The sequence below is a fragment of the Leisingera sp. M658 genome (genome assembly GCF_025144145.1).
Lineage (GTDB): Bacteria > Pseudomonadota > Alphaproteobacteria > Rhodobacterales > Rhodobacteraceae > Leisingera.
In genome coordinates, this window is the sequence record NZ_CP083546.1 from 3,199,006 (window position 1) to 3,256,676 (window position 57,671).

The 57,671-nt window shown below is 61.6% G+C and carries 48 protein-coding genes (2 of these 48 only partly in view); 19 read left to right on the forward strand and 29 right to left on the reverse strand.

What is annotated here, in order from left to right:
- The 4 genes from K3724_RS15815 to K3724_RS15830 all read left to right on the forward strand — a co-directional run.
- Positions 1-1,065, forward strand: the final stretch of a protein-coding gene (locus K3724_RS15815) for a HAMP domain-containing methyl-accepting chemotaxis protein (RefSeq protein ID WP_259986946.1). It extends 1,269 nt beyond the left edge of the window; only the last 1,065 of its 2,334 coding nucleotides appear in the window; the start codon falls outside the window, past its left edge; its stop codon occupies positions 1,063-1,065.
- Positions 1,066-1,615: 550 nt separating this feature from the next.
- The gene (locus K3724_RS15820) at positions 1,616-2,275 is read left to right on the forward strand and encodes a response regulator (RefSeq protein WP_259986956.1); all 660 of its coding nucleotides are present in this window, start codon (positions 1,616-1,618) and stop codon (positions 2,273-2,275) included.
- 258 nt (positions 2,276-2,533) lie between these two features.
- Complete coding sequence (locus K3724_RS15825; protein WP_129371885.1) at positions 2,534-3,028, forward strand: response regulator; 495 nt, start codon at positions 2,534-2,536, stop codon at positions 3,026-3,028.
- Entirely contained in the window at positions 3,000-4,091 is a 1,092-nt protein-coding gene (locus tag K3724_RS15830; protein WP_259986958.1) for an ATP-binding protein, read from the forward strand. The genes K3724_RS15825 and K3724_RS15830 overlap by 29 nt, the downstream gene beginning before the upstream one ends.
- Before the next feature lie 706 nt (positions 4,092-4,797).
- Here K3724_RS15830 and tcuB read toward each other — a convergent pair.
- From tcuB to K3724_RS15870, 8 genes are read right to left on the reverse strand one after another with little or no spacing between them, the layout of a single operon-like run.
- A complete protein-coding gene (tcuB, locus tag K3724_RS15835; RefSeq protein ID WP_259986969.1) occupies positions 4,798-5,883 on the reverse strand; it encodes a tricarballylate utilization 4Fe-4S protein TcuB in 1,086 nt (361 codons plus the stop codon).
- Positions 5,876-7,252 (reverse strand): FAD-dependent tricarballylate dehydrogenase TcuA, encoded by a 1,377-nt coding sequence (tcuA, locus tag K3724_RS15840; RefSeq protein WP_259992662.1) that lies wholly within the window; start codon positions 7,250-7,252, stop codon positions 5,876-5,878. The genes tcuB and tcuA overlap by 8 nt, the downstream gene beginning before the upstream one ends.
- Entirely contained in the window at positions 7,252-8,925 is a 1,674-nt protein-coding gene (locus K3724_RS15845) for a thiamine pyrophosphate-binding protein (RefSeq protein ID WP_259986971.1), read from the reverse strand. Before K3724_RS15845 ends, tcuA begins: the two co-directional genes overlap by 1 nt.
- Before the next feature lie 3 nt (positions 8,926-8,928).
- Entirely contained in the window at positions 8,929-11,340 is a 2,412-nt protein-coding gene (locus K3724_RS15850) for an FAD-dependent oxidoreductase (protein ID WP_259986973.1), read from the reverse strand.
- Positions 11,337-13,739, reverse strand: coding sequence for an FAD-dependent oxidoreductase (locus K3724_RS15855; RefSeq protein WP_259986975.1), 2,403 nt, complete (start codon positions 13,737-13,739; stop codon positions 11,337-11,339). Before K3724_RS15855 ends, K3724_RS15850 begins: the two co-directional genes overlap by 4 nt.
- The gene (locus K3724_RS15860) at positions 13,736-15,031 is read right to left on the reverse strand and encodes an aspartate aminotransferase family protein (RefSeq protein WP_259986984.1); all 1,296 of its coding nucleotides are present in this window, start codon (positions 15,029-15,031) and stop codon (positions 13,736-13,738) included. Before K3724_RS15860 ends, K3724_RS15855 begins: the two co-directional genes overlap by 4 nt.
- Positions 15,032-15,039: 8 nt before the next feature.
- A complete protein-coding gene (locus K3724_RS15865; RefSeq protein WP_259986994.1) occupies positions 15,040-15,327 on the reverse strand; it encodes an aldehyde dehydrogenase family protein in 288 nt (95 codons plus the stop codon).
- On the reverse strand, positions 15,327-16,871 hold the full coding sequence (locus K3724_RS15870) for a trimethylamine methyltransferase family protein (protein ID WP_259987009.1): 1,545 nt from the start codon (positions 16,869-16,871) through the stop codon (positions 15,327-15,329). The genes K3724_RS15865 and K3724_RS15870 overlap by 1 nt, the downstream gene beginning before the upstream one ends.
- A 108-nt stretch (positions 16,872-16,979) precedes the next feature.
- On the opposite strand from K3724_RS15870, the gene K3724_RS15875 reads away from it, so the two are divergent.
- On the forward strand, positions 16,980-17,873 hold the full coding sequence (locus K3724_RS15875; protein ID WP_259987015.1) for a LysR substrate-binding domain-containing protein: 894 nt from the start codon (positions 16,980-16,982) through the stop codon (positions 17,871-17,873).
- 9 nt (positions 17,874-17,882) lie between these two features.
- Here K3724_RS15875 and K3724_RS15880 read toward each other — a convergent pair whose 3' ends face one another.
- Positions 17,883-18,551, reverse strand: a complete 669-nt coding sequence (locus K3724_RS15880) for a GntR family transcriptional regulator (protein WP_259987016.1) — start codon at positions 18,549-18,551, stop codon at positions 17,883-17,885.
- A gap of 103 nt (positions 18,552-18,654) precedes the next feature.
- Positions 18,655-19,269, reverse strand: coding sequence for a helix-turn-helix domain-containing protein (locus K3724_RS15885; RefSeq protein ID WP_259987018.1), 615 nt, complete (start codon positions 19,267-19,269; stop codon positions 18,655-18,657).
- Between the two features lie 173 nt (positions 19,270-19,442).
- Here K3724_RS15885 and lpdA point away from each other — a divergent pair, with 173 nt between their 5' ends.
- The 8 genes from lpdA to K3724_RS15925 all read left to right on the forward strand — a co-directional run bounded on the left by lpdA (position 19,443) and on the right by K3724_RS15925 (position 29,175).
- Positions 19,443-20,825, forward strand: a complete 1,383-nt coding sequence (gene lpdA, locus K3724_RS15890) for a dihydrolipoyl dehydrogenase (RefSeq protein ID WP_259987029.1) — start codon at positions 19,443-19,445, stop codon at positions 20,823-20,825.
- A gap of 18 nt (positions 20,826-20,843) precedes the next feature.
- Positions 20,844-21,788, forward strand: coding sequence for a lipoyl synthase (gene lipA, locus K3724_RS15895; RefSeq protein WP_259987040.1), 945 nt, complete (start codon positions 20,844-20,846; stop codon positions 21,786-21,788).
- 25 nt (positions 21,789-21,813) lie between these two features.
- Positions 21,814-23,184 (forward strand): sodium:alanine symporter family protein, encoded by a 1,371-nt coding sequence (locus K3724_RS15900; protein WP_259987042.1) that lies wholly within the window; start codon positions 21,814-21,816, stop codon positions 23,182-23,184.
- A 71-nt stretch (positions 23,185-23,255) separates the two neighbouring features.
- Positions 23,256-23,669, forward strand: coding sequence for a universal stress protein (locus tag K3724_RS15905; RefSeq protein WP_134830447.1), 414 nt, complete (start codon positions 23,256-23,258; stop codon positions 23,667-23,669).
- A gap of 23 nt (positions 23,670-23,692) precedes the next feature.
- The gene (gene gcvT, locus K3724_RS15910; protein WP_259987048.1) at positions 23,693-24,790 is read left to right on the forward strand and encodes a glycine cleavage system aminomethyltransferase GcvT; all 1,098 of its coding nucleotides are present in this window, start codon (positions 23,693-23,695) and stop codon (positions 24,788-24,790) included.
- Between the two features lie 21 nt (positions 24,791-24,811).
- Positions 24,812-25,177 (forward strand): glycine cleavage system protein GcvH, encoded by a 366-nt coding sequence (gene gcvH, locus K3724_RS15915; protein WP_129371897.1) that lies wholly within the window; start codon positions 24,812-24,814, stop codon positions 25,175-25,177.
- A 60-nt stretch (positions 25,178-25,237) separates the two neighbouring features.
- Positions 25,238-28,096, forward strand: coding sequence for an aminomethyl-transferring glycine dehydrogenase (gene gcvP / locus K3724_RS15920; protein ID WP_259987051.1), 2,859 nt, complete (start codon positions 25,238-25,240; stop codon positions 28,094-28,096).
- Positions 28,097-28,146: 50 nt separating this feature from the next.
- On the forward strand, positions 28,147-29,175 hold the full coding sequence (locus tag K3724_RS15925; protein WP_259987053.1) for a GlxA family transcriptional regulator: 1,029 nt from the start codon (positions 28,147-28,149) through the stop codon (positions 29,173-29,175).
- 66 nt (positions 29,176-29,241) lie between these two features.
- Here the strand turns inward: K3724_RS15925 and K3724_RS15930 are convergent, their stop codons facing one another.
- From K3724_RS15930 to K3724_RS15945, 4 genes are all read right to left on the reverse strand, one after another.
- Positions 29,242-30,528 carry an ABC transporter permease gene (locus K3724_RS15930; protein ID WP_259987054.1) on the reverse strand — a complete coding sequence of 429 codons (1,287 nt, stop codon included), beginning with the start codon at positions 30,526-30,528 and terminating at the stop codon, positions 29,242-29,244.
- On the reverse strand, positions 30,525-31,445 hold the full coding sequence (locus K3724_RS15935) for an ABC transporter permease (protein WP_259987056.1): 921 nt from the start codon (positions 31,443-31,445) through the stop codon (positions 30,525-30,527). The genes K3724_RS15930 and K3724_RS15935 overlap by 4 nt, the downstream gene beginning before the upstream one ends.
- A gap of 13 nt (positions 31,446-31,458) precedes the next feature.
- Entirely contained in the window at positions 31,459-32,571 is a 1,113-nt protein-coding gene (locus K3724_RS15940; RefSeq protein WP_259987058.1) for an ABC transporter ATP-binding protein, read from the reverse strand.
- Positions 32,572-32,740: 169 nt separating this feature from the next.
- The gene (locus K3724_RS15945) at positions 32,741-33,865 is read right to left on the reverse strand and encodes an extracellular solute-binding protein (protein ID WP_259987060.1); all 1,125 of its coding nucleotides are present in this window, start codon (positions 33,863-33,865) and stop codon (positions 32,741-32,743) included.
- Positions 33,866-34,295: 430 nt separating this feature from the next.
- Between K3724_RS15945 and K3724_RS15950 the strand changes: the two genes are divergently transcribed.
- Positions 34,296-35,270, forward strand: a complete 975-nt coding sequence (locus K3724_RS15950; RefSeq protein WP_259987061.1) for a LysR family transcriptional regulator — start codon at positions 34,296-34,298, stop codon at positions 35,268-35,270.
- A 12-nt stretch (positions 35,271-35,282) separates the two neighbouring features.
- On the opposite strand, the gene K3724_RS15955 is transcribed toward K3724_RS15950, so the two are convergent.
- On the reverse strand, positions 35,283-36,800 hold the full coding sequence (locus K3724_RS15955; RefSeq protein ID WP_259987070.1) for a trimethylamine methyltransferase family protein: 1,518 nt from the start codon (positions 36,798-36,800) through the stop codon (positions 35,283-35,285).
- A 187-nt stretch (positions 36,801-36,987) separates the two neighbouring features.
- Here K3724_RS15955 and K3724_RS15960 point away from each other — a divergent pair, with 187 nt between their 5' ends.
- Entirely contained in the window at positions 36,988-39,423 is a 2,436-nt protein-coding gene (locus K3724_RS15960) for an FAD-dependent oxidoreductase (protein ID WP_259987072.1), read from the forward strand.
- Between the two features lie 85 nt (positions 39,424-39,508).
- Here K3724_RS15960 and K3724_RS15965 read toward each other — a convergent pair whose 3' ends face one another.
- The 3 genes from K3724_RS15965 to K3724_RS15975 all read right to left on the reverse strand — a co-directional run bounded on the left by K3724_RS15965 (position 39,509) and on the right by K3724_RS15975 (position 42,651).
- Positions 39,509-40,774: an ABC transporter permease gene (locus K3724_RS15965; RefSeq protein WP_259987074.1), complete on the reverse strand. Its 1,266-nt coding sequence runs from the start codon at positions 40,772-40,774 to the stop codon at positions 39,509-39,511.
- Positions 40,771-41,577: a taurine ABC transporter ATP-binding protein gene (locus K3724_RS15970; RefSeq protein ID WP_134830455.1), complete on the reverse strand. Its 807-nt coding sequence runs from the start codon at positions 41,575-41,577 to the stop codon at positions 40,771-40,773. The genes K3724_RS15965 and K3724_RS15970 overlap by 4 nt, the downstream gene beginning before the upstream one ends.
- A 78-nt stretch (positions 41,578-41,655) precedes the next feature.
- Positions 41,656-42,651, reverse strand: coding sequence for an ABC transporter substrate-binding protein (locus K3724_RS15975; RefSeq protein ID WP_259987086.1), 996 nt, complete (start codon positions 42,649-42,651; stop codon positions 41,656-41,658).
- Between the two features lie 208 nt (positions 42,652-42,859).
- Between K3724_RS15975 and K3724_RS15980 the strand changes: the two genes are divergently transcribed.
- Together K3724_RS15980 and hisD are read left to right on the forward strand one after the other, a co-directional pair.
- Positions 42,860-43,831 carry a LysR family transcriptional regulator gene (locus K3724_RS15980; RefSeq protein ID WP_259987088.1) on the forward strand — a complete coding sequence of 324 codons (972 nt, stop codon included), beginning with the start codon at positions 42,860-42,862 and terminating at the stop codon, positions 43,829-43,831.
- A 153-nt stretch (positions 43,832-43,984) separates the two neighbouring features.
- Positions 43,985-45,262: a histidinol dehydrogenase gene (gene hisD, locus K3724_RS15985; RefSeq protein WP_259987091.1), complete on the forward strand. Its 1,278-nt coding sequence runs from the start codon at positions 43,985-43,987 to the stop codon at positions 45,260-45,262.
- 28 nt (positions 45,263-45,290) lie between these two features.
- Here hisD and K3724_RS15990 read toward each other — a convergent pair whose 3' ends face one another.
- From K3724_RS15990 to K3724_RS16040, 11 genes are all read right to left on the reverse strand, one after another.
- A complete protein-coding gene (locus K3724_RS15990; protein WP_259987093.1) occupies positions 45,291-45,809 on the reverse strand; it encodes a nitrous oxide reductase accessory protein NosL in 519 nt (172 codons plus the stop codon).
- On the reverse strand, positions 45,806-46,627 hold the full coding sequence (locus tag K3724_RS15995) for an ABC transporter permease (RefSeq protein ID WP_259987095.1): 822 nt from the start codon (positions 46,625-46,627) through the stop codon (positions 45,806-45,808). Before K3724_RS15995 ends, K3724_RS15990 begins: the two co-directional genes overlap by 4 nt.
- Positions 46,624-47,526, reverse strand: coding sequence for an ABC transporter ATP-binding protein (locus K3724_RS16000; protein WP_259987097.1), 903 nt, complete (start codon positions 47,524-47,526; stop codon positions 46,624-46,626). Before K3724_RS16000 ends, K3724_RS15995 begins: the two co-directional genes overlap by 4 nt.
- Entirely contained in the window at positions 47,519-48,787 is a 1,269-nt protein-coding gene (locus K3724_RS16005; RefSeq protein ID WP_259987099.1) for a nitrous oxide reductase family maturation protein NosD, read from the reverse strand. Before K3724_RS16005 ends, K3724_RS16000 begins: the two co-directional genes overlap by 8 nt.
- 3 nt (positions 48,788-48,790) lie before the next feature.
- Entirely contained in the window at positions 48,791-50,704 is a 1,914-nt protein-coding gene (gene nosZ / locus K3724_RS16010) for a TAT-dependent nitrous-oxide reductase (RefSeq protein ID WP_259987113.1), read from the reverse strand.
- Positions 50,705-50,715: 11 nt separating this feature from the next.
- Positions 50,716-52,908 carry a NosR/NirI family protein gene (locus tag K3724_RS16015; protein WP_259987115.1) on the reverse strand — a complete coding sequence of 731 codons (2,193 nt, stop codon included), beginning with the start codon at positions 52,906-52,908 and terminating at the stop codon, positions 50,716-50,718.
- Positions 52,899-53,363 (reverse strand): hypothetical protein, encoded by a 465-nt coding sequence (locus K3724_RS16020; protein ID WP_259987117.1) that lies wholly within the window; start codon positions 53,361-53,363, stop codon positions 52,899-52,901. Before K3724_RS16020 ends, K3724_RS16015 begins: the two co-directional genes overlap by 10 nt.
- A gap of 138 nt (positions 53,364-53,501) precedes the next feature.
- Complete coding sequence (locus tag K3724_RS16025) at positions 53,502-54,263, reverse strand: ABC transporter permease (RefSeq protein WP_237455363.1); 762 nt, start codon at positions 54,261-54,263, stop codon at positions 53,502-53,504.
- Complete coding sequence (locus tag K3724_RS16030) at positions 54,260-55,006, reverse strand: ABC transporter permease (RefSeq protein ID WP_259987120.1); 747 nt, start codon at positions 55,004-55,006, stop codon at positions 54,260-54,262. The genes K3724_RS16025 and K3724_RS16030 overlap by 4 nt, the downstream gene beginning before the upstream one ends.
- A gap of 9 nt (positions 55,007-55,015) precedes the next feature.
- Positions 55,016-55,780 (reverse strand): transporter substrate-binding domain-containing protein, encoded by a 765-nt coding sequence (locus K3724_RS16035; RefSeq protein WP_259987122.1) that lies wholly within the window; start codon positions 55,778-55,780, stop codon positions 55,016-55,018.
- Positions 55,781-55,819: 39 nt separating this feature from the next.
- Complete coding sequence (locus tag K3724_RS16040) at positions 55,820-56,617, reverse strand: ABC transporter ATP-binding protein (protein ID WP_259987133.1); 798 nt, start codon at positions 56,615-56,617, stop codon at positions 55,820-55,822.
- Positions 56,618-56,714: 97 nt separating this feature from the next.
- On the opposite strand from K3724_RS16040, the gene K3724_RS16045 reads away from it, so the two are divergent.
- Together K3724_RS16045 and K3724_RS16050 are read left to right on the forward strand one after the other, a co-directional pair.
- Complete coding sequence (locus K3724_RS16045; protein ID WP_259987136.1) at positions 56,715-57,362, forward strand: TetR/AcrR family transcriptional regulator; 648 nt, start codon at positions 56,715-56,717, stop codon at positions 57,360-57,362.
- Positions 57,359-57,671, forward strand: partial view of a pyridoxal phosphate-dependent aminotransferase gene (locus K3724_RS16050; protein ID WP_259987138.1) — the start only. Its footprint extends 872 nt past the window's final position; the window shows 313 of its 1,185 coding nt (coding positions 1-313); it begins with the start codon at positions 57,359-57,361; its stop codon lies beyond the right edge, outside the window. Before K3724_RS16045 ends, K3724_RS16050 begins: the two co-directional genes overlap by 4 nt.

The following is a 57,671-nucleotide window of genomic DNA, read 5'->3' on the forward strand; positions in this document are numbered from 1 at the left end:
CTGCAGCTGGAACAGCAAATGGTGGTCGAAAGCCTCAGCGCCGGACTGGTCAGGCTATCGGCCGGGGATTTTTCCCGCCCAATAACTGAAACGTTCCCCAAAGATCACGAGCAACTGCGCCATGACTATAATCTGACGCTCGAAACCCTGAACGAGACTGTGCAGAAAGTTGTCGAAGCTGCTGCCAGTATCCGCAGCGGCGCTGCCGAGATCAGTCAAGCGTCTGATGATCTGTCGCACCGCACCGAAAGCCAGGCTGCAACGCTGGAACAGACAGCCGCGGCGCTGGATGAGCTGACTGCGTCGGTGAAATCCGCCGCAGACGGCGCCCGCAGCGTCGAGTCCACCATGGACGAAGCGCGTTCGGAAGCTGAGACCAGCGACTCGGTTGTACAGAACGCCGTTTCCGCAATGACTGAGATCGAGCAGAGTTCGAACCACATTTCCCAGATCATTTCCGTCATCGACGACATCGCCTTCCAGACCAACTTGCTGGCCTTGAATGCAGGCGTCGAGGCCGCGCGGGCAGGCGAAGCCGGTAAGGGGTTTGCCGTGGTCGCCTCTGAAGTGCGCGCGCTGGCGCAGCGGTCTTCGGACGCGGCAATGGAGATCAAAACGCTGATCGGCGACAGTTCCAAACAGGTGAAGCGCGGGGTCGATCTGGTCGGCAAGGCCGGCGAGGCGCTGCAGAGCATTGTTACGCGGGTTGCTCAAATCACAGAGCTTGTCTCCGGCATTGCCGAAGGGGCTGCGGAGCAGTCGACAGGACTGCATGAGATCAACACTGGTGTTACTCAGCTGGATCAGGTGACCCAGCAAAACGCGGCAATGGTGGAACAGGCAACCGCCGCAGGTCACATGCTGAACAGTGATGCGGGCAAATTGGCAGAACTTGTGGCGCATTTCACGATCAACAGCCAATCCCGGGCTGCACAGGGCATTCAGCTACCCGTCCGGAACAGCACTTCCGCTGACAACGCTGCGGCGGAGATGGCCGCCACAGACCAGCCAGCCCCGCCTGCAGCAACAGGAACGGACGGTATCGCCAAGTGGGAGAATTTCTAACCCCAGCCGAAAGAACAGAGCACCATGAAGGCCGGCAAAGGCCTGACTTCCTGTGTTCCCGCCTTTCAAATGCGGTGTATCCGGACTTCGGGCATGCCGCTTTCTGCCCAAAAAACTGTAACCCGCGGGCTGGCATACTGACTGCACAATTCTGAACAGTGCTCAATCAAACGGGCGAGGCCGTCCTTGCAAAGGCAATTCTGTCCAAACTGCCGAAAATCCTCCTCATTCCCGCTCGGCAGCAGAGCTGTTTCCAATCCGCTCACATTCCGAAACGCAAAGATTTCACAAAATGGGCTGTCACAACGCAATTTGGCGCAAAAAAATCCCAAACTCTATCCACAGCTTCGGATTTCTTTAGTCAAATTCGTCAGGGTAATTAACCTATGCGACAGTCAACATATGGTACGTTACCCTTATACGAGTGGACCCGGATACTCACACCCCCGGGCAAAATGTGTTTCACAAGGGGAAGATAATGAGAAATGTTAGCTATTCGGACATGACTGCCCCGCCGGCGCTGCAGCCGGTCATACTCAACATCCTGTCTGTGGATGATGATGAAATCGACAGGCTACGCTTAAGCAAACTATGCCGCAAAGCCGGGATGAAAGCTGAATTCTTTGAGGCTGCCAACCTGGAAGAAATGCGCCAGCAGCTGGAGATAGAGCAATATGATCTGGTGTTTCTGGATCATAACCTTGGCATGGACACCGGGCTTGACGCACTCAAAATTCTGCTGACGCATGAAGAGCAAGTCCAGGCCGTGCCGATCATGCTGACAAGCATGACCAACTATCAGATTGCCGTTGAAGCCATGCGGCGCGGCTGCGCCGACTACATAGTCAAGGAAGAGCTGTCCGCCGACACGCTGATCAAATCCATCGCCTCCGCGATTGAACGGCGGGCGCTTTATGGCCAGCTCAGCAGCGCGCGCGCATCTGAAAAAGAGCTCCGGCGGATATTCAAGCGCTTCATTGTCGGCTGCGGCCCAGACCTTCGGCTGCTGCTGAGCCGCACGCTTGCCGGTGTCCGAATGATCAAGACACAAGCCCGGCAGGATGACACCGTGCCTTCCGCCATTCTGTCCGACGTCTCACTTCTTGAGCGAAGCTGCAAGGATCTGGTTGTGTTCATGGATGACCTGGACAGCGTTATTTCAGACACCCGGGAAATCACTGCGAAGGCGAATCCCAGCCTGCTCCAATAACATTCCGCTTCACGGGTCTGCACAAAAGAACCTTAGATATGTCCAAGGCGTTCATGAAACTGAAGGTCAAAGTTGTGTTCATATTCTTTTGTGCCATCCGGGTCACTCGCCCGCGACATTCCCTTGCCGGCCACCCCGTTCCAAGATGCCGGGTTCAGAGACTGGCTGCTATGATGCCGGGCCTCAACCAGGACGACCCAGAGGGGCATTCTGCAGGGTGAAGTAGCCGCAGGAAACGCCAATAAAGGACATGGCGACATGATTTCCAGTTCCCAAACCGCTAGCCGCCCGGCCCTGAACATTATCCTTGTCGAAGATGACGACGGTGATGCAAAAGCCCTGAACCGCGCATTCGACCGGGCCCGGATTGCCAACCCGATCAAACGGTTCGTGGACGGAGTTGAGGCTCTGGCGTTTCTGCGCGGTGAAATGCACCAAGTGCCGCCGCCCAACTTTGTTGTGTTGAGCGATATCAATATGCCCCGCAAGAACGGGATTGAGCTTCTGAAGGAAATCCGCGCTGATCCGGTGCTGCACAAGGTCCTTTTTATTGTGCTGACAACCTCTGCCGACGAACGGGATATTTCCGCCGCCTACGCCAACAATGTCGCTGGATACATTCTCAAATCCAATGCCGGCGGCATGTTTGTCGACTTGATGGCAACCCTCGACAACTACTGGCGCATAGTAGAACTGCCCGATATCCACGTCAGAAAGGTGTCCGATGACGGTCCTCAACATTCTGGTCATTGATGATGACGCCGGTGACCGGAAACTAGCGCGCAGACTGCTGCAGCATCTGTATCCGGATGCCAATGTAATTGAGGCCGACTGCGGAGAGGCCGCCTTGTCTCACTCCGGCCTTCCTGTGGAAGTGATCCTGCTGGACTATCTCCTGCCGGATGGCACCGGACTCGACCTGATTGCGCGGCTGACCGAAACCTGGCCGCGGGCGGTTTTGTTCATGACGACCGGTCAGGGGGATGAGGAAATCGCCAAAAGTGTCATTTTGGCCGGCGCAAGTGACTACATCCCAAAATCTGCGATCACTTCTGAAGCCCTGATGCGGATGATCAAGAACGGGCAGAAAGTTGCAGACATGCGCTGGCGGATCCAGGAACAGCAGAACGAGCTGCGCCTTTTCTCCGATGTGCTGGTACATGATATGCGGGCGCCGATCCGGGCCATAAAATTCCTTAGCGATCAGATACACGAGGACTACCAGAACGGCGATCTTGAGGAAGTGGCCCGGCAATTCGAACTGATGAAAAAATCGGTGCGCAAAACGTCTGAATTGATCGAAGGGCTGGCCTCCCATATCAACCCGCACAGCAATGGCAAGCCTGCCCATGTGACCGTCGAAAGCCTCTTTGACAGCTTGCGGGCAGTCATGGCCCAGGATCTTGTGCAATCCGGCGTCCGGATACGATGGCATTCCGGCGGGCTGGCCGGCTTGTGCTTTCCGCCGGACATCGTGCAATTGCTGCAAAACCTGATCGGCAATGCGATCAAATACAGCGGTGGCAAAACCGCTGAGGTTTCCGTGACTGCGGAACGTGCCGGGTCCGGATTGATGATATCCGTTGCCGACAACGGAATCGGCGTTCCAGCGCAATACCGGGAAAAGATTTTTGAGCCGTTCAAGCGGCTGCAGCGTGGCAGTGATCAACCAGGCAGCGGTCTGGGTCTGGCGACCTGCGCCAAGATCGCCAAGCGTCACAACGGAACGATCTGGTGCGATCCAGAGGCGGACGCAGGCACCACAATCCGCTTCACAATCGACCTTGAGGCCGGACTGGCACGGGAAACGGCCTGATTGTTGTATTGCTCCTTCCCGCGGCAAGCAGCACTATACAAGGAAAGGCAGATCACGATTGCACCCCGCCCGGTGCCTGCAGGGCCAAAGAGCATTCAGATGTCCTTCACCCAGCCCCTTCAGAGCGGACAGCAAATACGCAGTTTCCTGCTCTGGGTTCCAATGCCAAATAAAACTTTGATGTAATCCGGCCGCCCCAAGGGACCCGGCACATTACCACAATAGTGACCGACCGTGCAGGTATCCCGCTTGCGCATCCGCTGTTTCGGCAGCAGTCATCCCGGTTGGGACAGTCGACAGCGGATGCGCAAAGAAGACCGCTCAGGACTCTGCTTTTCCATGGCGGCATTGTTGAACAGAATTCCGCTCATCTTCCCTGTTCCGCGCATAATTTCCTCCGTAGTCATTCTGCTAAGAGAGAACTATGTTTATTGAACCGCATTGAAGCCAGACTTCTTCAGCAACCTCTTTATGGATATTGCCGCAGGTCCGGCAATGCGCGTAAGGCCAAAATGATCCCGCAGATGGGCTTTTGGAAAGACAGGCTGTGCGCGCCCTGTTCCGCGGCCTTTGAGTTGAAAACTATTCCTTAATGCCCTTTTTGGCGAACCTGCTTCCGGCACGCATTCTTAAGCTTGCGCTGCGTTCAAATGAAACGGGCCAGGATATCGTCCAGCGCGTTGCGATTACTCGGTCTATCAGACTGCTAATTACCTGCCGCGTCCTTGATCAGTGCCGCAAGACGAAAGAACCCATGCGCCATTTTGGTGTAGGGCATCAGCAGAAAAAAGGTCAGCACCGCGCCAAGATGCAACGGCAGCAAAACCGCAACCGCCGCAGTGCCCGCAGAAGCATAAAGCAACAAACCGCTGAGCGATACGAACCCCAGCAGCAGCACAAACCCCATTTCTCCGGCCCATACCCGTCTGGCTCCCAAGGCCGGTTCAGCCTTAAGCTTCAGCCGGGCCAGTTCCAGGCAGCCTGCTGTCAGCAGCAGCCCGCCTGGAACGCCCAGCAGCTTAGGCAGGCTGAGCAGCCCGTAGGGCGCGGGCCAATCGAAAACGTAATGCATAATGGTACCCGATATGGTTGACCCGAAGCACATGAAGACCCCCCACACAACCGCCTGATGTGCGTATCTGCGTGCGTTGGAAAAGCGGTCTTCGTCTTCAAAATTGCACCCCTGCCCCTGACCGCCTGACAGGTCCTTCATATATGCGGCACGGCTCAATGCCTGACGGATTTGGGACCTCCCAACCCCCTGCCCGCCCACATGGCGCCAATATCGGCGCAAGGACACAAACAGCGCCAGAAGCGGCAGCAGGAAGGCGGGCATGAACACCGAGACCATCAGCCCGTGGCTCATCACCGCATAAAAACCTTCACCGCTTTCGGGGCGCAGCGTCTGCGCGGCCCAGAACAGCACTGCAAACCCCAGCATCAGGGCCACGGCCAGCGCCGTGCCGCTGCGCTGGAACAGCCTGGCCAAGGGGCTGGGCCAGGCAAAGCGCTCCCAGCTTTCGGTGCGCACTTCTGCCAGAATACCGGGCAGGTTCAGGTCGAACTCATGCGGTTCGGTGTATTGGCAGGCGTAGTAGCAGCCACGGCAGTTGTGGCAGAGGTTGGCGAATTGGGTAACATCGGCGTCAGCAAAGCTGCGCTGCCGCATGATTGCCGGAAAGACTGAACAATAGCCCTCGCAGTAACGGCAGGCATTGCAGATCTCGATCTGGCGGCGGGCTTCGTCGATCCGGGCCGCCGCCTTGCGCTCCATTTGGCTCTGTTCAAACATATCGGGCGGCCTCCCGGCCCGCGATACGGCCGAAAACCGTGCCGATGGTCATGCCGAAGCCGGCCAGATAGCCCTGCCCCAGGATCGAACCGGCCATAGTCTCGCCTGCGGCCCAAAGGTTTTCAACCGGTCCATCCGCACCTTGCACCTGGGCGGTCTCGTCCACCTTGAATCCCAGATAGGTAAAGGTCACGCCGGGGCGCAGCGAGTAGCCGTAAAACGGCGGCTCGGTGATCGGGCGGGCCCAGTTGGTCTTGGGAGGAGTGAGGCCTTCGGTCGCCAGCCCATCCAGCTCGGTCGGGTGAAAAGTCCCGGGGCGGCAGGAGGCGTTGAAGGTTCCGATAGTCCTCGCGAGCTTCTGCGGGTCCAGCCCCAGCTTGCCCGCCAGTTCCGGAATCGTGTCCGCAGTGACCGGCGGGAAGACCGAGGGCATGAACAGGTCCTTGGATTTCGAGTCGATGATCGAATAGGCCACCTGCTCCGGCTCGGCAGCCACCAGCCGCCCCCAGATCGCATAGCGCTTGGGCCAGACATCCTCGCCCTCGTTATAGAAACGGTCGCCATGTTTGTTCACCACCACTGAGAACGGCACGCAGTCGAGCCGGGTGACAATGCCGCCATCGAACTTGGGCGCGCGGCCGTCGATCGCCACCGCGTGGCATTGGGTCGGATCGCCGATGGACTGCACCCCCTGCCCCAGCAGATTGAACAGCACATCGCCGCGGTTGTAAGGCGTGCCGCGGATCAGGAAGTTCTCCGCCTCCGGCCCCCAGGCCTCGACCAGCCGTTCGATATTGCCTTGAAAACCGCCAGAGGCCGCCACCACCGCGGGCGGGCTGAGACTGTGGCGCGCGCCGCCATGGGTGAAATCAACCCTGGTAATCCGGTCCCTGTCCAGTTCGATATGGGTGACTGGCGCCTCATAGAGCACCTCGACCCCCAGCGCCTCCGCGGTGCGGTAATAGGCGTTGACCAGCGCCTTGCCGCCGCCAAGGAAAAAGGCGTTGGTGCGGCTCAGCGACAAGGTGCCCGACAGCGAGGGCTGGAACCGCACCCCATGCGCCTCCATCCAGGGCTGGCTCTCCTGGCTGCCGCGGATCGCCATGCGGGCCAGGCGCTCGTCGGTATTGCCTTTTGTCACCAGCAAGAGGTCGTTGTAATATTCATCCTCTCCGTAGGTGCCGGTCAGCACCGACAGAGGCCCGTCATGCATGCAGCGGAAGTTGCGGGTGTGGCGCGAGTTGCCACCGCGGTAGGGCTTGGGCGCGGCCTCCAGCATCAGCACGCGCTTGCCCGCCTCCGCCGCGGTGATCGCAGCGCAAAGGGCGGCATTGCCGCCGCCCGCCACAACGATATCGGGATAGCTCATCATCGGGGCTGCTTTGGCGCCTTGAACAGGTCCTTGCGCAGGGTCATCAGCGCACCGGGGTCGATTTTTCCCTGGATGATGGTGGTCTCGCCACTGGCCAGTGCGGCCTCCAGCGCCGGGCCCATTTCACCGGGACCAGCGACCCAGATTCCCTTGCCGCCGCAAAGCTCCGCAAATTTGTCATAGCGCGGCGAGGTGATCTCAGCCCCCAAGAGACGCCCGCCATAAAACTCCTGCTGATAGGCTTTCTCGGCGCCCCAGGCCTCGTTGTCCAAGACCACCACCACAATTGGCAGCTTGTGCTGAATGGCGGTCTGGATTTCGATCATGGTGTAACCGGCAGCGCCATCGCCCATTATTGCGACCACCGGGCGGTCCGGCGCGGCAGCCTTGGCGCCAATCGCAGCAGCCAGGCCAAAACCGACCAGGCCGAAGTCCAGCGGCGTGATCAGGCTGAGGGGGTCGTAATGCGCCAGCCGGTCGGCGGCCTGCAGGCAGGTGTTGCCGGTGTCCAGAGTGACGATTGCGTTTTCGGGCAGTGCTGCGCGGATTTCGCCCAGCGCCCGGCGCGGGTGCATCGGCAGGGTGGCGATTTGCGCTTCTTCTTGGCGTTCTGCAGCGAGGCTGGCCATATCCGCCTTGAACGCCGCGCGCCATTCATCCGCGGCAGGTTTCGACGCCGCAGTGGCCAGCGCCTCGGCAGTCAGCCTGGCATCGGCCTGCACCGAAATTTCCGCCGGGAAGTAGCGCCCAACGGCAGAGCCGTCGATGTCCACATGGGCGATGCGGGTGTCTGCACCGACATAATCGTTGCTGTGAAAGGTGGAGTTGAAGCCCAGCCGCGCGCCCAGCACCACCATCACGTCGGCTTCCTTGGTCAGACGGCTGGCCACCCGGTTGCCGCGCGGACCGGCCTGGCCTGCAAACCACGGATGGCCGTGGCGCATCACGTCGGCATGGCCGGTCGAGGCCACCACCGGCACCTCCAGCGTTTCCGCCAAGGCGGTCAGCGCCTCGCGTCCCTTGCCCCACTTGAAGCCGCCGCCCGCAAAGATCACCGGGCGCTGCGCGCTTGCGAGCAGATTTGCGATGGCGCTGATGTCTTCCGGCGCCGCAGGCCCCGGGCGGGCGATGTTCACTGGCTTGGGGTCGATGGCGGGTACGCCGGCGGCAAACAGATCGCGCGGCACATGCAGCACCACCGGCCCGCGGCGGCCCGAGTTGGCCAGCCGGATCGCGTCCTCCAGCATCGGTGCCAGGCGCGCAGGATCCGTGACCATGACCGAGCGTTTCGAGATCGGTGCGAATAAGGCAACCTGGTCAACCTCCTGAAAGGTATCCTTGGCCTGATCGCAGCGGCTGATGGCCCCGGCAATCACCACCAGCGGCGAATAGGCCAGCTGCGCCTCGGCTACCGCGGTCACAATGTTGACCACGCCGGGGCCTGCCTGCGCCCCCAGCACCACACCGGGCTTACCGGTCATTCGCGCCCAGGCATCGGCCATATGACCCGCCGCACGCTCATCCCGCGCGCCGACATAGCCGATGCCGCCGCCCTGATACATCGCGTCGTAAAGTTCCAGCATCGAGCCGCCCAACAGGCCGAACACAGTGTCGATGCCATTCGCCTGCAGCACGCGGTAGACGGCCTCGCCGCCATTGATCATGGTCATGTCTTAATCCTCGGATCGGGGCCGCAGGTTCTGCGGGTCAAACAGGGCGTCCGGGTGGACGGTCACGGGAAATTCGCGGTTCAGGATCTGCACACAGAGGCCCTCTTGCGGGGTGCCCTTGCGGACAAACAGCCAGCCCAGCGATTTGCCGACGGTAAAGCCATAGCCGCCCGAGGTGGTCAGACCGACTGGTTTGCCATCCAGCAGCACCGGCTCGCCGCCGTGGATGCCGATGCCTTCCGCATGCAGTTCGGCGTAGAACAGCTCCCAGCCCGGATCGCGGGCCAGCAGCGCCTCCTTGCCCAGGAAGGTCCGGCCCTCTGTCACCACAAACCGCTCCAGCCCAACGTCCAGCGGCCCCACGTCGGTGGTCAGCTCGCCGGAGGCGCGATAAGCCTTCTCCATCCGCATACCGTTGAAGGCATAGGAGCCAAGGTCGCTCAACCCGTGTTTCTCTCCAGCGGCAAACAGCGCGTCATAGAGTTCACCGATCTGCTCCAGCGGCGCGTGCAGCTCCCAGCCGAGTTCGCCCACAAAAGAGACCCGCAACGCATAGCAGGGAATGCTCGCCACGGTGATCTCCTGCCCGGACAGCCAGGGGAAAGCCTGGTTCGTGAGGTCTGCATAGGTAAGCTCCGCCAGGATCCGGCGCGAGGCTGGGCCGGAGAGCGCCAGCATGCCCCAATCGTGGGTGCGGTTGATCATCTGCACGTCTTCGCCATCGCGGATGTGCGACTTGATCCAGTCGAAATCCGGATTGGCGCGGGCAATTGGCGAACCAGTGAAATATCGGCCCTCAGACATCCGCCAAATGGTGATCTCGGTCTCAAACCGGCCCTTTTCGGTCAGCAGGTGATTGAGGCTCATCCGCCCGTCGCGCGCGGGGATCTTGTTGGCCGACAGCCGGTTCAGCAGCACGCCTGCGTCCCTGCCGGTGATCTCGAACTGGGCAAAGGCGCAAAGGTCGATGACGCCGGCTGCCTCCCGCGCCGCCTTGGCCTCTGCCATGGCATTGGCGTGCCAGGGCTGATGGCCCCAGCCGATCTGCTCTGTCTCGCCCACCTCGCCAAAGTAACGCGGGCGCTCCCAGCCTGCGACCTCGCCGAAAACCGCGCCCTTGGCGGCCAGCCGGTCATAAAGCACATGGCGGTTCAGCGGGCGCAAGCTGTTGAACTGCTTGCCGGGGCACGGGGTATCATGGCGGCGCATGAACTCATCCTTGGTGCGCTCGACAATGAAATGATCGGTCGAGAAATTGCCATAGCGGCGCGGATCCATGCCGCGGGTGTTGATCGGCGTTTCGCCATGCACCATCCAATCGGCCAGCACCTTGCTAGCACCGCCGCCCCAGGCGAGGCCAATGGAAGACCCGCAGGACAGCCAGACATTCGGCGCGCCCGACGGCCCCACCAGCATGCCGCCGTCCGGCGTATGGGTGATGGCGCCGCGCACCACGCGCTTGATACCCAGCTCCGCCAGCACCGGCATCTTCTCAAACGCCATCATCAGAAAATCACCGATGGAGTCGTAATCCGCCTCGAACAGCTCATTCTCGGCGGCCCAAGGCGCGCCGCCCGGCATCTCCCAGACCGTAGGGCAGACGTGGCCTTCATAGATGCCGATCAGGCCGGATTTCTGCTCCTGCCGGATATAGCCGCCATAGGCGTTGTCGCGCATCACCGGCAGTTCCGGGCGGCCGGTAAACTCCGGCACCGTATCCGTGACCAGATAGTGATGCAGGCAGCTGACCGAGGGGATCTTCAGCCCGAACCACTCACCCACCTGATTGGCATAGGAACCTGCAGCAATCACCACATGTTCGGCCAGCACATCGCCCTTTTCCGTGCGCAATAGCCACATGTCTCCCTTGCGGGAGGCGCCCAGAACCTGATTGCGGCGTTCAATCCTGGCTCCGCGCGCGCGGGTGGCCGCGGCCAGCGCCATGGTGACGGATGAGGGGTCGATATGGCCGTCCTCAAAGGTGCGCACAGCCGCCTTGACGTCATCCGTCTTGTAGAAAGGGTTCACGCTGGCGACCTCCTTCGGGCCGACCAGTTCCATCGGCAGGTCCAGCAGTTTGCCGACGCCCATGATGGACTTCATCCAATCCACCTCGTCATCGTTGGTGGCAATGCGGAAGCCGCCGACCTCATGCCAGCCGATGGATTGGCCGGTTTCCTTCTCAACTTTCTTGTAGGTATCGATCGAGGTCTTGTTGATCCAGCCCGCCAGACGGCTGCCCACCGCATGGGCGATCTGCCCCGCCGCGTGCCAGGTGGAGCCGGAAGTAAGTTCCGCCTTCTCGAACAGGATCGTGTCGGTCCAGCCGTTCTCGGCCAGCTGGAACTGGGCGGCCACGCCCATGATGCCGCCGCCGATGATAGCAACCTGTGTGGTGCGGGGGATGTCAGTCATGTGCGAAACGCCTCTTTGGCGGGTTTCAGAGATGCCTTAGCGCCATAGCGGGTGCAGGCGATTTCGACCTCAAATCCCGGGACAACGGTGTTTTTGGAAAGCAGGCCCAGGGGTGCATCAATCATCGCCAATGCCAACGAACGCCCGTAGCGATAGCTCCACGCGGCCGAGGTGATCTGCCCCACCACATCGCCGCCGAAATAGACCGGCTCGTCGTGGATCGGGATGGCCTCCGGATCATCAAACAGGATTGAGACAATCCGGCGCTTCGGGGTGTGCGACATCAATGCCTCTTCGCCTACAAACCCGGTGCCAAAGGCGCAGAAAACACCCAGGCCCGCCTCCTGCGGCGTGATGCCGGGGCTGAGCTCATGGCCAAAGGCGCAAAAGCGGCTTTCGATCCGCAAGGACCCGCTGGCGTACAGACCTGCATGGCTTGCACCTGCCGCCAACAGTGCCTCATAGGCGGCCATGGCCATGTCGGCGGGGATGTACAGTTCATACCCCTCCTCGCCGGTGAAACTCTGCCGCCCGGCCCAGCCGCGCGCCAGGCCGATCTCGACAGCGGCGAACTGGAAGCGTTTCAAATCCGGCACCGGGCTGTTCGAGGTCGCTTGCAGTACCTCGCGAGCCTTTGCGCCTGCTAGACCGATGATCGCGTAGCCGCTGGTGACATCGGTGAATTCCACGTGAAACGCATCTTTGGTCTCACGCATCCGCTTCAGGTCGCGCACCACCTCACCGGCGCCGGCGATCATGAGGTAAGCGTTTGCCCCGTGCCGTTGCACGGTGATGTCGCTTTCCACCCCGCCTTTGCGGTTCAGGATCTGGGTATAGGCGATGCGGCCCTCGGCGATATCCATCTGCGCCGCACAGAGATGGTTGAGGAAGGCACAGGCATCCGGCCCCTGCACCATGATCTTGCCGAATGCGCTTTGGTCCAGAATGGCGGCGCCGTTGCGGCAGGCGTCTACCTCTCGGCCCACTTGATCGCGCCAGGCAGGCACGCCGAAGGTCAGCGGCAGATGCGCGTCCGCACCGCCAAAGTGCACAGCGCGCTCCCAGCCGCCACGGCTCTCAAAACGCGCACCGGCAGCCGCAAGGCCAGCGTGGATGGGCGAGCGGCGCTGGCCGCGGGCGGTCTCCATGGAACGCCCTGGATAGGGGTTGTCATAGTGACGGCCCAGCACCTCGGGGATGCGGGCCTCCAGCGCGCCCAGCACGTTCATTTCGGGGCTGAAGCGGCGGATGTCAGCCTCGTTCAGCTCGATCGCCGGCTCACCCGCAATGATCCATTCCGCCATCGCGCGCCCCGCGCCGCCGGCCAGTGCGATGCCAGTGGAGTTCATGCCGCCCATCAGGAACAGCCCCGGCACCTCGGGGCTTTCGCCCAGCATGAACTGGCTGTCGAGGGTGAAGCTTTCCGGGCCGTTCAGCAGCATCCGAACCTCGGCCTTCTCCAACGCCGGGATGCGGCGCAGGGCATTTTCCATCATCGGCATGAAATGGTCCCAGTCCTCGTCCAGCAGGTCGAACGAGAAGTCCTTGGGCAGACGGTCCAGGGGCAGGCCTTTGGCGTGGGGTTCGAAACAGCCGACCAGCAGGCCCTCCACATCGTCGCGGGCATAGAGGAAGGCGTCCTGGTCATTCAGCGTCGGCAGATGCGCGCCCTTGCCAAGCGCCTGCACCTCTTCCAATGGTTTGGTCAGGATGTAGAAATGCTCGCAGGCGTAAAGCGGCATATGGGCGCCCGCCATGGCGGCAACCTCGCGGGACCAGAGGCCGCAGGCGATGACCACCTCGTCGGCCTCAATCAGATGCTCGCCCACTTCGACGCCGGAAATGCGTCCGCCTTTCTTCTGCAACCCGGTGACGGCGGTATCTTCAAAGAACTGCACCCCCCGCGCCCGCGCGCCCTTGGACAGCGCCAAAGCCACGTCCGAGGGGTTCACCCGGCCATCGGCAGGCGACCAGACCGCGCCGATCACATCATCGGTTTCGATCAGCGGCCACAGCTCCTTGGCGCGTTTGGCATCCACCACTTCCGCCTCCAGCCCAAAGGCGCGGCCCAGCGAGACCTGGCGTTTAATGTTGGTCAGCCGGTCGGGGTTGGTGGCCAAAGTCAGCGAGCCGGTCTGGGTCCAGCCGGTGGCCTGGCCGGTCTCCACCTCCAGCTCTCTGTACAGATCAATGGAATAGTCGATCAGCTTGGTCAGCGTTGCCGAAGGCCGCAGGCGGCGTACCAGCCCGGCGGCGTGCCAAGTGGTGCCGGAGGTGAGTTTCGAACGCTCCAGCACCACGATATCCTTCCGCCCTTCGCGGGCCAGGTGATAAGCGATGGAACATCCGATGACACCGCCGCCGATGATGACAGTGCGGGCGTGAGAAGGAAGGCTCATTGCAGTACTCCGTCACGGATGAGCGCGGAAAGGGTGCCGCGGAAATGCTCCACAGCCTCGTCGATCAATTCCGGGGTATGCGGCAGGCCGGTCACGCAAGAGGTGAAAGACATGAAATCCACCCCCCGCTCCAGCAGCCCGTCGCGCAGGCCCTTGACGACGGTAGGCGGGGTTTTCCGGATGGCCGCTGTGTCCAGCCCGTCAATTGAGGTGCCGCCGAAATAGATGTGGCAGGTAGAGCTGCCGCCATAGGCCAGCGCCTGCACCTCCAGTTCGCCGAATACAGCGTTGAAGCCGTCGCGCAGCCGGGCCGCCATCGCATCGGCCTGGGCTTGGACCGCGCCGGTGGACAGGATCTCCATCGCCTTGACGGCACCCGCCGCGACCATTGGGGCTGCATTGAAAGTCCCCTTGTGGCTGACTGGCGGCGACAGCCCGTCGCGGGTCTCGCCCGGGTTCAAGAGCTCCATGATTTCCGCTTTTCCGACAACTGCGCCGCCGGGCAGGCCACCGGTTACGGCCTTGGCCAGGGTGGTCAGGTCCGGCACCACACCGTCGCGGGCCTGACGCCCGCCGGGCGCCCAGCGCAGACCGGTAATCACCTCGTCAAAGATCAGCACATGGCCGCTTTGATCAGCCAGCGCGCGGATGCCTTGCAGGAACCCTTCGGGCAGCGGCACCGAGCCGTAGTTGGCGCCCGAAGCCTCGACAAACACCGTGCCGATCTGCGGGTCGCTATCCAACAGCGCGGCAATGGCGTCCAGATCCGGCGGGGCCACCACGGTCAGGTCGCAGACCGCCTGCGGCACCCCCAGCGAGGGCACGGTAGTGGTGCCGGGTTTGGCACCCTTGATCAGCATGTCGTGCCAGCCATGGAAATGGCCGTCGATGCGCAGCACCTTGTCGCGGCGCGAGTGCGCCCGGCCCAGCCGCAGCGCCAGCATAGTGGACTCGGTGCCGGACCCGGTGAAACGCACCCGCTCCGCCGAGGGGAACAGACGGTTCAGCCACTCGGCCCATTCCACCTCCAGCGGGTGGCAATCGCCGGTATAGGGCATACGCCCCATCTGGGCTGCCACCGCGGCGGCGACCTCAGGGTGGGCATGGCCCAGGATCTGGCTGGCCGCGCCCAGCTTGAAATCGATATAGCGCTTGCCGTCCGCGTCCCATTTCTCAGCCCCCTTGGCGCGGGTGAAATAGACCGGATGCGGAGTCTTGTAGCGCAGCTCATGGCTGACCCCGCCCGGCATGACAAGGCGGGCGCGCTCAGCAAGGGATTGGCTGGTGTTCATGCCGGCTCCTAGTGGTTCAAAACAAAGGATTTTGTGGCGCAACAAGCACTGATGCCGGGAAACCCCTTTTCACGCCCCAAGCCGCTGTCCTTGACACCGCCGAAGGGGATGGTGCCGCCGCCTTTTAGGAAGCCATTGACGAACAGCTGCCCCGCCTTTGCCTTGCGGGCAATGCGCATGGCCTGGGTGGTACCCGCATCCCGGCATTCGGTAATGCTCCAACCGGCGGCCGTGCCGTCTGTCCAGCAATGCGGTATGAGGTCCAGCTGCCGGGGAAAAAGCGGGTGGTCCAGCATCACGCCCGCCCGATTTGCGCCCGGCTCAGACGAATATTGAACCGCGCGCGCAGTTCCTGGTCCTTGCCGTCCGGAATATGGGCGGGGAAGTGGCCGGCCAGCAGCTCCCGCGCCTTGTCCCTGGCCACTTCGCCAATCGCGCGCGCGCCCTGCTCTTCCCACTCCCTCGGGGTCTGGCGGTCACCCAGATGCGGATAGAAGTAGTCGGACTTCATCCGGCTGAAGGTGTGGCGGTGGCCCAGATAGTGGCCTTCACCACGGCAGACTTCGGCAATCACCTCGGCGCCGATATTCTCCGCATTCACCTCTACTCCGCGCAGGGTCCGCAGGATGTTGCCGATCATGTCGTTGTCGACCACATAAGCCTCCAGCGACACGCCCAGAAGGCTTGCCTGCATGCCGCAGGCCTGGGTGATCAGGTTGGAACCGGCATGGGCTGCGGAAGACACGGCCAGGTTCTTCTCGCTGCCATACTGGGCATCCAGCGTCTTGGAGTCGGTGATGCCGGCAATCGAGGTCACGGGCAGATCATAGAACCGGCCCATCTGTGCCGCGGCCGCCATCAAGATCGCCTGCTCGCCGCCGCCTGCGCACATTGATCCGGTGCGCAGGTCGGCAATCAGCGGCTTGGCACCATAGATCGCGGCGGCATCCGGGTCGACGAGCCGGGCAAACACCAGCCCGGCCAGAGTTTCCGCCACAGCCTGCACCAGCGAGCCCGCAATGGTTGCCGGGCTGGTGGCGCCCGCTTGGCCTGCCGAGATCAGCTGCACCGGGAAACCCGCCAGAACCGCGGCCTCCAGCGTGTCCAGCGCCTCCTCGGCAAAGCGCATCGGCGGCACCACGTGGCAGACCATCACAGTCAGGAAGGGGCGCGCGCGAAAGGCCTCTTCGGATCCGGCCAGCGCATAACACATCTCCGCCAGCTGCTGCACATTCTGCGGTTCGGAAACCGACACCGACACATGTTTGGAGGTGCCCATCAGGCAGGCATAGGCAGTGTTCAGGTCCATATCCGCCACGTCCCCGACATCGCGGGCCACCACCGAGCGGCTGAAATGGTGAATATTTTCCATCGCATCGCAAATGCGCGCCGCGTCATAGAGGTCTTTCAGCGTGCTATCCCGGTAGCGCCCGTCCTCAAGGTCAAATACCCCGGGCGCGCCGCCGCCCGAGCTCATGTGGACACGTTTGCCGGACAGGTTCAGATCATGGCGCGGATCCTGGCCATAGAGCACCACATCGCGGCGGGCTTCCTTGATGGTTTTCAGAACCAGCGCCCGCGGGAACAGCAGCCGCTTGTCTTGCGTATAGCTGCCACCCGCAGCGCAGACTTTCTCGATCATCGAAGGTGTTGCCTGGCTCAGCCCCAGCGTTTCCAGCAGCGACAGCACCGCCTCGTTGATCTCAGCCTCATCGGCGTCGCTGAGAGGCCGGAACCGGCCGCCCTCAATGCCGCTCCAGACCGGCGGGTTGTCTTCTGCCGGTGCGCTTTCGGCTTCGATCCGGGCTTCTCTGCCGCGGCGGCGCGCTCTTGCAGCCATTGTCTTCCCCTGGCGGAATTCCTTTGCGCTTAGGCTACGCAGCCGCCGCCCGCGGCACAAAAACAAGTTTCTCTTGCTACTGATGAGAAAAACTCATTCAACTCAAGCATGGTCAATCTTCCCTCCCTCCCCGCCCTGCGCGCGTTTGAGGCCGCGGCCCGTCTCGGCAGCTTCCGCGCGGCGGCTGAGGCGATTGGCGTCTCGCCCACCGCTGTCAGCCATCACATTCGCGGGCTGGAGGCCTATTTGAACATCCGGCTTTTCACCCGTGATGGCCGCCAGGTGCATCTGACGGACGAAGGCGCGCGGCTGGCGGATGGCGCCTCACAGGCGTTCAGGATCCTGGAGGCCACAGTGAACTCAGTGGCCCGGTGGCCCGAGAAAACCACGATCCGCATTGCCTTGGGCCCCAGCTTTGCCACCCGCTGGCTGCTGCCCCGCTTTGCCGATTTCTGTGCAAAATTCCCGGATGTAGAACTGAAGCTGGTGCAGACCCCGCTGATGGTCTCGCCGCAGAATGTGGACGCCGATATCTTTATCACCTGGGGCGACGGGCGGTTTCCCGGCATGATTTCCGAACCATTGGTCAGCGTGCTGTCGGCACCAGTCGCCAGCCCGGCCCTGCTGGACCGGCTGGGGCATCCGCAGTCACCTGCCGACCTGATGCGCTTTCCGCTCATCCACCAGCGTGACACCCTGGGCTGGAACGCCTGGTTCATGCAGGCCGGGGTCCGGCTGGACGGCCCGTTGCACGGTCCGGTCATTGAGGACACAAATGTGGTGCTGCAGGCCGCTGCGTCCGGGCAGGGTATCGTGATGGGGTGGATCCCGCTGATCGACACTGATCTGCAAAGCGGGGTGCTTGTGCAGTTGTTCGATAAAACCGTCAGCGAGAACCGCGCTTATTACCTGGTCCGGCCGGAAGCAGGCCCGAATGACAAGGTCACCAGCGCTATCAGCGACTGGCTGCTTGCCCAGACATCACCAGCAACGGCAGTCTGAGAACAGGTGTCAGGACCGGATCAGAACGGGGAAATGCGCCAGCAACGAGGTTTTGGCCGCTTGAACATGCGCTTTGGTCAGTTCTGCAGCACGAGTGGCATCGCCCTCTTCGCAGGCCGACAGGATCGCAATATGCTCCCGCTCGGCGCGCTCCATTCCGTCGCTCATGACCAGCTGCGCACGGATGTAGCGGTCGATCCGGTCCATCGCGCTGCGGGCTGCTTCGCGAAAATAGGTCAGCGCACTGGCACTGTAGAGCGCGTCGTGGAACTCCCGGTTCAGAACACCCCACTCCATCGGGTTCTTGCAGCCGGCAAAGGCCTCGCAATGCAACCGCGCACTGGCAAGCAGTTCCTGTGACATCCGCGGGACCGCATCACGGATGATCTCCGGCTCCAGCAGCGCGCGGAAATCAAAGATCTCTGCCGCCTCATCCGCCGACAGCCCGGCAACAACCGCGCCCTTGAAGCGCTGAGTCTTGACCAGCCCGTATTCCTCCAGCCGCGAGATTGCCTCCCGCACCGGGATCCGGCTGGTGTTGAAGCGGCGTGCGATTTCCTCCTGGCGCAGCGGTTCGCCCTCTTCCAGCCGGCCATCGATGATCGCACTGCGCAACGCCTCAAACACTGCAGCCGAAGCCGAAGCTGCTGTAGAGGTATCAATCGGGTCCAGTTTCATCGCAATGCCTCTCCTTTCAGACAGGTGTATGCGAACCTGCCCGCCCGGAAAAGCGGCTTAGCTGCCAGCAGAGGGGTTTGCACCACTTCCGGCGGCTTGGCCGTCACACTTCCAGCGACACCCACAGCACCCTGGCGTCTTCTTTGCTGACCGACACACAGCCGTGGCCCATACCGCTGTCATAATAGACTGAGTCCCCCGCCCCCATGCGAAGCGGCCGGTAGTGTTCCGTGTAAAGGATCAGCTCGCCGCTCAGCACAAACATAAACTCTTCACCCTGGTGGCGGACCCAATTGTCGAACTCCGTCACGTCGCGCGCCTTGATGGTGCTGATGTACGGCACCATGCGCTTGCTGGTCAGCTCGCTGCACAGCAGTTCGTGATCATAGGTCGAAGTTTCCTTGTGCTCACCCAATCCGGTGCGGGTGAAATCCCGGCGCCCGGTGACGCCGCTTTGCCCGGACTGTACAAACAACTGCGGCGTTTCCAGTTCCAGCGTCTGCATCAGGCGGCGGATAATCTCGAAACTGGGGCGGGTCTGGTTGTTCTCGATCTTCGACAAAGTCGACCGACCAATGGCCGCAGCGCGCGCTGCTTCCTCCAACGTCAGCCCCTTTTCCTTGCGGGCATCGCGAATCATTTTCCCCAGGACTTCACCGTCCGGAGCCTCCAGCGCCTCCGGGCCCAGCCCTGTTTCTTCTGAGGGAATTGGTTCCATTCGTGTAAATTCTCCTGTTCCGCAAACAGCTTAGCTTTGATGTATTCAGGGGTCAAAATTTCCGTGATGGAACTTTTTGTTTGCAAGAGGGAAAAAGTTTCCTATAGGAGACGAAACGTCGTATGCGGAAGCGTACGTGCCGGTCCTGAACCGCATTTCGGAGGAGAATCCACATGAGCGCATATGATCTGATTGTGATCGGGGCCGGGCCGGGCGGTTATGTCGCAGCAATCCGTGCTGCACAACTGGGTCTTAAGGTCGCCTGCGTCGAAGGCCGCGGGTCGCTGGGCGGCACCTGCCTTAATGTTGGCTGCATCCCCTCCAAAGCGCTGCTGACCTCCTCTGGCAAGTATGCCGAACTGTCCCATCTTGCTGCGCATGGCATTGCCGTTGAGGGCGCCAGCCTGGACCTGGGGGCGCTGATGGCGCGCAAGGACAAGATTGTCGGCGACCTGACCAAGGGCATCGCCTTCCTGTTCAAAAAGAACGGTGTCGACCATATCGAAGGCTGGGCCAGCATCCCCGCCCCCGGCCAGGTGCAGGTTGGCGGCGACACTTACACAGCAAAGAACATCCTGATTGCCACTGGTTCGGAACCCGCCGCCCTCCCCGGCGTGGACATCGACGAAGTGGACGTGCTGAGCAGCACTGGTGCACTGGCGCTTGAAGCCGCGCCAGAGCATCTGGTGGTGATCGGCGCCGGCGTGATCGGGCTTGAACTCGGTCAGGTCTGGTCACGCCTCGGATCCAAAGTGACAGTTGTGGAATACTTCGACCGTATCCTGCCCGGCATCGACGGCGAGATCGCCAAGCTGTCCCAGCGGGCGTTGAGCAAGCGCGGGCTGAAATTCCAGCTGGGCCGCGCGCTGAAGACCATTGAGAAGGGCGAAAACGGCCTGACCCTGACGCTGGACCGTGTCGGCAAGGACAAGGAAGAGCAGGTTGAGGCCGACAAGGTGCTGATCGCCATCGGCCGCCGCCCGGTGACCCGCGGTCTGGGTCTGGAAGACCTCGGTGTCTCGATCAACGCCCGCGGCTTTGTCGAGGTGGATGAAACGTTCCAGACCTCAGTGCCCGGCATCTTTGCAATCGGCGACTGCGTGCCCGGCCCGATGCTGGCCCACAAGGCTGAGGAAGACGGCGTTGCCTGCGTCGAAATCATCGCGGGCGAGCACGGCCATGTGGATTACAACACCGTCCCCGGCGTTGTGTACACCGATCCCGAAGTTGCCTCGGTCGGTCTGACCGAAGAGGCTTTGAAAGAGGCCGGCACCAACTACATCACAGGCAAGTTTGCCTTCATGGCCAACTCCCGCGCGCGCTCCACCGGCGAGACCGACGGCGCAGTCAAAGTGCTGGCCACGCCCGATGGCAAGATCCTGGGCGCACATATCTGCGGCGCGCATGGTGGTGATTTAATTGCCGAATTGGTGCTTGCGATGACAAAAGGTGCTACTATCGAGGAGGTTGCACGGACTTGCCATGCGCATCCTGCGATGGGTGAGGCGGTGAAAGAAGCCTGCCTTGATGCACTTGGCCGCGCCATCCACGCCTGATCCGGAGGGATATGCCAGATGACGATCCAGCTAAGACCCCGCCACCCGGAAAAGGCCCATAAGGCCGACAGCGCGATCCCGCGCAAACCGAAGTGGATCCGCAAGAAGAAGATCGAAAGCGCCGAGTACTATGAAACCCGCAAGCTGATGCGGGAGCATGATCTGGCAACCGTCTGCGAAGAGGCCGCCTGCCCCAATATCGGCGAATGCTGGTCCAAGCGCCACGCCACCATGATGATCATGGGTGAGGTCTGTACCCGCGGCTGCTCGTTCTGCAATGTGACCACCGGCAGGCCGGACACGCTGGACGCGTTTGAGCCGGGCCGGGTGGCGGCGGCCGTCAAAAAACTGGGCCTGCGCCATGTGGTGATCACCTCAGTTGACCGGGATGATCTGGCCGACGGCGGCGCTGAACATATCGCCCAGACCATCCGTGCTACCCGCCATCAGAACCCGGGCACTACAATCGAGGTCCTGACACCGGATTTCCTGGGCAAGGGTGAAGCGGCGGATGCGGTCTTTGAAGCAGCGCCTGATGTGTTCAACCACAACCTGGAAACCGTACCGCGCCTCTACCCGCGCGTCCGTCCCGGTGCGCGCTACTATACCTCGCTGCGGCTGCTGGACGACGCCAAACGCGCCAACCCGCAGCTGTTCACCAAGTCGGGCATCATGGTCGGCCTTGGCGAGACACTGGACGATGTGCGCCAGGTGATGGATGATCTGCGTGCGGCACAGGTCGATTTCCTGACCGTGGGCCAGTACCTGCAGCCAACCCCCAAGCATCACCCGATCGACCGCTTCTGGTCGCCGGAAGAATTCGCGCAGCTGGAACAGATTGCCCGGTCCAAGGGCTTTCTTCACGTGTCGGCCACGCCGCTGACCCGTTCCTCGTTCCACGCGGATGAAGACTTTGCCGCCCTGAAAGAGGCCCGTCAGATGGCCTTGGCGAAGGGCATTTAACCAAGACGTTATCGGGAGGAGACCCATGGAAGCGTTAAGTAATGCAGTAGGCTGGATCAACGGGATTGTTTGGGGGCCGCTTATGCTGGTTCTCATTCTGGGCGTTGGCTTTTTCCTGCAGGTCGGCCTGAAATTCATGCCGATCCTCAAACTGGGCATGGGCTTCAGCCTGCTGTTCAAAGGCCGTGAAGCAAGCGGTGAAGGCCAGATCAGCCCGTTCAACGCGCTGATGACTTCGCTGTCGGCCACAATCGGCACCGGCAACATTGCCGGTGTTGCGACCGCCGTTTTCCTGGGCGGTCCCGGTGCTTTGTTCTGGATGTGGATGACCGCTCTGGTCGGCATGGCCACCAAATACGCCGAAGCTGTTCTGGCGGTGAAATACCGTGAGCAGGACGAGCTGGGCAACTACGTCGGCGGCCCGATGTACTACATCAAGAACGGCCTTGGCGCAAAATGGGCCTGGCTTGGCGGTGCGTTTGCGCTGTTTGGCGCCATCGCAGCCTTCGGCATCGGCAACGGTGTGCAGGCCAATGGCGTGGCACAGGTTCTGGACTCGAACTTTGGCGTGAACACCTCGGTGACCGGCGTGATCCTGATGGTTCTGACCGCAGCCGTGATCCTGGGCGGCATCACCCGTATCGGTGCTGTGGCTGGTAAACTGGTGCCTTTCATGGCCGTCAGCTACATCATCGCCGGCCTGCTGGTTCTGCTGATCAATGCAGGCGCTATCGGCGACGCGCTGAGCCTGGTCTTCACCCATGCCTTCACCCCCTCTGCTGCCGAAGGCGGTTTTGCTGGTGCGGCGGTTTGGGCGGCGATCCGCTTTGGTGTGGCCCGCGGCGTGTTCTCGAACGAAGCCGGTCTGGGCTCTGCCCCGATTGCGCATGCTGCAGCCTCGACTGCCGGCCCAGTGAACCAGGGTCTGGTTGCCATGCTCGGCACCTTCATCGACACCATCATCGTTTGCTCGATCACCGGTCTGGCGATCATCGCATCCGGTGCCTGGACATCCGGTGAATCCGGTGCGGCGCTGACCTCGCTGGCCTTTGAGACCTCCCTGCCCGGAATTGGCGGAGCATTGATCGCAGTTGCCCTGTCGATCTTTGCCTTCACCACCATCCTCGGCTGGTCTTTTTACGGCGAGAAATGCGTGGGCTTCTTCTTTGGCGCCAAAGCACTGATGCCCTACCGCGTGCTGTGGATTGTTGCGATTTACTTTGGCGCAACTGCGGACCTCGGTTTTGTCTGGCTGCTGGCGGATACGCTGAACGCCATGATGGCCATTCCGAACCTGATCGCCCTGGCCCTGCTGAGCCCGATCGTCTTCAAACTGACGAAAGCGTTCTTTGCCTCGGGCGGCGCGTCCGAAGGCACTGGCACAGCCGCCAAGTAACCGACCTCCTTGGGGGGCTGTAGCGGCCCCCCAGCCCCTTGCACTCATTTTACCACCTGAGGTGATGACAGATGGCCACGAAAATCCTGCTGACACTTGATCACAACGATGACCGGTCCTGGAAAAAGGCGCTTCCGCTTGCTCTGGAGCAGGCCAAGTTCTACGGCGCGGAGCTGCACGCTGTTTCGGTCATCCCCGAAATCATCCAACTGCCCAACCTGCCCGCCAACTATGGCGCAGGCGCCAAGGACCATGTGCGCAAGGCCGTGCAGGCGATCCTAGACAACGCCAGCGCTTCCGATGTGCCGGTGCATATCGAAGAAGGCAGCGTTTACCGTGAAATTCTCAAGCTTGCCCACAAAGAAGGCTTTGACATGATCGTCATGGCCTCGGCCAAGGGCGACTTCCCGAACTATGAAATCGGCCCGAACCTGGCTCGTGTGGTGCGCAACGCGCATTGCACCGTTATGGTTGTCCGCGACTGATCCCGCTTGAAAGGCTCAAGACTATGACCGATGCACCCAAACGCACCCCGCTTTATGACCTGCACGTCGAGCTTGGCGGCAAGATCGTCGATTTCGCCGGCTGGGAAATGCCGGTTCAGTACCCCATGGGCATCATGGGTGAGCACAAACAGTGCCGCGAGAAGGCCGCGCTGTTTGATGTCTCCCACATGGGTCAGGTGATCCTGCGCGGCGACAATGTGGGCGAGAAGCTGGAAACGCTCTGCCCGCAGGCTTTTGCCACTTTGAAAGAGGGCAAAGCGCGCTACGGCTTCTTCACCAATGATGATGGCGGCATCATGGACGACCTGATCGTCTCCAATGCCGGTGACCACTACTTTGTCGTGGTGAACGCCGCCCTGCGCCACCAGGACATCCCGCATATGCAGGCCAACCTGGACGGCATTGAGGTAACAGAGATCTTCGACCGCGCGCTAGTTGCCGTCCAAGGCCCCAAGGCCGAGGACGTGGTGGGCGAACTGTGCCCCGCTGCCCGCGATCTGAAGTTCATGGAAACCGCCATCGCCGATATCGGCGGCGTCGAATGCCGCATCTCGCGCCTCGGCTACACCGGTGAAGACGGCTACGAGATTTCGATCCCCGAAGCAGACGCCATCCGTGTGTCCAAACTGTTCCTGGCCCACGACGACTGCGAACCTGCAGGCCTGGGCGCCCGCGACAGCCTGCGCCTTGAGGCCGGCCTTTGCCTTTATGGCAACGACATCGACCAGTCCACCTCCCCGATCGAGGCCTCGCTGAACTGGGCCATCCAAAAGCGCCGCCGCGAAGAAGGCGGCTTTCCCGGTGCGGCCCGCATCCAGAAAGAACTGGCCGAAGGCACGGCCAAAAAGCTGGTCGGCATCAAGCCCGAAGGCCGGGCACCGGCCCGCCAAGGCGTGGAAGTCCAGAGCGAAGGCGGTGATACCCTTGGTGCCATCACCTCGGGCAGCTTCGGCCCCACCGTCGGCGGCCCGGTTGCCATGGGCTATGTTGCGGCAGATCATAGCGCAGCAGGCACCAAGGTGAACCTCATCATCCGCGGCAAGGCACAGCCGGCTGAGATCGTCGCCCTGCCCTTCGTCACACAGAACTACAAACGCTAAGACATCATCAGGAGAGTCAAAATGGCCACCTATTATTCCGAAGACCATGAATGGATCACCGTTGAAGGCGATGTGGCAACCCTGGGCATCACCCAGCACGCCGCCGATCAGCTGGGCGAAGTCGTCTTTGTCGAGCAGCGTGAAACCGGAGACGAGTTCGAAAAAGGCGGCGAAATCGGTGTGATCGAGTCGGTGAAAGCAGCCTCCGAAATCTACGCGCCGCTGGACGGTGAAGTGGTCGAGGTGAACGAAACCCTGGCCGACAACCCCGGCGCTCTGAACGAAAGCCCGGAAGGCGACGCCTGGATTTACAAGATCAAACTGTCGGATGCGTCCCAGCTGGACGATCTGATGGATCTGGACGGCTACAAAGCCCTGATCGGTTAAGCACCCCCTCCCCGCCGGCACCCCCGGCGGGGTCCATTGCCCCAGACAAGGACCTATGAAATGGCCTTCAAACTTACCGATTACGAAGCCTATGACTTCGCCAACCGGCGCCACATCGGCCCGTCTCCGCAAGAGATGGCCGACATGCTGCAGGTGATCGGCTTCAAAACCCTGGACGAGCTGATCGACGCCACTGTGCCGCCCGCCATCCGCCAGAAAGAGGCGCTGGACTGGGGCCCGGCAATGACCGAGCGCGACGCCCTCTTCCACATGAAAGAGATCGCCTCTAAAAACAAGGTTCTGACCACACTGATCGGCCAGGGCTATTATGGCACCACCACTCCGGCGCCGATCCTGCGCAACATCCTGGAAAACCCGGCCTGGTACACCGCCTATACCCCCTACCAGCCGGAAATCTCCCAGGGCCGTCTCGAGGCGCTCTTGAACTTCCAGACCATGGTCAGCGACCTGACCGGCCTGGACATCGCCAACGCCTCGCTGCTGGACGAAGCCACCGCCGCCGCCGAAGCCATGTCGATGGCACACCGCGGTTCGCGCTCCAAGGCCAACAACGCCGCCTTCTTCGTCGACAAGAACTGCCACCCGCAGACCGTCGCCGTGATCCAAACCCGCGCCGAGCCTCTGGGCATCGACGTGGTGGTTGCTGACCCCGATGATCTGGATCCCGGCGCAGTCTTTGGCGCCATCTTCCAGTATCCCGGCACCTACGGCCATGTGCGCGATTTCACATCGGAAATCGAAGCCATCCACGAGCACAAGGGCATCGCCGTTGTCGCCGCCGACATTCTGTCGCTGGCGCTGCTGAAATCGCCCGGTGAAATGGGTGCGGATATCGCCATCGGCTCGACCCAGCGTTTTGGCGTTCCGATGGGCTACGGCGGCCCGCACGCGGCCTATATGGCGACCACCGACAAGCTGAAGCGCGCCATGCCCGGCCGCATTATTGGTGTGTCCGTCGACGCCCGCGGCAACAAGGCCTACCGCCTGGCGCTGCAAACCCGCGAACAGCACATCCGCCGCGAAAAAGCCAACTCCAACGTCTGTACCGCACAGGCGCTGCTGGCCGTCATCGCGTCGATGTATGCAGTCTATCACGGTCCCGACGGCATCAAGGCGATTGCCCAGTCGGTGCACCGCAAGACCTCGCGCCTGGCCGCCGGCCTGGAGGAGAACGGTTTCAAGGTGGAACCGGAAGTCTTCTTCGATACCATCACCGTCGACGTTGGCCCGCTGCAGAAAACCGTCATGGAAGCGGCTGTCGCCCGCGGCGTGAACCTGCGCAAAGTGGGTGAAGACCGCATCGGCATTTCGCTGGACGAACAGACCCGCGCCGGGACCATCGAAGCCGTCTGGGCAGCCTTTGGCATCGACAAGAAAGACGATAGCGTCGCAAACCGCGCCTACCGCCTGCCCGATTATGCGCTGCGCGAAAGCGAGTATCTGACTCACCCGATCTTCCACAAGAACCGGGCCGAAGCAGAAATCACCCGCTACATGCGCCGTCTGGCCGACCGCGACCTGGCGCTGGACCGTGCGATGATCCCGCTGGGTTCTTGCACCATGAAGCTCAATGCGACCATCGAGATGATCCCGGTCACTTGGCCGGAATTCGGCAACCTGCACCCCTTCTGCCCCGAAGATCAGGCGCAGGGCTATCATCAGATGATCGACGATCTGAACGACAAACTGTGCCAGATCACCGGCTATGATGCGATCTCCCAGCAGCCGAACTCCGGTGCGCAGGGCGAATATGCGGGTCTTCTGACCATCCGCAGCTACCACGCGTCGCGCGGCGAAGCGCACCGCAACATCTGCCTGATCCCGACCTCCGCACACGGCACCAACCCGGCGTCGGCACAGATGGTGGGCTACAAGGTGATCCCGGTCAAAGCGGACGACAGCGGCAACATCGATGTCGCCGACTTCCGTGCCAAGGCCGAGCAGCACAGCGACAATCTCGCGGCTTGCATGATCACCTACCCGTCGACCCACGGTGTGTTCGAGGAAACCGTGCAGGAGGTCTGCCAGATCACCCATGATCACGGCGGCCAGGTCTATATCGACGGCGCCAACATGAACGCCATGGTGGGCCTGGCCCAGCCGGGCAAAATCGGCGGCGACGTTTCGCACCTGAACCTGCACAAGACCTTCTGCATTCCGCACGGCGGCGGCGGCCCCGGCATGGGTCCGATCGGCGTCAAGGCGCACCTGACCGAGCACCTGCCAGGCCACCCGGAATACGGCACTGCCGTAGGGCCGGTTTCGGCGGCTCCGTTCGGTTCGCCCTCGATCCTGCCGGTCAGCTGGGCCTATTGCCTGCTGATGGGCGGTTCGGGCCTGACCCAGGCGACCAAGGTTGCGATCCTGAACGCCAACTACATCGCAGCGCGCCTCAAGGATGCATATAAGATCCTCTACACCTCGGAAACGGGCCGTGTGGCGCATGAGTGCATCCTGGACACCCGCCCGCTGGATGAGGAAGGCCACGTCACCGTGGACGATATCGCCAAGCGTCTGGTCGACTCGGGCTTCCACGCCCCGACCATGTCCTGGCCGGTGGCGGGCACGCTGATGGTAGAGCCGACTGAATCCGAGCCCAAGGACGAGCTAGACCGCTTCTGCGAGGCCATGCTGTCGATCCGCTCGGAGGCGCAGGACATCATCGACGGCAAGATCGATCCCGAAAACAACCCGCTGAAGCACGCGCCGCACACGGTGCGCGATCTGGTGGGTGAATGGGACCGTCCCTACAGCCGCGAACAGGCCTGTTTCCCTCCGGGCAACCTTGGTGTCGACAAATACTGGCCGGCTGTGAACCGGGTGGACAACGCCTATGGCGACCGCCACCTGATCTGCACCTGCCCGCCGATGTCGGACTACGAAGAAAACGAAGCCTGATCTTTTCAGGCTCCGTGCCCTGCCGGCCCCGCCCGGCAGGGCACCCCCGCATGACCCGCTCAGAGGAGAGAATGATGTTCCGTCTCGAACCGCTGACCGTGCCAGCTTTCCAGCGCTCTGCTGACAGCGCGGCACACGCCCGCTTCCACGACGTCGAAATCATCCTGCCGCAGTCAGAACCCCCTGCCGCGGCGCAAATGATTTGCGAAGTTTTCCGCGCCGCCAATGATCTGTTTCCCGACAGCGGATACCGAACAGCCGTGCGCAACCTCAGCTCGCAAATGCGCGCCGTGCCCGCGGGGTGGAAACCGCAGACGGTCATCTTCCTCGGTGGTATCTCCAGCCGCTGGCCGCTGAACTCAGGTGAAAAGGCCAGCCTGCAGCGGATCTGCCGCCAGGCCCAACGCTGCCTGTTTGCCGGCAGTGCCATCTTTCTGCTGGCCGAGTCCGGTCTGCAGGCGGCATTCGAGACTGCCGTGCATTCGAATTTCGCTGCCGCCGCAGAGGAAGAGCAGCTGACCTGCGCCCCGGCAGGCACGCTGACAACTGCCGCCGGACGCATCAACACTGCCGTCAGCAGTTTTGCCGCCCTGCGCCTGCTGGCCGGTTTCCTGCGCGCCGACCGCGGACCGTTCATCGCCGATGCGGTCTGTGATTACCTCGGCCTGGCCTTTGGCCCGGCATCGGAACAGTCAAAAATATCGCTGCAACTGCGCCAGACCGCCGGCGGCGACGCGCTGATTGTCAAGATCCTTGACCTGATGCAACAGAACCTGGAAGAGCCGCTTTTGATCCGCGATATAGCCCAGCAGGCCGGCGTCTCTCCGCGCAAGCTGGAGCGCCGTTTTCAGCAAAAGACCCGCACCAGCCCGCTGGCTGCCTATCGCAAGCTGCGGATTGAGAAGGCCCGCCAGCTGCTGCTGCACACCACCCTGCCGCTGGCCGAGATTGTCGCCGCCACCGGATTTGGCTCGCGCAGCAACCTCACCGAATGGTTCAAGCGGGAATACAAGACCAGCCCGCAGGCCTTCCGCAAACAATACTACGCAGACAGCCACCCGGCAGGTTCCGCCGCCTGAAGACAAACTGGGTCATTCATGAAAAAAGGCGGCCCCAAGGCCGCCTTTTGTTTGTTTGGAGCCGGTTCAGTTATCTGATCCGCTTTCCTCGCCGTCGTTGGAGAGGGCACCGGGGTCAAAAACATTGCCGAAACCGGAGCTGTTGCCCTGCGGCTCCTGCTCTGCCTCCGCGCCATCCTCTTCATCCCCCGATAGGCTGCCCGGCGCAAAGACGCCGCCAAAGCCGGAGTTGTTGCCACCTGAAGGCGCAGTTTGTGCAGGGGCTTCGCCCTGCTGCTCTTGCTGCTGCTGACGGCGCAGATCCCGCTGGCGGCGCAGCTCCTGGATGCGTTCCTGGGCTTCCAGCTGCTTCTGCTCCTGAACGTTCGCGATACATTGCGCCGGACTGTAGACCGTCGCGGTGCCGACCACCGCCACCGTCGCGCAGGCCACTATCACCAGCCCCACCGCTGCAACATTGGAGCTGAGGAAACCCGGCAGCCGCAGCTTGCCGCTTTCCAGTTCCTCGACCGTGGCCTGTTTGCGCGCAGCCGCCACCAGTTCGCGGCGGCGGATGCCGGCCTCGTTGAACAGCGCCGCAATCACCGTCAGCACCACGATGATAAAGGCCAGCGCCGAGATCGCCGGGGTGATGCCATAGCGCACTTTCTGCGCCAGCTCGATGGTCAGCGTCGGGTATTCGCCGAAGGTGAAGGTGGTGGTGTTGTAGTTCTCGAAACTGGCCAGGAACGCCAGCACCGCGGCCGAAGCGATGGCAGGCCGCATGAACGGCAGCAGCACCTTGCGGAAAGCCTGGGCATGGGTGGCGCCCAGATCCAGTGCTGCCTCGGTCAGCGCGATATCATAACGCTGCAGGCGCGCCACCAAGACCAGCATGCAGTAACTGGCGATAAAGGTGGACTGGCCGATGATGGTCAGGAACAGACCGTTCGACAGCCAGCTGTCCGCGCCCAGTCCCAGCATCCGGTTGATCCGGTCCCAGAACACCAGGGTCGAGATGCCAATGACCACGCCGGGGATCAGGATCGGCGCGATGATGATGGTGTAATAGGTCGCGCGCAGTTTCGGCCAGATCTGGGTCAGCATCAGCGCCCCTGCCAGCCCCATCGACACCGACAGCACAATCGTGCCCGCCCCCACCAGGACCGAGTTCCAGATCCCGTTCAGGATCCGCTCGTCCTGGAACAGAGCCGAGAACCACTCGAACGTCAGGCATTCCCAAGGGGTCATCCGCGGGAACGAAGGCGAGTTGAATGCGGTCGCCGACATGATCACCAGCGGGCCAAGCAGATAGGCAAAAAAGATCGCCAGATAGACCCAAAGGCTTACGCGCATAAAGGAGAAGTTCTTCATTTGCCGATATCCCCCATGTTCACCTTGAACAGGCGCATGATCGCCAAAACAAGCAGGATACAGGTGACCAGCAGCACCACCGCATAAGCGGCGCCCTGCGGCCAGTCGGAGTTGTCGTTGAACTGCTGATAGATCAGCTGGGTGAACCACAGGGAAGACGGTCCGCCAAGGATCTGCGGCGCCGCCAAAGCACCGGCGGACAGCATGAATACCATGGTGCAGCCCGAGGAAATGCCCGGCTTGGCGTAAGGAATGACCACCCGCTGATGAATCTTGGCCCAGCTGGCGCCCATGTCCCGCGCCGCCTCGATCTGGTTGCGGTCGAGGCTTTCGATCACGTTGTAGATCGGGAAGATCATCAAGAGGATGTAGGCATAGCCCAGACCCGCATAAAGCGCGATGTCATTGCGGATAAAGTCAAACGGAGTGTCGAAAACCCCCAGCCCCACCAAAAAGTTGTTGAGGACCCCGGTCTCGCCGAAGATGATGCGCAGCGCAAAGGCCCGCAGGATCTCGTTGATCCAGTAGGGGATGATCAGCATCAGCGCGAAGATGCGGATGTGATTGCCTTTGGTCTGGGCCAGATAATAGGCGATCGGGTAGCACAGGATCAGGTTGAAGATGGTGACGCAGACCGCTGCCACCAGGGTACGGAAAAACACATTGAGGTCGACGGCGTTGTAGCTTTGGCTGCCGCCCTCCGGTCCGAACACCAGATATTTGTAGTTCTCAACCGTATAGACGTCCTTGGGGCCGCCGATCTCTGGCGGCGGCAGGTTGGGACGGAAGGAAAAGTCGAGCATCGACAGCTGCGGCAGGATGATCAGGCCGATGGTCCAGAACAGGACCAGGCCCAGCATCAGGCTGCCCATGCCGACACCGTTGCGTTTAAAGAACTCCCTCAGGAAGCTTGGCATAGCGTGGGCCTCCTCATTCTGCGGCCAGCTCACCAGCCGGAACACAGACGGCGTTTTTCGTCTCGTATTCCAGGGTGATATTCTGGCCGGTGTGGTCATCAAAAGACTGGCCCAGATTGGGGATCGAGACCTTCAGCTCCTTACCGCCGTCGCCTTCCATGAAGATGTTGAAGCTATTGCCCTCAAACTCCTCGTGGTTGACGCGCGCAGTCACGAAATGGTCGCCCGCCGCGCCCTCGGGCGCCAGCGCAAAGGCCTCGGGACGGATGAACATCATCGCCTCGTCGCCTTCTTTCATGCGGCCCTGGTTGGCGGTGGAAACCCGCGCCACCAGATCGCCTGACCGGTTGGTGGCGATCAGGGCCTCGTCGCCCATCACCCGCTTCACCTTGCCGCGGAAGACGTTGTTTTCGCCCACGAAAGACGCCGCAAAGGCGGTGGCCGGATCGTTATAGATGGTTTTGCCATCACCGATCTGGTCAATCACCCCCGCCTTCATAACCGCGATATTGTCGGACATGGTCAGCGCCTCGCCCTGGTCGTGGGTGATGTAGATAAAGGTGATGCCGACCCGTTGCTGAATCTCGCGCAGCTCGGTGCGCATGTGCTGGCGCAACTTGAGGTCAAGCGCCGACAGCGGTTCATCAAGCAGCAGCACATCCGGTTCGGCGCACAAGGCGCGCGCAATCGCCACCCGCTGACGCTGGCCGCCAGACAATTCGGAGGGCAGTTTGTCGCCCTGGCCCGGCAGCGCGATCATATCCAACAGCTCATCCGCGCGCTTGCGCCGTTCCCTGGCCGAGGCGCCCTTGATCTCCATGGAAAACGTGATGTTTTCCCAGACCTTCATCAGCGGGAACAGCGCCAGGTTCTGAAAGATCAGCGCAGTCGGGCGCTTGTTCGGCCCGATCCCCTTCATGTTATTGCCGCCAATCAGCACCCGGCCATCGCTTGGCTCAAGAAAGCCTGAGACCGCCCGCAGGATGGTGGTTTTGCCGCAGCCCGAGGGCCCCAGGAAGGAGAAGAAATCCCCTCCATTGATGTTCACATTGGCATCGCGCACGGCAACAAAGTCACCGAAACGGATCCAAAGATTCTCGAGATCAACGCCGACCCCAGCACTCATTTGGCTTCTCCCCAGGGTGCAGATCCCCATTCCGGTGGCGCTCCACCGGCCCCGCAAGACCTGCTTCCCTTGTATTATTGTTGATTGCGCCGTTCCGGCTGGCTGCCAGCGGCACGAAACCGGCCCCCGGGATAGATCTCCCGGAGGCCCGCATGATCAGGCGCTTCGCTTAGGCGCTTTTGAACTTGTTGACGAACTCGGTCCGCACATCCGCATACCACGGCGCCTCGGCCGGCCATGGGTTCAGATTGGCCAGCGAGTTGCCCGGATAGGCTTCGGCAAAGTTCTTCTTGTAGACATCGCCCGAGTGGCTGTCGGCGCCCAGAACCGGCGAGTTGTAGCCATGGCTGTCGATTGCCTTGCCTGCCGGCTCTTGCTCGTAAGCGTAAGAGACAAAGGCATAAACCTGCTCTTCGTTCTTGGCGCCAACCGGCATCGAGATGCCGTCAACCCAAGCCATCGAGCCTTCGACCGGTGCCTGATAGTGCACAGGTTCGCCAGCGGACTTAAGCGCCAGCGGCGGGCCGTCCCAAGTCTGACCGACCACAACGCCCTCGTTCAACAGGCCGTTCTTCTGGGTGTCCGCATCGTTCCAGATCAGTTTGATCCGGTTCTTGCGCGCCACGCACCAGTCGGTGACCTGGCCCCAGACCTTGCGCATGGTTTCCTCGTCGTCATAGGCCGCCCAGATTGAACCCGGCTCCATCTCGCCCGAGGCTTCCATGTAAAGACCCGCGCCCAGCATCATCGAATGCGCCCGGCCCATGGTCTTGCCGGCATTTTCTTCCGACCAGACGTCGCCATAAGACGGCGCGTCACCCGCCGGCAGCCATTTGTCAGTGCGGTATGCAATGCCCTCGGTGCCCCAGATATGCGGCAGCCAATGCACGCCCGAACCGCCAAAGTTCCAGGCGTCGGTGCCGATCTTGGCCATCGCCGGGTTCACCGCGTCAATGTTGACTTTGTTCATGTCGAACGGCTTCAGCAGTTCCAGCGGCCCCCACTGCAGCGAGCGGTTGTTGGTCGGTGAAACGATGTCAAAGCCTTGGCCTTTGGTGGCCTTCATCTTGTTGATGATTTCTTCGTTGGAACCGATACCGGTGTAATTCACCTTGATGCCGGTCTTGGCCTCGAAACCCGAAATGAACTCCGGCGGCAGATAGTCCGACCACATCAGAATGTTCACTTCGCCGGAAGACGCCAGCGCGCTTTTTGAGTAAAGCGGCGCTGCCAGTGCCGCAGCACCTGCGCTTTTGAGCACCGTGCGGCGGCTGATTGAAGTCTTTGCTGTCATATCCAGTTATCTCCCTTTGGACTGTTGTTTGTTGTTCTTATTGTTTCAACCGTGAAACCTTGCGGAGTCATGCGCCCCGCCTACAGTGACAGTTTCCAAAACTGATAAGGCCAGAACTTTCGCAATCCGGCTTTGCATAACGCCAGTTTCGGTGCAGTTAAATATCCTCCACGACAATGCATCGGCTGAAAAACCATCGCTGTGGCTGCAGTGTGCGCCCGTCGGCGCGAGGCGTCAATGTTCATAAACCCTTTACAAGGCAGCGGCATTTTCCGCGCGGGCGCACGAAGCAGCTGCGCAAGGAGCGGATTGCCAGCGTAACGGCCCAACCGCTCCGGCCCGGCTATGGTGTCCAGCTTATTGGCAAGAATTGGCGGAAATCTGAAAAACGCCTCATGACGCAGCCGCGGAATTGTGGGAGACATATTCGATGCCCAGCCACTCCACCCGCAAAGATCTGAGCCTGAAAGGGCTGGAACTGTTCCAGATCACGGCCCGCAAAGGGTCTTTGCAGGAAGTCTCCGAGGAGACCGGCCTGTCGGTCAGCACCATCTCGCACCATCTGCGCAATCTTGAGGATCATCTGGGTGTGGAGCTGTTCAACCACAGCCGCCGCCCCATGGTTCTGACACCCAAAGGCCAGGTTTTCCTGCGCAGCATCGGCGATGCGCTGCACACGATCCGCAAGGCCAAGGCCGAGGCTTCGGCCGGAAACATTTCCGAGGCCAGCTATCTTCGGCTTGGCACGATCGAGGATTTTGACAGCGACATCATCCCTGAACTGGCCGTATACCTGTCGACCAGCATGCCGCGCTGCGATTTCATGTATCAGACCGATTCCAGCCATGCGATCCTGGCCATGCTGCGCGACCGGCAGCTGGATCTGGGCATCACCACCACCCCGTCTGAGCGATTGCGCGATCTTCAAGACAGGCCGCTGCTGCGCGATCCCTTTGTTGCGGTGCTGCCCAAATCAGACGAACCCATGCTGCAGGAGGTTATCGAAGGCCGCAGCACGCTGCCCTTCCTGCGCTTTGCCAGCAACCAGATCATTTCCCGCCAGATCGAAACACAGTTGCGGCGGCTGGGCCTGTCGCTGCCGCACCGGTTCGAATGCGCCAGCAATCAGACACTGATGGCCATGGTGGCAGCGGGTGCCGGCTGGACGATCACCACGCCGTTGCTGTTTTCCCGCGCCAAGCTGTTCCAGCCCAAGCTGAGCATGGTCGCTTTTCCGGGCAAAAGCTTCTCGCGCACTTTGGCCATCGTTTCGACGCCGGATTGCTCGCGCTCGATCCTTGATCTGGTCGACAACCGGATGCGCACGCTGATTGCCGACCACGCGATAAAACCGTTCCAGCAAAGCGCGCCCTGGCTTGCGGACAGTTTCACCCTGATCTCTTGACCGCCCGGCCTCTTAATAGATCTTGAACCGCGCCCGGATCTCCCGGTCCTGCTCTGAAGTCAGATACACGGGCTGATGGGTCCGCAGAATTTCCTGCGCCCGCAACCGTGCCTGTGTCCAGGCATCCAACCCGCCCTTTTCCGCCCAGGTGCGCGGCTCGTCCCGGTCCGCTATCACCGGGTAGAAATAATCCCGCTCCATCGCCGCCAAAGTATGCTGACCGCCCAGGAAATGCCCCTCGCCCAGCACCGCCGCGCAGATCGCCTCGAACCCAAGGTTTTCCTCGCTCACCTCAATCCCGCGCAGGGCACGGTAGGTGTGGGAATGCATCTCGTCATCCAGCACGAAACCTTCAAAACTTACCCCCAGAAGCGACGCCGTCATGCCCGAGCTTTCATAGATCAGATTGCCCCCGGCCAGCGCTGCCGCCAGCGATGTCAGCCCCTTTTCAGCCCCGTATTGCGCGTCAATCGCTTTGGCGTCGGTCATTGAGCAAGCCACGCCCGAGGGCAGCCCCAGCCAGTTCGACAGCTGCGCCGAGGCCGCATTCAGCACCGCTGTCTCGCCGCTGCCGCCAGAGAACGCGCCTGTGCGCAGGTCAATCACCAAAGGCCAGTTGGAGAACACCATCGGGAAACCCGGCTGGATCGCGTGGACCATTACCAGGCTGGCCAGGGTCTCGGCCAGCGACTGCGCGAGAAATCCCGCCAATGTAGCAGGCGCCGTTGCCCCCGCCTGGGCCGCAGTTATGCAGGAAATTGGAATGTTGTGCCTGATGCATTCATAGACAACGTCCACCGCATCCTCGCCATAACGCATAGGAGAGATGACCGGGCTGATATGCGCCTTGACGAAGGGGCGTTTGGAGAACTCCCCCGGACCGCCTGCAGCGATATCCAGCATCTTCACAATCGGTGCCACATGCTCTGCCAGCGTAAACGACGTCGCCACCGGTTTGGTGGTGTTCTTCAGCAGCGCATAGACCGTGTTCACGTCCAGATCGTAGGTGTCCGGCACATCTGTCGCCACGCAGCAGCGGGTGAACCAGCTGACATTGGCCAGCGTGTCCTGCAGCCGGGTAAAGTCATGCAGGTCAGCCAGGGTCGAAGGCCGGTACACCCCGCTTTCCATATCCAGCGTCTGTACTGCCGCGCCGCCGGTGCCGAAATGCACCGCATTGCCGCCCACTGTGATTGAACGGCTGTCATCGCGCCCGTGCAGAACAAAGGTTTTGGCAGCCTGGTCAATCGCCTGTTCCACCAGTTGCGGCGGGAACAATACCCGCCCGGCACCGTTGTCCTGCGCCCCTGCCGCCAGCAGATCGGCGTGCAGCCGGGGCGGAACTTCCCCCATGCCAAGCTTGGCCAGCAATTCCAGTGCTGTGGAGTAAACCCGTTCCAGTTCCTCAGGCGTCAGCGGCTTATAGGCTCCGCCGATCTGGCCCGGCGGACAGGGATCCACGGCAGGCTTTGCCGCCCTCAGCGCCAAACGCTCCCGGCGCCCGCCCCGTTTGGCTCGCTGCTCTGCCATTATTGTGACCTCCTGAGGTAAATCTTGCTCCAATGATCCCGCCACAGCCGCAGGCTGGCAATCACCGGATCAATATTCCCAATTCATTCAATAAAGTTTTCTAATTTTTGATAATTAATCGCCCCTGCATTGCAGCCTGCGCTGACTGGGCGCTTAGTCATGCAAAATCCATCGGGAGGTCCCTTTCATGAAATCGCGCACCAAGGTTGTGGTGATCGGCGGCGGCATCGCAGGCTGCTCCACCCTCTACCACCTCACTCAGGAAGGCTGGAGCGACGTCGTTCTTGTCGAACGCAACGAACTAACCAGCGGCACCACTTGGCATTCAGCGGCCCAGGTCACGAATTTCGGCATGAACCAGACCATGGTCGGCCTCAAGACCCACTCGATCAACCTGTACAAGGAACTGGCTGAAGACCCGGATTACCCGATCAACTACCACCACGGCGACGGCGGTATCCGCCTGGCTAATACCGAAGCACAGATGCAGGGCTACCGCCACTTTACCTCCATGGCGCGCGGTATGGAGGTGGCGTTCGAGGTGATCGACGCCGAGGAATGCGCCCGCCGCCATCCGCTGATCTCCACCGATAACCTGATCGGCGGCTTGTGGGACCCGCTGGACGGCGATATTGACCCGGCCCAGCTGTGCCAGGCGCTGGCGCGGCGCGCCCGCAAGGCCGGCGCCGAGGTCTACCGCAACACGCCGGTGACCGCCCTCACCCAGCACCAGGACGACACCTGGACGGTGCATACAGAACACGGCGATATCGATTGCGACATCGTGGTGAACGCCTGCGGCTACCGGGTGAACGAGGTCGGCGCCATGATGGGCGTGCACCACCCCGTCGCCTCGATGGAGCACCAGTATTTCCTGACCGAGGAGATCCCCGCGATCAAGGACGCAGGCCACCGGATGCCGCTGTTGCGCTGCCCGATCAGCGATTACTATTGCCGCCAGGAAAAGAACGGCCTGCTGGTAGGTTTCTACGAACAGGACTGCAAAACCTGGGGTATGGACGGAATCGATCCGAATTTCGTGAACGCACTCTGCCCCGATGATCTGGACCGGGTCACGGATGTGCTGGAAGGCGCATTTGCCCGGATGCCTGCGCTGATGGACACCGGCATTCACACCGTGGTCAACGGTCCGATCACCTATACCATCGACGGGGCGCCTTTGGTCGGCCCGATCCCAGGCAAGCGCAACGCGTTCTGCATCATCGGGTTGCGGGCGGGCCTGGGCGAAGGCGGCGGCCACGGCTGGCTTTTGGCACAGCAGATCGTGCATGGCGAGGCGCAGTACGACACCTGGTGCATTGATCCCCGCCGCTTCACCGGCCACACCAATGTCGAGCTGACCGCGCTGAAGGCGATCGAAGACTACCAGAACGAATTCCGCTTCCACTTCCCGCATGAGCACCGCCCGGCGGGCCGCCCAGCCAAAACCACACCGCTGACTCCGGTGATGGCGGCCGAAGGCGCCGAGTTCACCGTGGTGAACGGCTGGGAGCGGGTCGACTACATCAAGCCAGCACCAGACTTCCATCCTTCGCTGTCCTTCAACTTCGACGAAGCCTTCGAGGTGATCGCGGCGGAAGTAAGGAACGTTCAGGACAACGCCGGCCTGGCCGAGGTCAACGGCTTCAACCGGTTTGAGATCACCGGCGCCGACCGGCACAGCTACCTTGACCGGATGTTCTGCGGCACAGTGACGAAACGCGCGGGCCGAGTCGGGCTTGGCTACCTGCTGAACCACCACGGCATGATCAAGGGCGAAGCCACAGTGGCCAACCTCCCCGCCTCGGACCGCGGGCCGGAGCGGGTCTGGTACGGCTCGGCGGCGGCCAGCGAATACCATGACATGGACTGGCTGCAGGCGCACATCCGCAGCGATGAAGACGTGCAGATCCGTTCTCTCACCAACGACCAGACCATCCTGGTCCTGGCCGGCCCCCGGGCGCGGGACGTGCTCTCAGCCTGCGCCCGGGGCGACTGGTCGCGTGACGCCTTCCCTTGGCTGTCGGTGCGCGAATGTTTCATCGGCTTTGCCCCTGCCACGGTGATGGGCGTCAGCTTCTCGGGCGAGCTGGCCTATGAAATCCACGTCCCCAACGCCTCGCTCTATGCCGCCTACCTGGCGCTGCGGAAGGCGGGCGAGGCACACGGCCTGAAGCTGTTTGGCGCCCGCGCAGTCGAGTCGATGCGAATGGAGAAGGGATTCCTGCACTGGAAAGCCGACCTGATCACCGAATTCGACCCGTTTGAAACCGGGTTGGACCGTTTCGTGAAGATGGAAAAAGGCGGTTTCATCGGCAAGGAGGCGTTGCTGAGGCGTCAAGCCGAAGGGCTGCGCAAGAAGCTGGTAACGCTGCAGATCGACGCCACCCACGCCCCGGCCCATGGCGGCGCCTCGCTGATGCAAGGTGACAAGGTCGTGGGCACCGTGACGTCCGGCGATTGGGGCCACCGGGTGGGCATGAACCTGGCCTATGCCTTTGTGGACCCGAAACTGGCAACGGAAGGCCGCAAAATACAACTCGACATGTACGGCGACCTGGTGGGGGCAAGGGTCATCGCCCCCTCCCCCTATGACCCGGACTTTGCCCGCATCCGCGGATAACGCATCGCCCGCCGCCACACCCGAACAAAAAGACGCCCGGGGGAAATCCCCGGGCGTCTTTTTTTTTGCGCGGCACGGCACAGGTTCAGCTGCGGCCCTTCCACGGCACCAGCCAGTTCTCGGCCATACGCATCAGAATGTCGATGCCATAGCCGATGATGCCAATCAGCACGATCCCCATGATTACAATATCCGTCAGCTGGAATTTGGACGCAGCAATGATCATCATGCCTGCACCCTTTTGCGCAGCCACCAGTTCGGCGGCCACAACGGTGCCCCAGCAAACGCCCATCGCCACCCGCGCGCCGGTAAAGATCTCCGGCAGCGAGTTCGGCACGATCACATGACGCATGATCTGCCACTTGGAGGCACCCAGCGAATAGGCCGCGTGGATTTTCGAGATGTTCACCCCGGAAACCCCGGCCCGCGCCGCAATCGTCATGATCCAGAGTGCAGCCAGGAACAGCAGCACGATCTTGCCGGTTTCCCAGATGCCGAACCAGATGATCACCAGCGGGATCAGCGCCAAGGGCGGCACCGGGCGCATGAACTCGACAATCGGGTCGAACCAGCCGCGGAACCAGCCGGACAGGCCCATGGCATAGCCTAGCGGAATGCCGACAATCGCCCCGGTCACAAAACCCACGATCACCCGTGTCAGCGACCAGCCCAAATGCTGCCACAACGAAAAGTTCTGATAGCCTTCCGAGGCAATCTCAAAGAACCGCGCCACCACCGTTTCCGGCGCCGGCAGCCAGATCGGGTTCATCTGCAACCCGCTATGCGGGGCAAAACTGATCGCCCCTTTGCCGGTCAGCGTCACCGTGCCGTCGCCAGCGTCCACTTGTGTTCCGGGGCCGATGGGTTTGCCATTGATGGCGACGATCTTTGCGCCTTCCTTGCGCTTGACCTCGTCATTACGGTCAAAAATCAGAGTGGTGGAGCGCCCGGCCTGTGCCGCCAGGGCATCGTTCTTGGCAAAACCATCGCCCGGCTCCACCTCAAACTTGGGGCTTTCCTCGCCGAACCCGGCCACCCTGACCGTGATGTCTGCGTCATCAGTAGCCCCGTCGGCATTCTCCAAAGTGTAGGTGAATGCGGTTTCGCCGGTGAAGGGCCCCGGCACGTGAATGGGAAGCAGCTTGGAGCCGGTAAAGGCCGCCCAGATCACAAAGATCACAAGGACCGAGATGATCGAGGCCGCCCGGTCCGGCGTCACGGCACTTTCATCACCAAACGTTACCGTTTTCAAACTAGTGAAATCCTGCTGCGACTGCATCCCCTTGCGGATCAGCTGAACCAAAAAGAAAGCACCGGCAAACAGCGCGATATAGAACAGAAGGACCGTCATGCCACTTGCTCCGTCCGGCCCATGATCTCCTCTTCCATCTCCCAGATCATCGAGAGGATCTCATCGCGGGTCTCGGCAAAGCCTTCGGATTTCTTGACATCGCGCAGATCGGCATTCACCCCGCGTTCCGCAAAAGGCAGCTGGTATTCGCGGTGAATGCGGCCGGGGCGCGGCGCCATCACGATCAGACGCTCGCCCAGCAGCAGTGCTTCCTCCACCGAGTGGGTGATCAAAATGATGGTCTTGCCGGTCTCTTTCCACAGCTTCAGCACCAGGCCTTGCATCTTCTCCCGCGTCAGCGCATCCAGCGCGCCAAGCGGTTCGTCCATCAGGATCACGTCCGGCTCATTGGCCAGGCAGCGGGCCAAGGCAACACGCTGCTGCATGCCGCCCGACAGCTCATAGACCGCCTTTTCCTTGAAATCCTGCAGGCCGACGATATCCAGCAGCCGGTCAGATATCTTTTCCCGTTCCGCCCGCGCCATGCCTTTCATGCGCGGCCCGAATTCCACGTTGTCGCGCACGTTCATCCATTCAAACAGCGCGCCTTTCTGGAACACCATGCCGCGTTCGGCATCCGGCCCGGTGACACCATGGCCGTTCAGTTCAATCGCGCCTTCCGTCGGGGCCAGAAACCCGGCCAGAATGTTCAAGAGCGTGGTCTTGCCGCAGCCCGAAGGCCCCAGCACCGACATCAGCTCACCCGCCTTCAAATTCAACGAAACGTCTTTCAGCGCCTGTACCGAACTGCCATTGGGCAGATCAAAACGCATAGAGACACCTTTGATGTCCAATCCTGACATCTCTCCCCCTTCCTGCTTCAGCCGCGGATGCAAACGGCCCGGTAACCGGGCCGCTCATCTCAGCTATTCAGTTGCGGCTCAGTTCAGCGCAGCGTCCAGCGGTGCGCTGTCGACGGCGCCGTCATAGGACTCCAGCGCCGCTTCGATGCTGCCCGCATTCACAAACACATCCGCCACGCCCTTCATGAAGTTTTGAGCGCCGCCGCCCAGCCATTTTTCGGACAGCTGATCCTCTACCGAGGGGAAGTTGAAGGTGGCTATTGTGGCCTCGGCATCGCCCAAGTCCATACCGGCATCCTTGGCAATCACCGGCAGCATCTCGTCCTTGTGATCCCCTGAGTTCCACATGGCGTTGGCGTCTGCCGTCACTTTCAGGAATTTACTCAGCAGTTCGCTGTCCTCAGCGATGAACCCCGCCGGTGCGCTGGTTACATCAAACACCAGAATTCCCAGTTCTTCTTTCTCGGCGCCGGTCAGCAGCACATTGCCATGCTCCACCATCCGCCGCAACGCGCCGCCCCAACCGCAGACCATGTCCAGGTTGCCCTGGGCAAAAGCTGCAGCACCGTCCGCGGGCGCCATATCGACGACCTCCATCGAGCCGATATCAACACCGAAATGCGACATCTGCGACAGGAAGTTGTAATGCGCAGCGGTGCCGATCGGCACGCCCACTTTCTTGCCGGCCAGCTCACCAGCGCTGGTCTTGTCGATCTCCAGCGCCTCAGCCACCACGCAATTGTCGTTGTCGGAATAGCTGACGGCCACATCCACAATCTGAATGTCCTGCCCGGCGGACGTTGCTACAACAAATGGCGGCACGCCCTGGCTCACGGCAATCTGCACATCGCCGGACGCCATCGCCGCCGACATTGCGGTGCCGGTGTCGAACGACACCCAGTTGATCTTGACGCCCAGTTCCTCCTCATAGGTGCCATTGGCCTTGGCAAACTGGAAAGGCATTGGCCATTCCAGGAAATAGGCCACGGTGATCTCATCCAAATGAGAGGCATTCACGGCAGAGATGGAGGCAGCGGCGGCGCAGATTGTTGAAAGCAGATACTTTTTGATCATATTGATAAGGTCTCCCAGTTAATTCGCCGGGCCCGTTCGTTGCGGGCCTCATGGCTTTGATTTTTACACGGCAAACCATATCCGGGAAGCCGCTTCACTATAGCAGAAAATTACTCTTGCGACTAAAGCAAAACTTAGATTTGATTTTTACGGATATATTGGCGCAAACCTGTGGATAGCATATGCAAAGCGCAAGGGAGGACGGCATATGCAAAAGACGCTGAGTCTACGCTGGCTGGAAGTGTTCCAGCTGATCTCCAAATCGGGATCAATACAGAAGGCCGCCGCGGAAACCGGCCTGTCGATCAGCACCGTGTCCAATCACCTGCGCAGCCTGGAAAGCGCGCTTGGTGTTGATCTGGTGGACCACACCCGCCGTCCAATGGGGTTGACGCCTGCAGGCGTGGTCTATGCCCGCTACGTATTTGACGGGCTGATGACTCTCAAACGCGGCGAGGCGGAAATCCGCTCCGGCAGCTGGCAGCATGCCACCGACCTGCGGATGGCCTTGCTCGACGATTTCGATAACGAGGTCGGCCCGGAACTGTTTCAGTTCCTGTCTACCGCGCTGCCGCGCTGCAGCTTCCGCCACTACACCCGGCCCAGCCACGAGATCATTGAAAAGCTGCAGGAGCAGAAACTGGACGCCGGCGTCGCCACCCGCCCGGCCGGGCTGCTGCCGGATCTGATCGAATACCCGCTGATGCGCGATCCCTTTATTCTGGTGGTGCCCACCGGGTATTCCGGCAGCGTCGAAGACCTGACCAAAGCCGATGCGTCTCTGCCCTTCCTGCGTTATTCCCGCGATCACACCATCGGCAAACAGATCGAAACCCAGCTGACCCGGCTCAAGATCTCTCTTCCCAACCGGTTTGAGCTGGAGTGCAACCAGTCGATTGTCGGTCTGGTCTCCGAGGGCAGCGGCTGGACCATCACCACCGCTGCCAGTTACCACCGCGCCCAGCGCTTTCACGGCAAGGTCAAGGTTGTGCGCTTCCCCGGTAAGAGCTTTGCCCGCACGGTGTCGCTGTTCACTACCAGCGTCTATCCTGCGGCCACTTCGCAACTGATCCACCAGGCCTTGCAGAAATCCCTGCGCCACCATTTTACAGATCCTATCAGCGCACGCTTCCCCTGGCTGGCCGAGGAATTCCGCACCCTCCCTGCAAAAGGGAATTAGGCTGTCCGGCAATTAGAAACAAACATTCGTGTTTTTCGAAACCTGCAAGCCGCAGCTTGACCGAGCGGCCGGCACGGCGCTGTTTTAGGCGCAACCCGCGCCGTGCTGCCCCGGCATATCCGGCGGCCCTCCAATGGAAATGAGCTGACCCCAATGGCAATCACCTACCTCAAGCAGGCCCAGCCCCGCCCCGCTGCCGAAAACAGCGGTATCCGCGATACAGTCGCCGGGATGCTGGCCAATATCGAACGTGAAGGCGAAGACGCGGTGCGCCGCTACGCGGAAAAGCTGGATGGCTGGACCGGCCCCATTGTGGTAACCGGCGCCCAGCGCCGCGCGGCCTGCAATCGGGTTTCACAGCAGATGAAAGAGGACATCCAGTTCGCCCATGCCAACGTCCGCCGCTTTGCCGAAGCGCAGAAGGCCACCATGGGCGAATGCGAGGTAGAGATTATTCCAGGTCTGATCGCGGGCCAGAAGCAGATCCCGGTTTCCAGTGCCGGCTGCTATGTTCCGGGCGGCCGCTACAGCCATATCGCCAGCGCCCTGATGACCATCACCACCGCCAAGGTGGCCGGAGTCCCCCACATCACGGCGGTTTCGCCAACCCGCCCCGGCACCGGCATTCCCGATGCGATCCTTTATGCAATGGACCTTAGTGGCGCTGATCTGATCCTGAACCTGGGCGGCGTGCAGGGTATCGCAGCAATGGCCCAGGGTCTGTTCGGCGCCCAGCCCGCCGACATTCTGGTCGGCCCCGGCAATTCTTATGTGGCCGAGGCCAAGCGGATGCTGTTCGGCGAGGTCGGCATCGACATGTTTGCAGGCCCTACCGATTCATTGGTGATTGCGGACCACACCGCTGACATGGAAACCGTCGCCTGGGATCTGGTCAGCCAGGCCGAACATGGCGCCGACAGCCCGGTCTGGCTGGTCAGCACCGATGAGGCCCTGGCCAAGGGTGTCATGGCCCGGGTGCAAGCGCTGATCGACAAATTGCCTGAACCCAATCTCTCCGCCGCGCACCGCGCCTGGCACGAACGCGCCGAGGTGGTTCTGTGCGACAGCCGCGAAGAGGCCGCGCAGGTGGCCGACCGCTACGCCCCCGAGCATCTGCAAGTGCAGGCGGAAGGTCTTGGCTGGTGGCTGGACCGCCTGTCGGCCTATGGCTCATTGTTCCTGGGCAAGGAGACCACGGTGTCCTTTGGCGACAAGACCTCAGGCCCCAACCACGTGCTGCCGACCAGCGGTGCCGCGCGTTATACCGGCGGGCTGTCGGTGCACAAGTTCACCAAGACGGTGACTTGGCAGCGCTGCAACGCTGCCGCCTCGCATGAGCTGGCCCAGCGCACCGCCCGCATCAGCCGGATGGAAGGCATGGAGGGCCATGCCATCGCCGCCGAACTGCGGCTGCTGCCGGAAACGGTCTGAAGTTATCCTGCATAGGGGCACATTGCGTTTAGGAAGGTGTCTCCAGTTGCCGGTCCAGATCGACCGGCCCCATCACTGCGTCGTCGGGAATGGTCTCAAACCCGGCGACAGTACCGCCATAACGCTCAGAAAACCGGGCGGCGTCCTCAGGCGCGGCAAAAGGCACAACCTCCGGTGCCCCCATGCCGCCAGCCACATTCGACCCTACGACGAAATGCGCGCCCTTGGCATCTATCCAGTTCATAGTGCCGGGATGCGCCCAGCTGGGCGCAGCACCCATGTCGCTGACATAGATGGCGGTGATTTCTGCATCCCGTTCCGGGCTTTTGACATAGGCCGCCAGATCGCGCACTTGGGCAAAAAACAGCGGCACAGGGAAGCCGTCCAGATGAATCTGCCCCTTCGGCCCGCCATGTTCGGACACATTCATTTGGCAGAAATAGCTCAGTGCCACCTCCGTCAGCTCCACCGGCGCGGGCGGCACCTTGGCCTCCTCTTCCTGGCAGGCAGACAAGACCAGCACGGCAGCCAGGATCAGGTGTCTCATGGCTCTACCCTCCGAAACGCAGCACAGGCCAGACCGAAGCCCAGCGCCGGCCACAGCAGCAATGACAGCGGTGCCGCCCAACCGGGCAAGGCACTGGCAGCGCCTGCCATGCCGCTGGACAGCGCGACGCTTTCCGAGGCTGCGACATTCCACAGCCGGAACGCATCCGCCGGGTTGGCGACCATCACCCAAGGGAAGATTTTCTGGGTGAACACTCCGCCGCTGTCCATCACCACGGCACCCAGAAGCCCGAGGTCATAAAGCACCACAAACACCAGCCACACGCCCGCCGACAGGCCAGCCGCGGCAGTGGCGCCGCTGGAAAGCGCCGACAGCGCATAGCCCAGCACCAGGAACACGGCTCCCAGCAGGATCGAGGTCAGCACCAGCCGCCCCAGCGCCAGCAGGCTTTCAGGCCCAGCGCCGCCGAACCAGGCGGCAACAGCCCCCGCCGCGCCAAAACCGATGATCATCGCAATCGCCAGCGCAGCCAGATGCGCCATCAGCTTTCCCAACAGGATCTCTGCCCGCCCCGCGGGATAGGCCAGGAGCAGCGCAAGGCTGCCCCTGTCGCGATCCCCGGCCACCGCATCAAACCCCATCATCAGCGCCAGCAGCGGTGCCAGATAAACCGACAGCGTGGTCATCGAGGCGACAGACACTGTCAGCATATCCACTCCCAGCGTCCCCGTCGGCGCCGAGCCGGCAAAGGACAGCGCCAGCGCGAAGGCCAGCATGATCAGCGTGGCCATGAACAGCCAGCGGTTGCGGCGCAGGATCAGCATCTCGGCGCGGGCAATGGCAAAGGCGCGTCTCATTTGCGGTCCTCCCCTGAGTAATGGCGATAAAGGTCTTCCAGCCGCGGCGGCACCATGTCGATATCCGCCACTGCATCGCCCATGGCCGCAATCTTGCGCAGCTCGGCCATCTTGTCCTGCGGGTTGCACAGGATCTCGACCGAGGCGCCATTGATACGGCGCCCGCCGGTTTCAATTGCGATCCGGTCCGCTTGCGACGCGCTCGCCTGCACCCGCAGCTTGACCGGCAGCCCGGCCTGCGCCGACAGGCCTGCCAGCGTGTCATCCGCCACTTTCACCCCTTTGCGCAGAATGGCGATACGGTCGGTGCGCGCCTCCACCTCGGTCAGCGCGTGGCTGGCGATCAGCACCGCGGCGCCCTGCTCTGCCAATTCATTAATGATGGCGTACAGGTCCTGGCGCGAGATCGGATCCAGACCGCTGGTCGGTTCATCCAGCAACGCCAGCTTCGGGCGGCCCAGCAGTACCTGTGCCAAACCCAGGCGCTGCCGCATCCCTTTGGAATAAGCACCGATGCGGCGGTGCATGGCCTCACCCAATCCAACGCGCTCCAGTAACCCGTCTATATCCGGGCGCTCCCTGGCCAGGCGGGCAAACAGCGACAGCTGCTCATGCCCGGTCAGTGCCGGGTGAAAGCTGACCGCCTCGGGCAGAAAGGCGGTGGCGGAACGCGCTGCCGCACTGCCGGGTGCTGCGCCGCAGATGCGGATGCTGCCGCCCTCATGCCGGATCAGGCCCAGCACCGCCTTGATCAGCGTCGACTTGCCGGCGCCGTTGTGGCCGAGGAGCGCCAGCCGCTCGCCCGGTGCGATATCCAGGTCGATGCCATGCAGAACCTGTGTCTTGCCGCGGAACTTGTCCATCGCGCGGATCTGCAGCGGGCTGTTTGCGTTATCCATCCTGTTCAACCTTTCTGGCGGCCTCTGGCCGTTCCGGCCGCATCAGCGGGTGGCTGTCGATCACCCCGCCCGGCAGCAACGCCGGGAAGGCCGATTGCGACCACCGCACCAGCTGCACCGCAGGTGATCCCATCAGCAGCTTCGCCGCCGGCTGGGTCCACAGCACATGATCCATACTGTCATTCGGGCGGTACGGCGCGTCAGCGATGCCGTCTCCGTCCACATCAAAACCTGCGAAATCGGACCAGTAGTTTCCTTGCCCGTCTTCGCTCCACTCCACCCATTTGCTGGAGACGAATTTCACCTGATGCCGGTTGCCGGCAAAGGCGTTGCCGACTATCCGATTGCCGGCACTGCCCGCGGTGAAATGGATGCCGATCCCGCATCCCTCAAACCAATTGCCGGAGAAATCATTCTTGTGCGCATTGTAAAGGAAAGTGCATTTCCCCTTGGCGCCCTTAACATAATTGCCGCGGAACTCGCCCTGATTGGCGTAGTTCAGCATCATCCCGTGATCACGGTCGTTGAGCGAGACGTTTCCCGTCACCTTGACCCGGGTGGAAAACATCACCGCATAGCCAAGGTGGTTGCCGACCGAGACATTGCCCGAAACCTCGGAATTGTCGGCATACATGTAATGCACTGCAAAACGCAGATCGCGGAACAGGTTGTCGCGAAAGGTATTCTTCTTGGAGTTGTTCACAAAAATACCGTCGCGCCCGTATTGGATGTCATTGCCATCCACCACCGCGCCCGGCGCATTCCAGACATAGACGCCATTGCCGCGGGAATTCATGTGATGGTCCAAGCGGCCTTCGATCCGGTTGCCCTGCACCAAGCTGTCTTTGGCGCCGTGAATATCCACGCCATACAGGTTCCCCAGCAGCACGTTGTTCAGGATCTGCGGCGCCTTCGCCGTCTTGGTGAGCTTGATGCCGCTGTCGATCTCCTGATGCGAGGAGCCGGAGCCAATGACAGTCAGGTTTTGCACAGTAACGCCAGGGCCGGTCACCGTGATGACCGACCCCAGCCCCCGGCCGTCCAATGTGGCATGGCCCTGCCCGTCAAGGATGACGGGACGGCCCAGAACCAGCGTTTCGGCATATTCGCCGGGGGCGAGGCGGAGGGTGTCGCCATCCGCCACCTGCGCCAGAGTTTCAGCGATGGCCCCTGCCCGGTTGGGCACCTCCCAATCCGCCGCCCACGCGGGCGCCAGGCCGGTCAGGGCCGCAACCAGAGTTATAGGCAGGAGCCGTTTCATCGGTTACGCGCTCCGCGGCTCAACCAGCATCCGGCCGCGCATTTCCATGTGCAGCGCGTGGCAGAACCACTGGCAATAGTACCAATGCACGCCGGGACGGTCGGCGGTAAAGGTGACCGAGGCAGTCGCCTGCGGGCCGATCTCCATGGCAACGCCATAGTTGCCCAGGCAGAAGCCATGGGTCAGATCGTCAATGTCATCCAGGTTGGTGACATAAACCGTGACCTCGTCACCCTGTTTGACGGTGAACTTTTCAAGGCTGAACGCAGGCGCCTGGCTGGACATATAGACCCGCACCTTGTCTCCGTCGCGAATGATCGTATCCTGATAGTCATCCAGATCCACACCGTCCGCTTCGGCCTGTTTGCGCGCATCTTCCCACATCGTGTCATTGCGGTCCCAGATGTTGACCGGGTTGACGATATCGCGGCGGACCATGATCACATCATGCGGCTCGGCAAAGGTCGGACCGTCATGCACCACTTTCATCTGATCAGTTGAGATGTCGATGATCTGCTCGTTCTCGGGTTTCAGCGGACCCACATTCAGGAACCGGTCCTTGGAGAACTTGTTCAGCGAGATCAGCCACCTGCCATCGGCTTCCTTGGTTTCGCCCATGGTGCTGTGGTTGTGGCCCGGCTGGTAATGCACGTCGACCTTCGACACGATCGGATCCACATCTTCGCCCGCGTAGGCCTGGACCGCCTTGGCGATGTTCCATTTCACCATCTGGCTGTCGAGGAACAGCGTGGTATAGGCAAAGCCCTTGCCGTCATAGGCGGTGTGAAGCGGACCCAATCCCAGTTCGGGTTCGGCCACAATGCAGGAGCGCGGATCGGCATCGCTGTCAAACAGCGCGTCCAGTTTGGTCACATCCATCACCGACACGGTGGGCGACAGCTTGCCGTTGATGCAGACATGTTTTCCGTCCGGCGCGGTATTGATGCCGTGCGGCGAGTTGGGGATCGGGATGTAGCGGGTATAGTTCTTGTTCTGGCCTTTGCGGCCGTCCAGAACCTTGACGCCTTTCAGCTCCTGATAGTCGCCGGCTTCGATCCCGGCTTCAATCTCTTTGAGGTTGAATACCACGACGTGATCCATCTCGTTTTCGGTCATCTCGGCCAGGTTCATGCCCATTTCCGAGTTGTAGGAGGTCGAGAAGGCATATTTGCCCTGATAGTCGCAGTCGCAATTGTCCAGGTTGCCCGAGACAATCACCTGCCAGGCCACTTCCATGCTGTCGCCGTCCAGCGCCGAGAAGATGTTCACATACTTATCAGGCTCATCCAGGATCGAGCCATCGTTGATCAGCGGTGTTTCATCTTCGCCATTGGCAAAGACATATCCGGTGCGCGGGAATTTCTGCGGACGCAGCCCGTGGATTGCCTTGGCGTTGGGAATCTCGGTGATCTTGTCGCACTTCATCACATCGCAGCGCACCCGGGCAACGCGGGTGTTGGCCTTGTCATTCATGAAGATGTAACGACCGTCATAGGTGCCATCGGTGAACGACATATGCGGGTGGTGCAGGTCGCCGTTGTCATAGGTTTTCAGGCCGCGCTTGGCGAGGAATTCCTTGGTATCGGGCTGCAAGCCCTCGGTAAGCACCTTCAGGCTTTCGTTGGTCTGGCCCCAGCCGGTGGCCGAGCAGCGGTTGAACACCGGCACCCGCATCAATTCACGCATGGACGGGAAGCCCAGGATGCGCATTTCGCCGGTCTGGCCGGACGACCAGAAGCCATAATATTCATCCAGCTCGCCGGGGGCCAGGTTGATACCATCACTGGCCGCCTTTGCCGGACCTGCGCCCAGCAGCGAGGTGCCCACGCCGGCTGCGGCAAGTGCTGCGCCGGTTGCCGTGGCCCCCAGCAGTCCGCGGCGGGTCACCGGCATTTTGTTTTTCAGTTCTTCAGACATGATGTCCTCCTTCAGGAAACTTTTGTCCTGTTCGCGTTGGGGTGGTTGGCCGGCGGCTGGCCCAAAACAACGTCGGGGGCCGGGCTGCCGGTTTTTGCCCGGCGTTTCAGCTGTTTGATCACAACCGGGCATTTGGTTTCGGATTGGTACAGAACCTGGCAATGCAGGCAGTCCACGCATTCGTTCGGATTGATCTCACCGGTGGGGTGAATGGCCTGAACGGGGCATTCGTTGGCGCAGGTCTGGCAGGGGCTGCCGCATTCCTTGTAGCGGCGGAGCCAGTCGAACATCCGCACCCGCGCCGGGATCGCCAAAGCTGCCCCCAGCGGGCACAGGTAGCGGCAATAGAACCGCTCAACGAACAGACCGAGTCCCAGAAGCACCAGCGCAAAGACCACAAACGGCCAGTCGCGCACGAACTTCAGGATGATCGCGGTCTTGAACGGCTCCACCTCGGCATAGGTTTCCGCCAGCGGAACCGACACCATCGAGACGCCGAACAGGCCAAGGAAGATCATGTATTTTGCAGGCCACAGGCGCTCATGCAGGCTCCAGGGCAAGGTGATCTGCGGCACGCGGGCTGCACGGGCGATTTTGTTGGTCAGCTCCTGCAGCGCACCGAACGGGCACAGCCAGCCGCAGTAGGCACCCCTCCCCCAGAACAGCAGCGCGGCGGCCACGGCAAACCACTGGATGAACACCAGCGGATCCAGCAGGAAAGCATCCCAGGAAAACCCGCTCCGCAAGGAGCCTGCCAGCGCCATCAGGTTCACCACGCTCAGCTGCGCATTGGCGTACCAGCCCAGAAACACCAGGGTAACGGTCAGGTATCCGATGCGGAACCAGTAAAAGACACGCGCATTCGCGGTGGCCTGGAACTGGAAGAAGAACACCCCTGTCAGCACCAGCAGCATCACACCCAGCCCCCCGATCTCCAGTGTGCGGTCTTTCCAGATCCGCTGCCACAGGGCTGCCTTTGCCGCAGCCTCGCCGGTGTCATCCGCCACCATCTTGGGTGCAGGCGCGGCAGGCAGCAGATATTGCTCCGGCAGCTTGTAGCCCAGATCAAAGGTCAGGAACGCCCGCTCCAGCGCCCCCACCGACCGCTGCACCAAAAGCTGCAGGCGGAACGGTTCGGCCGGATCAAATTCCGCATCCGCCGGGATTTTGAACAGGTCCAGTTCACCAAAGCTGGGGCTGTCACCAGTGGCCAATCCCCCCAGCCGCTTGTGCTGCTTGTCAAAAAACCGCACCGAGGCATCGCCCTGGATCAGCTGGATCCGGTCGAAAATGCCACCGCGCACATAGCCAGACCCCTTGAAGCTGTAGCTGCCGCGCCCCATCACCAGAAGGGCGTGCTCACCCTCCTTCAGCCAGGCCTTCAGGTTCCGGTACTCGGCCTCGCCCAGCAGCGACTTGCCGATCGACGGCACCGAAACCAGCGCCATTTGCATGTCGATGAAAGTATCGTCCGGCGCTCCGGCCTCAGGCCGTTTGATCGCGCGCTGGTCGCCGGTGGCCTCAAAGACCGCGTTGATCTGGCCTACGTCCAGCGTCATCCGCCGGACCGAGCCGTCGCCTGCCAGCGCGGTCCAATCCGCGACTTCCGCGCGGGCCATATCGACCTCGCGCTTCGGCCCGTCCGCCTGCACCGGCGACAGCCCGCCCAGCCCCAGCGCCCGCGCCACCTTGATCCCGGCGCGCACCAGGCTGTCGTCGATCACCATAATGGTCACCGTCGCACCCGAGATAATGTCGAGATCATGGGCATCGCCGCCCGCCGCCGCCTCGGCCTTCAGGTCCAGCCCGGCGTAGCTTTCGGTCAGCTTGACCATCTTGGCGTTCGGGATGCCGATCAGCACGATCGGTTCCGAGTGTTTGACCAGCTTAACGCCGGTCAGCAGCGCATCGGTGTCAATCGCGGCCACCACATGGATCGGCTTGCCGCTGTAGCCTGTGGTGCCGACAAAATCCGAGGTCAGAAAGGCATAGGCGACTGTTTCGCCCGCCTTCAGCACCGGCGCCACCGGCACATCGCTGCGCACCGGGCCAAAGGCCTCGGCGCCGGGCACCAGGTCGGCAGGTGTCAATTCTGTCAGGAAAGAGTCGAGGCTGTCTGCCTCAGCACCCACCGCGGAAAATACGGCGGCTAATGTCATTACAAGGGCTGATATCCAGCCCCGGAAGGCGCTTGTCAGGACCATGGCGCCTCTCCTTTCGTTAGAGTGGCTGCCACGGACGCGCGCAGGGCGCGTTCGGAATCTATTTCTGTAACCAACGGAGGCCCGCGGCCCTCATGCCAGTATTGCGCCGGGTTCGGCTGCACCGCGGTTCCCGCAGGCAGCAGCACGCCGCAGTCGGCAGCCCGGCTGATGCCAGAGCGCAGGACGCTTACAGGCCCCGCCCCGTTTTCAGCAGCGCACAGCGGACAGGTGCTGCATTTGGGACAATCCTGAGACTCACTGCTGTCCTCGGAAGCGATCTGAATTTCCACCACGCCGAATTCGCCGCAGATCTCAATCCAATCACCGCCCGCCGCAGCCTGCCCAGCGCCCGGAAAGGCGACTTGCAGAACAAGCATGAAGATGGCGCACAGCCCCGTCAGCCGCCGGAGAAACCCGGCGCGGCAGACGAACGATATGAAAAAGGGGCGCGGCATCTGTTACAAGATTCTCTTGCTGCATTCGCCGCTGACACTAGAGGTAACTTCCGTGCCGTTATTTGATGTATGTCAGATAAATCAGAGATTCCGGACCGATTGGCCACGGTCCGGAAGACAGGCTAACCACCCGGCAGATCAGCCTTTCTCGAACCGCCGGAAGGCCAGGGTTATCACGCCCGCAATCGCCATATAGACCACAGCAAGAAGCAACAGCGGCTCATAGACAATGAACGTATCGGACCGCACGCGGGAGGATACCGAGTAGATCTCGACCACCGTGATTGTCGCCACCAGCGGTGTCGCCTTCAGCTGCAGGATGGTCTCACCGCCCAAGGTCGGCAGTACATTGCGGATCGCCTGCGGCAACCAGATCCGGCGGAACATGGTGAAGCGCGGCATGCCAAAGGATTTCGCCGCCTCCAGCTGCCCCTTGGCAACACTGGAAAACGCGCCTCGCATGACCTCACCCTCATAGCCCGCATAAGACAGCGACAGCGCAAGCACCGCATAGGGCCAGGCCTGGCGCAGGTACGGCCACAGCTCGGACGAGCGGATCCAGGGGAACTGCGGAAACAGCGAGCCCAGCCCGTAATACAGCAGCCAGATCTGCAGCAGCAAAGGCGTGCCGCGAATGATGGTGCAGAAGGTGCGCGCAGGAATGGACAGATACCAGGGGCCAACAGCCTGTGCCAACCCCAGCGGCACCGCCAGCAGGAACCCGATGACAAGGGATGCCGCCAGAATCCAGATCGTCGTCCATAGCCCTTCCAGCGCCAGCGGCGCATATTTCGGCAGCCAATCCCAGCGCAGCGAAACCGCACACCAGATCACCAGCGCCGCAAAGATCAGCATCATCACGATACGGTGCGGCTGCATCAGGTCCCTGAGGCCGGTCATGACGTGCCCCCCCTCAGCGAGGGCTGGCCGCGCCGCGCCCATTTCTCAATCCGCGCAAAGACCGCGCCGGAACACAGCGTCACCATTAGATAAAGGAACCCGGCCGCCAGGAAGAAAGTGAAATAAGCCCGCGTGCTGCTGGCCGCCTGGCGGGTCTCCAGTGTCAGCTCGTTAAAGCCGACAACCGCCAGCAGCGCGGTGTCCTTGGTGGCGATCAGCCACAGGTTTGCCAGCCCCGGCACCGCAAAACTCATCATCGCCGGGATCGTCACCCGCCGCATGATCATGAAAGCGGGCATGCCATAGGATTTCGCCGCCTCGATCTGCCCCACCGGCACCGCCTGGATGGCGCCGCGCAGCACTTCGGTGGCATAGGCCCCCTGCACAATTCCCAAGACCCAGATGCCGGCGGCAACGCCGTTGATCTCGACCCGGCCGCCGCCCAAACCTTCGGAGATTTTATTGATGATATCGCTGCCCACGTAATAAAGGATCAGGATCAGCACCAGTTCCGGCACTGCCCGGATCACCGTGGTGTAAATGGCGAGAAGATCACGCGTGACCTTCCCGCCATAAAGTTTGCCATAGGCTCCGAACAGCCCGATCGCCAGCCCCAGCCCATAGGCGCCAATGGCGATTTGCAAGGAATTGGCAAGCCCGCGCAGCAGGTTGCCTCCCCAGCCCGACAGCGACAGCAGCTCTGCGCTGGCGCCGAGGCCCAGTAATTCGAACAGTCCGGTCATGGCAGCAGCTTAGTAGATGCTGGTGGTGAAGTATTTGGCAGTGATCTTCTCATGGGTGCCATCGGCCAGAACCGCAGCGATACCCTTGTTCAGCGCCTCGCGCAGCGCATCGTCGCCCTGCCGCACACCAGCGCCGACACCGCGGCCCAGGATCGCCGGATCATCAGCAACCGCTCCCTTGATCTCGCAGCAGCCGCCAGTATCCGAACCCACGAAGTCCGCCATTGCAATGCTGTCCGCCTGGGTTGCGTCGATACGGCCGGCAAACAGGTCCTGATTGGCCTCATCCTGGGTCTGATAGACCTTCAGCTCGGCGTCCTTGAAGTATTCCTGCGCATAGGCCTGATGAATGGTCGAGGCCTGAATGCCAACGATCTTGCCCGCCAGCGAGTCCGGGGTCGCCTCGATATCCATCGACTTATCCGCCACGATCACCGCCGGAGTGTTGTAGTAAGGATCGCTGAAATCAATGGTCTTCAGCCGCTCCTCGGTGATCGACATCGAGGCCATGATGGCGTCGATCTGCTGGCCGGTCAGCGACGGAATGATGCCGTCCCAGGCCACAGGTGTAATCACGCAGTCCAGCTCAGCCGCGGCGCAAACCGCACCGATCATCTCGACCTCCCAGCCGACCCAGTTGCCGGAGCTGTCGAGCGACGCAAACGGCGGATAAGGCTCGGCGGCGATGCCGATCTTAACCTGTTCCGCAGCAGCGGCACCAGCAGTCAGGGCGGCGGCTGCGGTGGCCGCGGCAAGCAATGCTTTCAGTTTCATTTTTCTCTCCCAGTTGATTTTTATTGTAGTGGTAGTGGATCAGGCGACCGAGCTTAAAAATTGCTTCAGCCGCTCTGATTGCGGATTGCCAAAGACCTCGGCAGGCGGTCCCTGCTCTTCGATGCGGCCCTGGTACAGATAGACAACGTGGTTTGCGACTTCGCGCGCGAATTTCATCTCGTGGGTGACCAGCAGCATGGTGCGCCCCTCGGCGGCCAGATCGCGGATCACCGTCAGCACCTCCCCCACCAGTTCGGGGTCCAGGGCTGAGGTCGGCTCGTCAAACAGCATTGCCGACGGGTCCACTGCCAGCGCCCGTGCAATCGCCGCCCGCTGCTGCTGGCCGCCGGACAGGTAGGCGGGATAAGTGTCTTCCTTACCGCCCAAACCAACCCGGTTCAGCAATTCATGCGCACGGGCGATGGCTTCGGCTTTGGGCACTTTCAGCACATGCACCGGCACCTCGATCACATTTTCCAGCAGCGTGCGGTGGGTCCACAGGTTGAACTGCTGAAACACCATCGCCAGCTTGGTCCGGATACGCTCGATCTGCTTCTGATTGGCCGGGGTGCCGTCGCCCCGCATCGCCACGTCCTCGCCGCCGATCACGATCTTGCCTGAACTCGGCGTCTCCAGAAAGTTGATGCAGCGCAGCATGGTGGACTTGCCCGACCCGGACCCGCCGATGATCGCCACCACATCGCCCTGATGGGCGGTCAGCGACACGCCTTTCAGCACCTCCAGAGTGCCGAACGACTTGTGCAGATCCTCAACCCGGATCGCCTCCCGGCGCGCGTCAGTTTCCAAAGCTGATGAGGCGGCAGCGGCTGTGTCCATAGTTGCGTCTTCCCGAATTTTCCGATTGCAGTAAGCCGCGACTCGCGTAATTATGCAAGCGTATAATTTCTATGTCAGGCAAATAACAGGAGCTGAGGTGACCGACGAGCGCCGCAAATTCAAACGTGAATCCGCCGAATCCCGGAAGGAAGCGCTGATTCTGGCCACACTGGAATTGGTGGCGGAAAACGGCGTGCGCGGGGCTACGGTGCGGGGCATTGCCGAGCGCGCCGACGTGACCCAGGGGCTGATCCGGCATTATTTCAGTTCCAAGGAAGAGCTGATCACCGCCGCCTATGAACACCACATGACCTTCATGACCGACCAGACTTTTGCCCCGGCATCGGACGTTCAGAGGTCTGCACTGGCGCGGCTCGCCGCCTTTGTGAATGCCTCGCTGACACCGCCGGTGGTGGACCCGCGCGCCATCGCGCTTTGGGCCAGCTTCCTCAACAAGGTGCAGCAGGATCCGCAGATGAAGGCGACGCACGAACGCACCTATGCCTACTTCCGCGACCAGCTGGAGGCGCTGATCACCGCGGCGCTGGCCGAAGCCGGCCGCCCGGCCCCGCCCGCACGGCTGCGCCAGCTGGCAATTGCCTGCAACGCGCTGATTGACGGGCTGTGGCTGGAGGGCGGCGCCCTGCCCGATGCTTTTGCACCGGGGGAACTGGCAGAAATCGGGCGGCAATCGATTGCCGCAATGACAGGACTGAATTTGGAACAAGGGGCGGGAACGTCATGAAGCTGACAGCAATCACCGAGCGGCTCGCCGGATTGGGCGGTGGCAAATGGGAAGTGCACCTGAAGGCGCGCCAACTGGCCGAAGCGGGTGCCGATCTGGTTGAGATGACCATCGGCGAGCCTGACGTGCCCACTCCGCCGGGCCTGATCCAGACCGCCGCGCAGGCAATGCAGGCCGGCCGCACCGGCTATTCCGACGGGCGCGGCGAAGCCCGCCTGCGCGCCGCGCTGGCCGATGCCTATACTGCCAGCCGCGGGCGTCCTTTCGGGCCGGGGAATATCCTCTGCTTCCCAGGCACCCAGACCGCGC

What these genes read in the sequence shown, in the direction of transcription:
- K3724_RS15825 (WP_129371885.1), top strand. Translation starts at nt 2,534, where the DNA reads ATGATTTCCAGTTCCCAAACCGCTAGCCGCCCGGCCCTGAACATTATC.
- K3724_RS15830 (WP_259986958.1), top strand. Translation starts at nt 3,000, where the DNA reads ATGACGGTCCTCAACATTCTGGTCATTGATGATGACGCCGGTGACCGG.
- tcuB (WP_259986969.1), bottom strand. Translation starts at nt 5,883, where the DNA reads ATGTTTGAACAGAGCCAAATGGAGCGCAAGGCGGCGGCCCGGATCGAC.
- tcuA (WP_259992662.1), bottom strand. Translation starts at nt 7,252, where the DNA reads ATGAGCTATCCCGATATCGTTGTGGCGGGCGGCGGCAATGCCGCCCTT.
- K3724_RS15845 (WP_259986971.1), bottom strand. Translation starts at nt 8,925, where the DNA reads ATGACCATGATCAATGGCGGCGAGGCCGTCTACCGCGTGCTGCAGGCG.
- K3724_RS15850 (WP_259986973.1), bottom strand. Translation starts at nt 11,340, where the DNA reads ATGACTGACATCCCCCGCACCACACAGGTTGCTATCATCGGCGGCGGC.
- K3724_RS15855 (WP_259986975.1), bottom strand. Translation starts at nt 13,739, where the DNA reads ATGAGCCTTCCTTCTCACGCCCGCACTGTCATCATCGGCGGCGGTGTC.
- K3724_RS15860 (WP_259986984.1), bottom strand. Translation starts at nt 15,031, where the DNA reads ATGAACACCAGCCAATCCCTTGCTGAGCGCGCCCGCCTTGTCATGCCG.
- K3724_RS15865 (WP_259986994.1), bottom strand. Translation starts at nt 15,327, where the DNA reads ATGCTGGACCACCCGCTTTTTCCCCGGCAGCTGGACCTCATACCGCAT.
- K3724_RS15870 (WP_259987009.1), bottom strand. Translation starts at nt 16,871, where the DNA reads ATGGCTGCAAGAGCGCGCCGCCGCGGCAGAGAAGCCCGGATCGAAGCC.
- K3724_RS15875 (WP_259987015.1), top strand. Translation starts at nt 16,980, where the DNA reads ATGGTCAATCTTCCCTCCCTCCCCGCCCTGCGCGCGTTTGAGGCCGCG.
- K3724_RS15880 (WP_259987016.1), bottom strand. Translation starts at nt 18,551, where the DNA reads ATGAAACTGGACCCGATTGATACCTCTACAGCAGCTTCGGCTTCGGCT.
- K3724_RS15885 (WP_259987018.1), bottom strand. Translation starts at nt 19,269, where the DNA reads ATGGAACCAATTCCCTCAGAAGAAACAGGGCTGGGCCCGGAGGCGCTG.
- lpdA (WP_259987029.1), top strand. Translation starts at nt 19,443, where the DNA reads ATGAGCGCATATGATCTGATTGTGATCGGGGCCGGGCCGGGCGGTTAT.
- lipA (WP_259987040.1), top strand. Translation starts at nt 20,844, where the DNA reads ATGACGATCCAGCTAAGACCCCGCCACCCGGAAAAGGCCCATAAGGCC.
- K3724_RS15900 (WP_259987042.1), top strand. Translation starts at nt 21,814, where the DNA reads ATGGAAGCGTTAAGTAATGCAGTAGGCTGGATCAACGGGATTGTTTGG.
- K3724_RS15905 (WP_134830447.1), top strand. Translation starts at nt 23,256, where the DNA reads ATGGCCACGAAAATCCTGCTGACACTTGATCACAACGATGACCGGTCC.
- gcvT (WP_259987048.1), top strand. Translation starts at nt 23,693, where the DNA reads ATGACCGATGCACCCAAACGCACCCCGCTTTATGACCTGCACGTCGAG.
- gcvH (WP_129371897.1), top strand. Translation starts at nt 24,812, where the DNA reads ATGGCCACCTATTATTCCGAAGACCATGAATGGATCACCGTTGAAGGC.
- gcvP (WP_259987051.1), top strand. Translation starts at nt 25,238, where the DNA reads ATGGCCTTCAAACTTACCGATTACGAAGCCTATGACTTCGCCAACCGG.
- K3724_RS15925 (WP_259987053.1), top strand. Translation starts at nt 28,147, where the DNA reads ATGACCCGCTCAGAGGAGAGAATGATGTTCCGTCTCGAACCGCTGACC.
- K3724_RS15930 (WP_259987054.1), bottom strand. Translation starts at nt 30,528, where the DNA reads ATGAAGAACTTCTCCTTTATGCGCGTAAGCCTTTGGGTCTATCTGGCG.
- K3724_RS15935 (WP_259987056.1), bottom strand. Translation starts at nt 31,445, where the DNA reads ATGCCAAGCTTCCTGAGGGAGTTCTTTAAACGCAACGGTGTCGGCATG.
- K3724_RS15940 (WP_259987058.1), bottom strand. Translation starts at nt 32,571, where the DNA reads ATGAGTGCTGGGGTCGGCGTTGATCTCGAGAATCTTTGGATCCGTTTC.
- K3724_RS15945 (WP_259987060.1), bottom strand. Translation starts at nt 33,865, where the DNA reads ATGACAGCAAAGACTTCAATCAGCCGCCGCACGGTGCTCAAAAGCGCA.
- K3724_RS15950 (WP_259987061.1), top strand. Translation starts at nt 34,296, where the DNA reads ATGCCCAGCCACTCCACCCGCAAAGATCTGAGCCTGAAAGGGCTGGAA.
- K3724_RS15955 (WP_259987070.1), bottom strand. Translation starts at nt 36,800, where the DNA reads ATGGCAGAGCAGCGAGCCAAACGGGGCGGGCGCCGGGAGCGTTTGGCG.
- K3724_RS15960 (WP_259987072.1), top strand. Translation starts at nt 36,988, where the DNA reads ATGAAATCGCGCACCAAGGTTGTGGTGATCGGCGGCGGCATCGCAGGC.
- K3724_RS15965 (WP_259987074.1), bottom strand. Translation starts at nt 40,774, where the DNA reads ATGACGGTCCTTCTGTTCTATATCGCGCTGTTTGCCGGTGCTTTCTTT.
- K3724_RS15970 (WP_134830455.1), bottom strand. Translation starts at nt 41,577, where the DNA reads ATGTCAGGATTGGACATCAAAGGTGTCTCTATGCGTTTTGATCTGCCC.
- K3724_RS15975 (WP_259987086.1), bottom strand. Translation starts at nt 42,651, where the DNA reads ATGATCAAAAAGTATCTGCTTTCAACAATCTGCGCCGCCGCTGCCTCC.
- K3724_RS15980 (WP_259987088.1), top strand. Translation starts at nt 42,860, where the DNA reads ATGCAAAAGACGCTGAGTCTACGCTGGCTGGAAGTGTTCCAGCTGATC.
- hisD (WP_259987091.1), top strand. Translation starts at nt 43,985, where the DNA reads ATGGCAATCACCTACCTCAAGCAGGCCCAGCCCCGCCCCGCTGCCGAA.
- K3724_RS15990 (WP_259987093.1), bottom strand. Translation starts at nt 45,809, where the DNA reads ATGAGACACCTGATCCTGGCTGCCGTGCTGGTCTTGTCTGCCTGCCAG.
- K3724_RS15995 (WP_259987095.1), bottom strand. Translation starts at nt 46,627, where the DNA reads ATGAGACGCGCCTTTGCCATTGCCCGCGCCGAGATGCTGATCCTGCGC.
- K3724_RS16000 (WP_259987097.1), bottom strand. Translation starts at nt 47,526, where the DNA reads ATGGATAACGCAAACAGCCCGCTGCAGATCCGCGCGATGGACAAGTTC.
- K3724_RS16005 (WP_259987099.1), bottom strand. Translation starts at nt 48,787, where the DNA reads ATGAAACGGCTCCTGCCTATAACTCTGGTTGCGGCCCTGACCGGCCTG.
- nosZ (WP_259987113.1), bottom strand. Translation starts at nt 50,704, where the DNA reads ATGTCTGAAGAACTGAAAAACAAAATGCCGGTGACCCGCCGCGGACTG.
- K3724_RS16015 (WP_259987115.1), bottom strand. Translation starts at nt 52,908, where the DNA reads ATGGTCCTGACAAGCGCCTTCCGGGGCTGGATATCAGCCCTTGTAATG.
- K3724_RS16020 (WP_259987117.1), bottom strand. Translation starts at nt 53,363, where the DNA reads ATGCCGCGCCCCTTTTTCATATCGTTCGTCTGCCGCGCCGGGTTTCTC.
- K3724_RS16025 (WP_237455363.1), bottom strand. Translation starts at nt 54,263, where the DNA reads ATGACCGGCCTCAGGGACCTGATGCAGCCGCACCGTATCGTGATGATG.
- K3724_RS16030 (WP_259987120.1), bottom strand. Translation starts at nt 55,006, where the DNA reads ATGACCGGACTGTTCGAATTACTGGGCCTCGGCGCCAGCGCAGAGCTG.
- K3724_RS16035 (WP_259987122.1), bottom strand. Translation starts at nt 55,780, where the DNA reads ATGAAACTGAAAGCATTGCTTGCCGCGGCCACCGCAGCCGCCGCCCTG.
- K3724_RS16040 (WP_259987133.1), bottom strand. Translation starts at nt 56,617, where the DNA reads ATGGACACAGCCGCTGCCGCCTCATCAGCTTTGGAAACTGACGCGCGC.